This window comes from Halodesulfovibrio spirochaetisodalis (assembly GCF_001672295.1).
Taxonomy (GTDB): Bacteria; Desulfobacterota; Desulfovibrionia; order Desulfovibrionales; family Desulfovibrionaceae; genus Halodesulfovibrio; species Halodesulfovibrio spirochaetisodalis.
The window spans coordinates 1-48,006 of the sequence record NZ_JXMS01000029.1; the positions used below are offsets into that span (position 1 = coordinate 1).

Genomic DNA, 48,006 nt, shown 5'->3' on the forward strand with positions numbered 1-48,006 from the left:
AAACCGCTAGGATAGCAAGTGTGTTTTGAATTTCAAATTAAATATAACAAATTTGTGAAATAAGCAAACAGTGCCGTTTTTGCGCTGTTTTTGAGCAAACCATAAAAGGCGGAAAAGAAGGAAGTGAGTACTTATATTTTTTATGTCCAAAAGTATTATAATTCACTATAACATTCTATAATCATTATAATAGATATAAAATGGTTGGGTGGGCAGTTAAATCAGATTTCATGTTTTTTTATGAGAATCGCAGTTGAGTTGACAAAAAATCAAATACTCATGTAATAAGATTGGGAGGTTAGTGAGGTTGTTTTAGGGGGTGTATGGGGTTTTACTTTTTGAAAAAATTTTAAAAAGTACTCACTTCTATCCATTCTGTTGCCATATTGCCTTCCTTTGCACGATAATTTTCTTCTTTTTCTAAATAACAAAAATGGAAATGAGGCGCTGTTTTAGCGTCCAATATAGGATGTATTCATCATGGCGATGATTGAAATCAAAGATATCAACAAGTGGTATGGCGATTTTCACGTGCTTAAGAACGTGAGTGAAAAGGTTGAGCAGGGCGAGGTGCTGGTTATTTGCGGCCCTTCAGGCTCCGGTAAATCTACCTTTATTCGCTGTATCAACCGCCTTGAAGAAATCCAGAAAGGCGAAATTCTGCTCGAAGGGCACTCCATCCACGCAGATGACGTAAATGTTAACGACCTGCGCACTGAAGTTGGTATGGTTTTCCAGCAGTTTAATCTGTACCCGCACTTGAGTGTTCTCGATAACGTAACACTCGCACCAATTAAAGTGCGCAACATGCCTAAGGGGCAGGCAGAAGAGCTTGCCATGAAATTGCTTGAGCGTGTCGGTATCCACGATCAGGCAAGCAAGTACCCTATCGAATTATCCGGTGGTCAGCAGCAGCGTGTAGCAATTGCACGCGCACTTGCAATGAAACCGAAAGTTATGCTGTTTGACGAACCTACCTCTGCGCTTGATCCTGAAATGATCAACGAAGTACTCAACGCAATGAAAGACCTCGCCCGTGAAGGTATGACCATGCTCTGCGTTACGCACGAAATGGGCTTTGCCCGTGAAGTGGCAGACCGCGTTATCTTTATGGACGGCGGTGAGATTGTAGAAGAGGGCACACCTGAGCACTTCTTTACCAATCCTCAACATGAGCGAACAAAGGCTTTCTTGAAAGAAATCCTCTAATAGATATGGGTTTGTTACTTGTTACAAACCCGGGACCAGCTAAATAGGAGTAAGTATATGAAACGTTTTGTGCTGATGGCATTGACTTTATGTCTCGTACTGACCTGCACTACTGCTTTTGCGGGTAAAATTGATGACATTAAAGCGCGTGGTGCGTTAGTTTGTGGCGTTAAAGACTCTGTAGTTCCTTTCGGTTACGTAGATCAGGCAACAAGCCAGCTTGTAGGCTTTGATGTTGATATCTGCCGCGCTATTGCAAAAGAACTGGGTGTAGAGCTCAAACTTAAGACTGTTACTTCCTCCACACGTATCCCAATGGTTGTTAACGGCCAGATTGATATCGCTGCTGCGACTATGACGCATAAGCATCAGCGTGACGAAGTAATCGATTTCTCCATCACATACTTCATGGATGGTCAGAAACTGCTCGTAGCAAAAGATTCCGGTATCAAGTCAGCTGCTGACCTTGCCGGTAAAAAAGTTGCAACCGTAAAAGGTTCCACTTCCGAAAAGAATATTAAAACTGCTCAGCCTAAAGCACGCGTACTTTCCTTTGACGAGTACCCGCAGGCATTCCTTGCACTCAAGCAGGGTAAAGCTGTTGCTGTAACTACTGACTCCACTATTCTTCTCGGTCTTAAAAACTCTGCTCCAGACCCATCCAAGTGGGAAATCGTAGGTGACTACATTGCTGCAGAGCCGTACGGTCTTGGTATTGCAGAAAATGATTCTGATTTCCGCGACCTCATCAACAAAACTCTGAACGACATGTGGCGCTCTGGTGAATACGAGAAGATCTACAACAAGTGGTTCGGCAAAGATTCCAACTACTATCTGCCTCTTACATGGCAGATGGAACTGTGGCCATAAGCTCTAACTAACCGATAAAGAGCGCAATGGCTGCATTGCGCTCTTTATTTTACTGTTTCGAGGCTGTTTTGAATTATACCTTCGATTGGAATAAAGTTCTTTCCGGAGAATATCTGGATTGGATTATTAGCGGTGTAGGCGTTACCCTGCAGATTTCTGCGGTTTCGCTTTTTATTGCGTTGCTGCTTGGTACTACTATCGCTGTGATGCGCATGACGAAGATTAAACCGCTTATCTGGTTCAGCGCTTCCTTTACTGAATTTTTCCGTAATACCCCGCTCCTTGTACAAATATTTTTCTGGTACTTCGGTGCAGACAGCTTGCTTCCGCGTTTTGCGCTGGACTGGCTCTATGAACAGGATTTTGAATTCTGTGCCGGTGTTATTGCTTTATCCGTGTACACGGCTGCATTTATTGCAGAAGAGATCCGTGCCGGTGTAAACTCCATTCCTAAAAACCAGCTTGAAGCTTCCCGCGCATGCGGCCTGACATTTATTCAGGCAATGCGTTACGTTATTTTGCCTCAGGCGTTTAGAATTATTGTGCCGCCGATGATTTCGCAGGCACTCAACCTTGTTAAAAACTCTTCTCTTTGCATGACTATCGGTGTTGCAGAGCTGACGTACATGGCACGCCAGATTGAGTCCTACACATTCCGTGGATTCGAGGCGTTCACTATCAGTACGCTCATTTACCTCTGTATCTCATTGATAGTTTCCTTCTCCATTAACTTCTACAACAAACGCTTCTTGCGTGCTGTCAGCTACTAGGAGAATAGAATATGCAATGGGATATTGTAATAGATAACTTTCCGTACCTTCTTTGGGGTGCGTATCCTCAAGGCCCTCTGGGTGGTCTTGCGCTGAGTATTCTGCTTTCCATCGGTGGTATTTTCGGTGCGTTCTGGATTGGTCTTGCAGCCGGCTTAATGCGTCTTTCTAAGCGTTGGTACATCAAGCTTCCGTCTGTGATTTATATTGAAATCATCCGTGGCGTACCGCTGCTCATGCTTATTTTCTGGTTCTACTTCCTTGCTCCGATTCTGCTTGGCAAAACATTACCGGAAGCAGAGTCTGCGCTGGTTGCATTCATCGTGTTTACCGGTGCATACATCGGTGAGATCGTTCGTGCCGGTGTTATCGCATTGCCGAAAGGGCAGATGGAAGCATCCCGAGCGGGTGGCCTCACACACCTTCAGGCCATGCGATATGTTATTTTACCGCAGGCGCTGCGCAATATGATTCCGTCTTTTGTTAACCAGTTTGTGTCCCTGACAAAAGATACATCACTTGCGTATGTTATCGGTGTTGTGGAACTTACCCGTGCAGCTGTTCAGGTCAACAACCGTACGCTTTCTGCTCCAATGGAGATCTACCTTACCATCCTTGTCATGTACTTCGTGATTTGTTACGTCCTTACTGCCTTGAGTCGCAAACTTGAAAAGAAAATGGCTCGATATCAGGCAAGAGGATAATAATTTATGGCAGATCTTGTCAGACTGGAAATACGTATTCCTGAGCACATGCAGGACATGGCGAGTATCGCCTTAGTGCAGCAGCTCAACTATGGCTGGGAGGAAGAGAATCTTCCTACCGGCGAAATTCTTTATCGTGTCCACATAGAGAATCCGGCATTTTGTGAAGAGTTTCTTACAGCGCTTTACAGTGCCGTTCCGGAAGCTGATGTAACGCGCACAGACGTGCCGAATCAGGACTGGATGAAAGCTTGGCGTGATTTCTTTACACCGGTGGAAATTGGTGAGCATTTTAAAGTTATCGCACCGTGGATGCGTGAAACAGAACAGCTCAATGGACGCATGCCTATTGTTATTGAGCCTAAAACAGCGTTTGGTACCGGACATCACCCGACCACTGCACTGTGCCTTGCTTCTGTTTCAAAACTTGCTTCCGAAGGCCGCATTCACGAGGGACAGAAATTTCTTGATCTCGGAACAGGCTCCGGCATTCTCGGTATCGGCTGCGTTAAGCTTGGCCTTACCGGCGTCGGGGTAGATATTGATATGCTTGCCATCGAGAATACAGAAGAAAACAAAGTGTTGAACGAAGTATCTTCTGATTCTTTCGAAGTATATCAGGGCTCTGCAGATGCTGTCTGTGGTGACTTTGATGTGGTGCTTGCGAATATTCTGGCTCGTCCTCTGATGGAAATGGCTGTAGAGATCTTTAAGCTTGTTAAGCCCGGTGGCTGCCTTGTTCTTTCCGGTCTGCTTGAAACACAGGCAGATCAGGTTGAAGCCGTATACAGGGAACTGGGTCTTCCAGAAGCCCGCCGTATTATTGAAGGGGAATGGGCTGCTCTGATTTGGGAGTAAAAAGCTTTTTCTTTTTGTCTCCGACGGGCAGGCGGGCGTTGCCCCCTGCACCCCCACAAGGGGACGTGTCCCCTTGACCCCAATTAGCCGTTTTTCCTCCCGCGTTTTGTGATGGTGGAAGCCGCGAATACGTTATTTTTCCGATCGTAAAATAAAAGGGTTGGCCTCGATTATGTAGGCCAACCCTTTGTTCTTTATGGAAAGGTAGTGATGCATAAGCCGCGAGGCTGGTTAAGAAACGGGCTGGTATCGTATATAAAGGTTTCTGGAGATTCTTAAGAACCTCTTGCAAGAGGTTCTTAAGCCGCCGGAGGCAAAAAAACAAAAATAAGCGCAAAAAAAGCCTCACTGCATATCGCAGTGAGGCTTTTTTTCTAGGTTTTATTTACTGAAAGCTTCTTTCAGTGCGTTCTCCATTTGTCCGGTTGTGAACAAGTCGCGGAGAATAATCGGTGACGAGGCTTTTTCCCCTGTAGGGAATATCGCAACAATCGGGATAGAGCTGGCACCGAGTGATTCAAGGAATTTTTGCTTTTCCATATCCTCGGTGGTCAGATCTACTTTAACAAATTCAACATTGTATTTGTTTTCCCATTTAGCCCTGTTTTCTGCAGTGAGTACACTTCGCTCAAGGAACTTGCAGGTTGGGCACCAGTCAGCAGAGAAGTCTACGACCATCCGTTTTTGTTGCAGGCCTGCAAAGAATGTTTCGGGGGTAAATGCATGCCACTGCTTAGCTTTTGGCTCTTCTTTGAATGCCACAAAAATAGTGACAACGACCAGAAGAGCGCAGCATGACCGGACAAGAATGTTTCGTGTTCTGGTATATGCAAGGCCGGAGAAATGTCCCCATGCCCATGCCGCTACAGCCGTTACCCAGAGAACGATGAGCATGTCCGGCAGTACCTTTGCAGGAAGAATGTACAAAAGGTAGACCACGGTTCCCAGAAGGAAAAAGCCGACAACTTTGGATAAGGTTGCTGTCCATGCTCCAGGACGTGGGAAGCGGGTCACAAGGTCAGGTACAAGCGCCATAGCAAAGTATGGGAGCGCCATGCCTAATCCTACTGAGAGGAATATAAGGATGAGTACACCGACAGGTTGCAGGAATGCCCATCCTAGCACACCACCCAGCAGTGGTCCGCTGCAAGGTGTTGCAAGTAATGTGGCAAGAAGGCCTGTGGAAAATGCACTCCATTTGTCATTCCCGTTTTCTGTACCGCGTCCGGTGAGGCTGAACATAGGAAGCGGGAAAATATCGAAAATAGAAAGTGCCAGCAGGAAGATGAGAATTGCGAGCCCCATCAACAGGTTTTCGTTCTGGAACATTTGCCCCCATGCCAGCTCGAAACTGGTGAGTACAACTGTCAGCAGGAAGAACCATGTAAGGATACCGAAGGCAAAGAAGATGTTATGGTTTCGGAAAATTCGCTTACGCTGTTTCTCATCGGCAATTTGTGCAGCTGCAACAAGGGAAGAGAGTTTGAGGCTGATAACAGGCAGGACACACGGCATGAAGTTGAGGATAAAACCTGCAATGAGGCCGAAGATAATAGCTTTGCTCAGGGTACCGACTTCCAGCACTTGAATAAAGTATCGAGGAGTAAAGCTGTAAGTATGTTCTTGTGGAGTTGCCTGTTTGAGAAGGCTTGATGTTGCTTTGCCGGAACTGGATAATGAAAGGGTGCCTGAGGAACCGGAAGATGACGGAAGCTGTACACTAAGTTTTTTAGCAAGCTCTTTGCTGTTTCCAGAGCTGGAACTGCCCAGTTTGGAAGTATCAGGGTGTTCTGGGGTAATGTCTGAGTAGCGTTGCCACCAGTCCATGGATTCAGCTTTTTTTAGTGAACCTGTATCCCATGTTACTGAAATGGTTTTTCTGACGGGGGTGCAGCGGACATCTGAGCATAGTAGAATAGAGGCTTCAATGGTTGTCTTTCCTGATGTGGCATCGGGAATGGTGATGTAGATATCCTCGGCACCTTCGTAAAGATAGGTGATTTTGTCTTTAAGAAGAGGATCGTTTTTTTTCTTTCCGGCAGGATAGCGGACTGTGCTCCCTTCTGGAGCCGGAGAGACTGATATAGATGTTGGTTTGCCGGTTTCTCCCTTTTTTCGGGAGTAGAAGTGATATTCAGAGTCCGGTGCAATGTGCAGTTTAATGACAATGGCATTGTCCTGACTCGTTGAGACGAATGGTTCGGCAGAGAACTGTACAGGTGCTTCAGCAGCAAAGGTCTGCGTGCTTACAATCAGTACAAGAAGAATAAAGGTGAATAGAGTATAAATTTGCTTTCTATGTTTCATGCTCTTACTATTATTGATTTTTCAGGTTTTGCAAAAATGATTGCGTGGTTGAGAATGAAAAAAGTGAATGACGCACTGAGTGAATGTTTGCGAGTCGCGAGAATGAGCGAAATATGGGGTGCGCAACGTTGAAGAAGTTGATGTGCCGTTCTGGCGTACTTGCGCTGGCGTTGAATAGCGGTAGTGATACTGCGAAGTGGAGTGCGTTGCGCTCACCATAGTAGTATTTCCTAAAAATATAAATATGATTTTGACATAGAATTTTGCCCATGATAGTCGCCAGTCATTATGAAAAAAGCTTAACATATCCGAATATTATGTCTGTTAGTGTTTTTGATAGCATAGAGCTGTCACTTTTAGTCACAGTGTAATTAGTATTGTGAGTAAATGATATGAATTTATTTGATGCACTGATAACGACTACGCATCGTCCAGAAGTCTGGTCAAAATATACCGCCGATCAGCTGTGGACAGACCCGTATGTTGCAACGCAGATGTTAGATTATCACCTCAACCAGGATGTTGAATTAGCCTCACGTAATGAGCGCTTTATTGGTAACTCTGTACGATGGTTGGATTCAAAATTCGGGTTAGGCAACCATATAAAGGTCATTGACTTCGGTTGTGGCCCGGGCCTCTATACATCGCGATTTGCGCGATATGGCGCTGAAGTGACCGGTGTAGATTTTTCTGTAAACTCCATCAAATATGCACGGAAGTATGCTGCTGAACATGCCCTTGCTATTACGTATGTTGAGCAGAATTATCTGGATTTTGAACCTGAAGAAAAGTTTGACCTTATTACGATGATCATGTGCGATTTTTATGCATTATCGCCACAACAACGAGGCAAACTGCTTAAGAAATGGGAGTGCATGCTGGCTCCTGACGGGGCAATCGTTCTAGACGTTTGTACTGACAAGGCTTTTGCAGCCTGTGAAGAGTCTGCAACGTTTGAACGGAACCTGATGAATGGCTTTTGGGCATCCCGCGATTACTTTGGGTTCTTGAATGGCTTTGTGTACAAAGAAGAGAATGTGAAGTTGGATAAATACACAATTGTGCTACCAGATGAAGTACGTATTATTTACAACTGGTTACAGTTCTTTACTCTTGAAGCCCTTACTGAAGAAGTAGAAGCACAGGGATTGCGTATTGATTCTGTACACAATGATGTGTGCGGTACAAAATATACCGGCTCTGATGAAATGGCTGTGGTTTTGCGAAGAGCATAGCTTGCTTTTACTGGAGGTTAGCAAATAAAAAAGGCGACTGCGTATGCAGTCGCCTTTTCATGTTTTTTTTAAGGATGATCGGGTTTGCTATTCTATGCAGATCATCTCATACGAGTCGCCGGTGAGGCAGACACTGGCGTCGTCGGTGACTTCAAATGTGTTTTCAACACCGACCATGCCTATGCCCGGAATGCCGATTTTAGGCTCAAGGGCAATGACGTTTCCTTTTTCAAGCGGTTCGTCAAATCCTTTGGCGATAACCGGATGTTCATCAATCCCCAGTCCAATGCCGTGGCCGACAAACTTAACCTTATTTGCACCAAGTGCCATAAAGCCATCTTCAAAGCCGGCTTTTTCTGCCATCTTGAGTGCTTTTGCATAGAGCTGTGATGGAATGCTTCCGATACGAAGTTCTGCTGCGAGAGTGTTCTGGATTTCAATGCAAGTGTCATGTGCATTGCGGACAACATCTGGAATAGAGCGTTGTGCTCCAGCCCAGTATACTTGCGTTTTGTCAGTATGGTAGCCTTCGAGAGCAAAGCCGATATCAACTGTCAGTGGTGATTTTTCACGCCAGACCTTACCGGCATACCCCATAAATGGAGTCGCTGGATGCTCGCCGATCAGTCCGAGAGGGCCGTTGAAGTGGCTCGGATAGTTACCGGATTCTCCTGCGGCGATGTGCCCGAGGAAAATATCTTCACCAAAGGTGTTCATGCGCATCATTCCGCAGTGTCCTTTCGCAAAGAATACTTCCCATGACTTATGGGCAACGTCACGCTCTGTCATGCCGACATGAAGATGTTGTGGCAGGTCATGGTAGAGCGCTTCGTGGTGACGGGCTCCGCCAAGGCGCAGTTTTTTGAGTTCCCATTCTGTTTTGACAGCTCTGGCTGTTGTTAATACGCGGTCGCATGGGATGAAAGATATATGCGGCAGCTTTTTGCGCAGGAGATCGCCTACCTGCCAGGTGAGTCCTGCAAAATCTACTGCCACATCAGCTGCTTCTGCAGGTAGAAGAGGAGTGCCCGCATCACTCAGGATAGTTTCAATATCGCTGAATGAACGGAAGGCATGGATTTCCTCAATGGAACTTTCCAGACGGCAACGCTCGACACCATGACGTGCTATAAGAACGGGTTTACCTTCTTTAGGGAGCCAGAAGACGCCGTTAGCAAGAGTGCCTGTGAGATAGTACAGCTGGATGCGTGAGAAAATGAGCATCCCTGAAACACCGGGCATTACTTGATCCAGCAGTTTGCGACAGCGGGCATGCCGAAGGGCAAGCTCTTCTGCAGGTACTTTTTCGATTACTGGTAGAATTTTAGTCATAATAGCTCCTTGGATATGCCCGTTGGTTATATGCCAATCTGACTCTGTGAGCAATGAAGAGATGAACTGCTGGTGTTCGCAAAGAATTCAGTATACAGAAACCGGAGCTGGCTTGGTCATGCTATGGTAGACTGCATACACGACACTGTAAGTATTTCTGTTAGTGGTCTGCTGCATTGACAGCCGAAGGCGGACAGTATTCTGTCTTGCAATACTTTCTGTGAGGAAAATATGATTTTTGATGAAACCATGCGCGATGCTCTTGCCGAGGCAAAAGTGATTGCGGTTATCGGTGCAAAAGATAAAGCCGGTCAGCCTGTAAATATGGTCGGTACATATCTTATAGATCAGGGATATACTGTAATCCCTGTGCATCCTATACGGCAGAATGTATGGGGATTAACCACATATAAAACAATTGCTGATATTCCGGTTCCAGTTGATATCGTTAATGTATTCCGTGCGTCCCAGTACTGTGCGGATCATGCGGACGAAGTTCTGGAGCTGAAGCATACGCCGAAAATGTTTTGGATGCAGTCCGGTATCAGAAGTCAGGAAGCCGGCGAAAAACTTGCTGCCAATGGCATTGCTGTTGTTGAAGACAAATGCATTATGGTCGAGCACAGCAGACTTGGTTTGGAGACGAAATAGATGAAAGAAGCATTTGATTGTCAGATGTGCGGACACTGTTGTGAGGGCGAAGGTGGTATTATTGTCAGCCCTACAGATCTGGTACGCATTACTGAACATTTACATATGTCTGCTGAAGAATTTACCGAGAAATACGGTGAAATCAAAGACGGGAAACTGCGCATTCGCGTAGGTGAAGATAAGTACTGTATCTTTTTTGTGCAGGGAAAAGGGTGCGGTGTACATGTGGCTAAACCGGATATTTGTCGCGCGTGGCCGTACTTTCGCGGCAATGTGATTGATTCTGAGTCGTGGGAAATGGCTAAAGACTTTTGTCCGGGCATCCGAAGAGATGTTAGCCATGATGAATTTGCCAGGCAGGGGCGCGCCTACTTACGTGGGCACAATCTGCTTGCCAGTGACAAAGATTGCGAGGCACGTGCGCTTATTCTTGATGATGAATAGGCGGGCATTGTTTCGCAACGTATTGTGACTTTTCTGAAAAGGCTGGGTATTCATAGGAATGATCTTATGAATCCGGCCTTTTTTTATATATACTGTTAGAGCTGAGTATAGATCGTGCAATTACAAAATGTTATTGTATGATGCATGCTCAGAAGACTGATCTGCCTAGGGGGGCAGTCTCAATCCGTTTCGCTTGCTGTGTATTTCCGTTTTCTGCTCGTACGGGCTTGGAACATTGAGCTGTCTGAAACAGGGTTGTGCATCATACTATTTTCTTAGAGCAGATCGGCTGCTTGCTTTATGGAGGAACCGTGACTTTACGCGAATGCTATAAATTACTGAATGTACCGAACGGAGCGCCGGAAGATGTTGTTAAACAGGCGTACCGTAAGCGGGCCTTTGAGCTGCACCCTGACTTGCACCCTGATGATCCTAATGCGTCACGTAACTTTCAGCGGTTGAATGAAGCATACGTTATCATTACCTCAACAGCAAAAAATGAAGCGTTCTCCGGTAGAGGAACTTCCTCCCGCAGAAACGAGTCTTCCGGTAAGCAGCGCTCAGCAGCATATGGATATCGCTCCCAACGGGATTCGCGCGACAGTACTGTGCGTGACCGTGCTCGTGCAGCATATCGTAAAGCAAAAACAAATTTTGATGCGAACAAGAATAAAGCAACCAGAGGTGGCGATACATATAATAAGCCGCAGCAGGAGTTTGATGACTCCTTCTGGAATGCAGAACAGCGCAGTTACTCGAAAGAATCTGTACTTAATGAGATTTTAAACGATCCGTTTGCAAAGCGGGTGTTTGAAGATATCTACAGCGAAATAAGGCGTGATGGCGGTAAAACGGTGCCTGCTGCTCCGAAAAAACGTAAGTTTTCCATGCAGTGGGGCGAAAGAGATATTTCCGTTGATATGACCGGCGGTGTGAAAGGCTGGCTGCAGCGGCAGCTGGATGACACACAGGTGATGCATTTACCGATGCAGAACCTGCGCCCGGGCGCCAAAGTGCGTTTGACCCTGTCTCAGGGATTGAGTGGTGGAACACGTCAGTTGGAAATTACCTTACCTGACAGTTTTCGCGTCGGACAACCAATTCGCTTGCGGAATCTGGGAAGAAAGATCGGCGGTTGGGTCGGAGATCTGTACCTGACTATTCATGGTCGTATGTAACTGGCTGAACATATTTCTTATTCTGGCAGCTAATGGTGTTGTCAACAGGCGGAGGCTCAGTGTCTCCGACGGGCAGGCGGGCGTTGCCCCCTGCACCCCCACAAGGGGACGTGTCCCCTTGCCCCCCCCATTATACGCGAGCCAGCTTCCTAGTTACGGTGTTGGAAGCCGCGGATACGCTAACTTTCCATAGCAAAAGAAAAAGGCTGGCCTTCATTTGAAGGTCAGCCTTATTTTTTGAAAGGTGATGAGGCATAAGGTGAGAGGCAATGCTAAAACAGTCTGGTGTCGCGAGAAAAGTTTTTTGCAAACAGCCCCGCTGACAAGCGTCTTTGAAAGCAGCAATCGCTACAGGGTCTTTGGGTAATTAAAATTCTCTGTCGAGCAGCAGGTGTGAGAAGTACCCCACAACTGCGGCAAGGTAGAACGGCAGGGTTACAGTCCACTCTTCTCTAAAGAATATCCAAGGCAGCGCAATGAGCGGTGCAGGGACAAGCAGCATGGCCCACCATGTATGTGTCCAGCCTCTGTGTTTGCCCAAAGCCGGAAGCATGGCAAATAATCCTAAAATAGCAGCCCATTGATAATAATGATTTACAATGAGCAGGATATCCGTGATGGCCATAATGGAGTAAAAGAAGTTCTGCCCCTTGGATTCGGTGTCTGTGTCTGGAAATAACGATGCCATTACTGCAATGGCGAAGAGAGCAGAAAGAAGCCAGATGTCATTAGGGAGGTATGAAAAGTAAACTGCTGCTGCGAGAGCACCGCCACCTACTGCTGCGCCCCCCGCAAGGTGTCCTTTATATCCGGGCATACTATTTCCTTGTGTTGAAATATTGTTTATGCGGTAAGGTACTGAAAATATGTGTAGTAGTAAAGATAGTACAACAGGGGAAAGTGTTGTCGGGCTGCAGTTTTTAGTATCTACCCATTTGTTATAAAAGTGTTTTTGTTATTTGAAATCATGGTACACAGTTGTTTTATGGGCATAATACAGAGTGTGTAGAGCAGGACGGGCACGCTGCCTGTTTGCACATAAAGCGCCGGGGGGACGCCCTCGGCCAATGGAAACACTCCGAGCCTTCGGGTTGATGAGCGGGAAAAAGAGCGAATTTGGGTTCGCTTTTTTTCCCGTTTTAACGTTCTGCGGCGTAGAATAGTTTTTCAATAGTATTTGAGCGATCAATCAAAAATAAAATCAAAAGGTGATTGAACGCTCAAATCAGGATAAAGTTTCAATTATTTCGAGTTTTCAAGTAAAATGTTATAGTTATTGTAATGATAAAATCACAAAACAGTGTTTTTTTTGATGTTTTTCTCAAGGGGTAAATTCAAAAAAAACGACTATATGGGTTGCCAATGTTTGTTAGCAGAGTTAGTCTATGTATATAAATTATTGTGATGCACTTCGGGTAATGTTTTTTGTGATTGGTACCCACAATAGTGACAACTTGAAGTTGAAATTGATGATGTGAAAAAGAGCGTATGTGCTGTTTTCAAATCCTGTTGCAGGATTTTGTTGCTTATGGGTTAAAGCAACAAAAAAATATCTGCGCAGTTTTTGTTCCTGCTGCACTGGCTGCATCTGTAGTCGTCGCTGTTTTTCCTTTGATGCATGTCGGTTGGGGTCTGTCTTGCTTCGGAGTTCTTCTTTTCTCGTATCACGCTTACTGAACTGGTGTTGTGGCATGTATTGTATGCCAAATTGCTGCCGTTTTCAGTCAACATTCGGAGGAGCCATGGAAACCATCCCTCTTAACTCACCGGATAAAGATTTCATCCGTGAAGTTCAGGAGAGAAGTGGACAGAATGTGCAATCTTGCTACCAGTGTGGCAACTGCACAGCTGGCTGTCCTTATAACTTTGCGTACGACGTGTCTGTAAGCCGCATTATGCGTCTCGTACAGCTCGGTCAGCGCGAAGCTGTTCTTAAAAGCCATTCCATATGGCTGTGTGCAACCTGTCAGTCCTGTACAACTCGTTGTCCTAACAGTATAGAAGTCGCCAAAATTATGGATGTTCTGCGTCACATGGCACGTGAAGCAGGATATGCAACAGAACGGAACGTTAAAGCATTTGGCGATGCTTTCCTTGAGTCGGTCGAAAAGCACGGTCGTGTGTATGAACTTGGTGTAACTGCTTCATATGTCAAAAAGACCGGTAGATTCTGGACAGATGTAGATCTTGCTCCGGCAATGCTTCCTAAAAATAAGCTTTCGATTAAGCCGCACGAAATTCGCGGTAAAGAGCACGTTGCTGAGATCTTCAAAAGATACAGAGAACGTGATGCCGCCAAGGAGAATCGCTAATGTCTATTTCTGTAGGATACTACCCGGGCTGTTCCGGTAGTGGCACGTCTGTAGAATACGACAAGTCCACCCGCGCAGTCTGTAAGAAGCTCGGAATCGAGCTTACCGAAATCGACGATTGGAGCTGTTGTGGCTCCACTCCGGCTCATACAGTAGACCATACTCTTTCTGCGGCGCTTTCTGCACGTAACCTTGTTCTTGCAGCAAAGCAGGGTCAGGAAGAAGTGGTAACCCCTTGCCCTAGCTGTCTTGCCAACCTTCGCACAGCGTCTCATAAAATTGAAGATGAAGCCTACCGTCCTAAGGTTGAAGCGCTTCTCGACGATTCTTGCGAAAGTGCAGCAACCGTAGCTTCCACGCTGCAGTTGATTGTAGAAAAAGTTGGTCTCGATGCTATCAAAAAAGCAGTTGTAAAGCCGCTTAAAGACCTTAACGTAGCTTGTTACTACGGCTGCATCATGAACCGTCCGCCGGAACTTATGCAGTTTGATGATCCTGAAAATCCAATGGCGATGGACAAGATCATGGAAGCGTGTGGCGCAACAGTCCTGCCTTTCCCGCTTAAAGTTGAATGCTGCGGTGCAGCTGCAGGCATGCCGAAAAAAGAGATTGTAACCGAACTTTCAGGGCGTCTGCTCAATGTGGCAGATTCTTTGAACACAGAAATTATCGTAACCGCCTGTCCACTGTGTCAGATGAACCTTGATCTTCGTCAGGGACAGGTAAACCGTGCAAACGGTACCGGCTACGATATTCCGGTTGTGTACTTCACACAGCTGCTCGGTTTGGCTCTTGGTCTTTCTGCCGACGAGGTTGGCTTGTCCAAACTCGTAGTAGACCCGACACCTCGTCTGCGTTTTGCTGGCGTTTTATAGCAAGGAGAGAGTATGCGTATAGGCGTATTTGTCTGCCATTGCGGCAGTAACATCGCGGCTACTGTTGACTGTCCGGCTGTAGCGGAGCAAGCAAAGAATTTGCAGGACGTAGTGTTTACAACTGACACTATGTACACCTGTTCCGAGCCGGGACAGAACGAAATTATCGAAGCCATTAAAGAGCACAACCTTGACGGCGTAGTGGTGGCATCCTGTTCACCGCGTATGCACGAAGCAACCTTCCGCCGTGCTCTTGAGCGTGCAGGTTTGAACCGCTACATGCTCGAAATGGCAAACATCCGTGAGCACGTTTCCTGGATCGGTAAAGACAAGGAACGTAACACAGTAAAAGCGTTTGAACTTGTTTCAATCGCTGCTGCCAAACTCCGCAACAACAACCCGCTGTTTGCAAACAAGTTTGACGTGACAAAGCGTGTGCTTGTTATCGGTGGTGGTGTTGCCGGTATTCAGGCTGCCCTTGATTGTGCGGACGCAGGCTATCAGGTTGTGATGGTTGAGCGCGAGCAGTCCATTGGCGGCAAGATGGCAAAAATTGATAAAACCTTCCCGACCGTTGACTGCTCTTCCTGTATTCTGGGGCCGAAAATGGTAGACGTTGCTCAGCATGAAAATATCACGCTGTATGCAATGTCTGAGGTTGAAAAAATTGAAGGGTACGTTGGTAACTTTGATGTGCAGGTGCGCAAAAAAGCTACCTATGTAAATTGGGATGATTGCACAGGTTGTGGCGCGTGTATGGAAAAGTGCCCAAGCAAGAAAAACCTTGATGCATTCAACGAAGGCATTTCTAAATGTACTGCCATCAATATCCCGTTCCCGCAGGCAATTCCTAAGAAAGCAGCAATTAATCCTGAAGGCTGTATGATGCTGAAAAAAGGCAAATGTGGCGTATGTGCCAAAGTTTGTCCTACCAAGTGCATCGATTTTGAGCAGAAGGATGAGATTCTGACCGAAAAGGTCGGTGCGGTTATCGCTGCCACCGGTTACGACATGTTCGACCATTCTGTGTACAAACAGTACGGCGCAGGTCAGTACCCGGATGTAATTACCTCCCTCCAGTACGAGCGTCTCATGAACGCTTCCGGTCCTACCGGTGGTCACATTAAGCGTCCTTCCGACGGAAAAGAACCGAAAAAAGTTGTGTTCGTCCAGTGTGTAGGTTCCCGTGATCCAGCCGTAGGCCGCCCGTACTGCTCCGGTTTCTGCTGCATGTACACTGCAAAGCAGGCCATTCTTACTAAAGACCACATACCTGATTCTGATTCCTACGTATTCTACATGGATATTCGTTCCCCTGGTAAAGGGTACGACGAATTTACCCGTAGAGCACAGGAACAGTACGGTGTGCAGTATCTCCGTGGTCGTGTTTCCATGATTTACCCTAAAGGTGATCATTATGTGGTACGCGGCGCAGATACACTTGCAGGTACACAGGTAGAAGTGGAAGCCGACCTTGTGGTTCTGGCTGTTGGCGCAGAGAGTGCGAAAAATGCACCTGCACTTGCTGAGAAAATGCGTATTTCCTACGACTCCTACGGATTCTTCATGGAAGCTCACCCTAAACTGAAACCTGTAGAAACAAACACCGCCGGTGTATACCTTGCAGGTTCCTGTGTAGGGCCACGAGATATTCCGACTTCCGTTGGTCAGGGCAGCGCAGCAGCAGCTAAGGTTATGACCCTGTTCTCAAAAGATAAGCTTGAAAGTGACCCTCAGGTATCCAGCGTTAACGCATCACGTTGCGTAGGCTGCCTGAAGTGTGCAAAGACCTGCCCGTTCGGTGCTATTAAAGAAGTGACTGACCGTGGCGGTAATGTAAAAGCTGAAGTTATTGAAACAGTATGTCAGGGTTGCGGTATTTGTACTGTTACCTGCCCTCAGGGTGCTATCCAGCTGCAGCACTTTACAGACAACCAGATTCTCGCGGAGGTTAACGCCTTATGTCAGGCTCAACTGGACTTTTAACAGAAGGCCAAGATCTTCGTATCGTTGGTTTCCTGTGTAACTGGTGTTCCTACGGTGGTGCAGATACCGCAGGGGTTGCACGTTTTGAACAGCCTACGGACTTACGCGTAATCCGTGTTCCTTGCTCCGGTCGTATCGACCCTCTGTTCATTGCACGTGCGCTTCTCAGCGGTGCTGACGGCGTTCTTGTATCCGGTTGTCACCCGCGTGACTGCCACTATGCAGAAGGTAACTTCTACGCCCGTCGCCGTTTAGAAATGCTTAAGCAATTCCTGTCCGTTACCGGTATTGATCCGGAACGCTTCCATTACACATGGGTTTCTGCATCCGAAGGCCAGCGCTGGCAGGATGTTGTTACCTCCTTTACAGAACGCATTCGTAAACTCGGTCCGGCACCAAAAATGTCCGGCGGCACCGGTTATGACGAAGAGTGTCTGAAAGAAATCGCGGCTGCTGTTTCCCTTGGTGAGCAGTGCCCGTGCCATAAGGAGAAAGCGTAATGCAGGCTCTTGCAGAACTTAAAGATCAAATCCGTAAGGCATTGCCTGAACTGGATGTCGTAATAGGTTGGCAGCAGGGCTATGATGCATTGCACACACGCCCTCTCTTTATCCGCTCTGAAGAAGATATTGATAAGCTTGTTGTTAACGAATTCTGCGTGGTGAACCCTTCTTCTTACCTGCGTGAAATGCGCGGTGGCAAGAAGGTTGGTCTCGTACTCAAAGGGTGTGATTCCCGCTCCGTTATCCAGCTTATTCAGGAAGAACTTCTGAACAAAGATGATCTCACCATCTTCGGCTTCGGCTGTAATGGTGTGCTGAATCACGCAAAGCTTCAGGCCCGTTTCGGTGATATCGGCTACATTGAGTCTGCTGAGAGCGACGGAAATACTGTAAATCTCGTGGTTGCAGGCAATAAAGAAACAGCTCCGTTTGCAGAACTTTGCGCGGAAAAGTGTCTTACCTGTTCCTACCCGAATACATTACAGTGCTCCCACTTTGCAGGTGAAGAGTCCGATAAAAAAGCAGAAGCTGCACAGGATAAAGCTCTCGAAGAATTCGAACAGCTTTCCATGGAAGAGCGTTTTGCATTCTGGCAGGACCAGATGCGTCGTTGCATCCGCTGTTACGCATGCCGTAACGCATGCCCGATGTGTGTATGTAAAGACCATTGCCTCGCCAATTCCCGCCAGCCTAAATGGTTAAGCGAAGATGTGGATGTGCAGAACAACTTCATGTTCCAGATGATTCACGTGATGCACCTTACCGGTCGTTGCGTTGAGTGCGGTGAATGTGAGCGCGCTTGTCCAATGGATATTCCGATTATGCTGTTAAGACGCAAAATGGCCGGTATTGTACGCGATGTTTTTGCATACAATGCAGGAACCAACGCGGAAGATACTTCTCCGCTTATGCGCTTTGAAGTGGAAGAACCAACTATCGAGGAGCGGCACTAGTCATGGCTTGCAAATTTATCTCAAACGAAGACACTAACAAGTGGCTCGAGGCGCTTGCAAAAGACCACGTAGTGTTTGTTCCGGTGGAGGATGGCGGTTCCGTAACCTTCCGTCCGTTTGCAGAAGGCCGTAAGCCGGTTCTTGACCGCATGCCTGTGCGTTCACCGAAGGAAGCTGTATTCCCGCAGACAGAAACTCTGCTGACATACAAATACGAAAAAGACCCTGAAAATCCTGAGCGTACCGCAGTAAGCATCAAGGAAACTCTGCCAAGAGAACGTGCAGTAGTTTTTGGTGCCCGTCCATGTGGTACCCGCGGTATGAGTGTTTTTGACAAAGTGTTTGATAACGATCGCATTCGTGATCCGTACTATGCAACACGCCGTGAAAACACACTCTACATTACGCTTGCCTGTGACAAAGTAGAATCCACTTGTTTCTGTCATGAAGTAGGCAGCGGCCCTGCTGATACCACGTGTTCAGACGTGCTTCTTACGCCTGTACAGGGCGGGTTTGCAGCAGAAGCTGTGACCGAGCGCGGTGGCAAAATGCTTGAAGCAAGCTTCTTTGCAGACGGCGGTGACAAATGTGCAGAAGCGGAAGCAGTGAAAAAAGCAACCCGCGAAATGCTTGGCGAAGCCCACGACTACTCAGATGCACCAGAAAAACTTATGGCTGCCTTTGATGATGACGAATTCTGGGAAGAGCAGGCTGCCGGTTGTATCAACTGCGGTGCGTGTACCTACCTTTGTCCTACCTGTTACTGCTTCAACATTACTGATGAGCCTACAGGTACAACAGGCAAACGTGTACGTACATGGGATACCTGCATGAGCTTCCAGTACACATTGGAAGGCAGTGGGCATAACCCGCGTACAGTTAAAGCTTCTCGCCTTAAAAATCGCGTGAACCATAAGTTTGCCTACATTCCGGACACATACGACAAGCACATTGGTTGCTGTGGTTGTGGTCGTTGCATTAAAAGCTGTCCTGCTTCTGTGGATATTCGTGCTATTGTTAAAGCAGCACAGGCTCGCAGCGTCAAGAAGGAGTCTAAATAATGAAAGCTAATCCAGTACTGCCGGATATGGCTACTGTCATGGAAGTTGTGGAAGAAACATCCAACATTAAAACCTTCCGTGTTCGCTTTGACGATGAAGACGTTATGAACAAGTTCACTTTCGAGCCGGGACAGGTAGGTCAGCTTTCTGTTTTTGGTAGCGGTGAGTCTACCTTCGTAATCAACTCTTCACCGACTCGTATGGATTACCTTCAGTTTTCTGTAATGCTCGTAGGTGAAGTTACAGAGCGTATTCACCAGCTTAAAGCCGGTGACTCCGTTGGTGTTCGTGCTCCATTAGGTAACGCGTTCCCGACAGAAGAAATGAAAGGGCAGGACGTAACCTTCATCGGCGGCGGTATCGGTATGGCTCCACTCCGTACACTTCTTGTGTACATGCTGGATAACCGTGACGATTACGGCAAAATTACTCTCCTGTACGGTGCTCGTTCTCCTCAGGATTTGAGTTATCAGGAAGACATCGCCGAGTGGATCGGTCGTGACGATATTGATGTAGTACTTACCGTAGATAATCCGGACGAAGAGTGGGGCAAAAATCCACACGAAAAAGTCGGTCTTATCCCGAATGTACTTAAAGAAATCAACCCGGATAACAGCGGTTACGCTGTTACCTGTGGCCCTCCTATCATGATTAAGTTCACACTCATGGCACTTAATGAGCTGGGCTTTAAAGATGACAAAATCATCACTACCCTCGAAAAACGTATGAAGTGCGGTGTAGGCCTCTGTGGCCGTTGTAACATCGGCGACAAGTACGTTTGTGTAGACGGTCCTGTGTTCAAGTACTCTGAACTTCAGGAACTGCCTAACGAGCTGTAGGCTGATTGCCATAGAATAGTAACTCCCCCGATGCGACTGCATCGGGGGAGTTTTTTATTTTTACGGGTGGATGCTTACTCTCTTTTTTTTTAGAAAGAAGCTGAGCTGGTTAACTAACGTTACCCGAGAAGTTTTTGAGCTAATTTTGGCAGGTTGTTTGCTTGCGCAAGCATGGAAACTGCCGCATTAGCAAGAATTTGCTGCTTGTTAAATGTGGTCATTTCTGTTGCAACATTTACATCAGAAATCCGTGATTCAGAAGCTTGTAGGTTTTCCTTTTGAATCGATCCTACTTCAACTGTTGCAGCAAGACGGTTTTGAGTTGAGCCTATCTCTGCACGGATTTTGTCTTTTTTGTTTATTGCTAACATTATGTTTTCTAATGCTTTTTTTGCATTTTGCTGCGTTAGAATATTGTCACCTGCCTCTTGTCCAACACCAAGTGATTTGGCCGTAGCCATGGTAATCTCTGTGTCATAGTGGTCTTCTTTTTGGCTGCTTGTACCAAAATGAATGTTCACGGCAATCAGATCTTCAGATTCAACGTGCAGTTGGGTTGAGGACTTTTGTGCATCAGTTCCAGTTTTCATATCGAGACTGGCACCGAATTGTGTTTTGGTGACAGTAAAGCGCCCACCTGTATTATTTGAAATAGTATCTCGAATCTTTTTGTCTTCACCGTAGGTTGTAGTGATTCGAAATTTTTCTGTGGTATCCAGAATGTCTACAGAGTTTCCATCTGTGCTTCCAAGGGCAAGTTTTTCCCACGTGTTACTTTGTGTGTTAAAGATTTCAACTTCAATATCAGTAACAGGTTTTTTTTCTGTGCCATACGAGCTTTTAACACTGGATTCCACGCTCGCAATGTTGCCTGTCAATGCCCCTGTTCTGCCGTTGTGCCTAAACTCTGCAGTAGCACCTTTAAGGGTATTTGAATTAACTTCAAAAAAAGTTGTAGCATCATTGGTTACAGTGATGCCGGATGTTGATCTGTGTTCAAATGTTTTTGAGGCAGCTACTTCAGACTGAACCTGTATAGCCTCAGTCGATGCAGCAACTGATTGAATAGTAAAGTTTGTATCTGTGACTTTTGTGATACGATATTCGTCTGTATTATTGTATAAACTATCGCGGATAACTGAGCCGTCATTAGCCACAAGAGTGATTCTGACTTCACCCGTGACTGTTGTTCCACCAGCCGCAATCGTATCGGTTATATCTGTCCAGTTATCAAAGCCTAGAGGGCTTCTTTCAATAGTGACCTTTGCGCCGGAGTAAGTAGAGGCATTCAGTGTGGATCCTGCTGCACCGAGGGCAAGTCCAAAGAGTCTTCCACCCATGGTGCATATTTCACCATTCGCGTTAGCATTAGCTAAGCTTGTCTCTACTTCGGCCAGACCAGAGCGGGAGGTGAAGGTTATTGTCCCTGTACCACCAGCTGTTGTAGTGATTTTTTGACGGCCAAGAGCCGTGACCGTCCCATCTCGTCTTGCTGGAGCCGTCAATACAAGGTTCTCATTTTTGAGATCCTGATTTCTCCAGGTCTCTTCATATCCTACGGTTTCTACTTTAACCGCTTCTTCCGAACGAGCCGGGTCGTCCTGGGCAGAACTGCGTTCCACCACAACATCCATGCCTGTACCGGAAAGCAGTTTTTTGCTGTTAAAGTCAGTGTCAGAAGCGATGCGGGTTATTTCGTTAGCCATTAACTGATATTCCTGATCAATCATTTTTCGCTGAGAATCAGTGTAGGTACCAGTAGCTGCTTGTTCGGCAAGTTCTTTCATTCGAATGAGTTTTGCATCAATAACACCAAGTGCTCCATCGGCTGTTTGAATCATGGAGATTCCGTCATTGGCATTGCGGATTCCTTGATTAACAGCAGCGATATCGGCGCGCATTAATTCACGGATGGCGAGTCCGGCTGCGTCGTCCGAAGCTGAGTTGACACGGAGACCAGATGAAAGTCGTTGTGTAGACTTTCCTAGCCTCCCATAATGTGATGACAGATTTCGATTAACATTTTCTGCCATCAGGTTGTTGTAGATTGTCAAAGACATTCTATCCTCCTGTGGTATTAAAAGGAAATAGTGTTGTGTTGTTTTAATCTATTCGGCTAAATGTAAAAAAATATAAAATAAAACTTTAAACACATCAAAAAAATGACGTAAAGCTCTTAAGAAATGTTAATGCAATTTTTGTACAAGATGTAAAGTGAAAGTTGCTAGTGAACAATGTTGAGAAGAAGTATGCATAAAAAAATGTTTTATGCTTTATTATAGCGCTAATTAAATGTGTTCGTATGGAGAAGGATTTTGCTTTATATGAACAGTGTTAAAGAGTAGTAGGGCGTGTTGATTGTACTATGAATTTATAAAGTGAGTTGTACCGCTATTAATTTGCTAATGGATGCAAGAGCAGGGCAATAGTGGTTTGTTGGCGCTTTAAGGTGGAGCATGATTTTAGTAGTACATATAAAAGTAATTTATCTAAGTGTTATTTACTTTGCACAAAAAAAGCCCGCTGCATGTGCAGCGGGCTTTTCGTTCATATGGCGAATTCTACAAGGAAGCGCCGACCATTCTCAGGAGACGCGCAAGCTGGTTAGTGAAGCCTGCTTCGTTGTCGTACCATACGAGGACTTTAACCATGTTGTCGTCCATTACGCTGGTACAGAGGCTGTCTACAACGCCGCCGTGGGTGTCACCGATGTAGTCAACGGAAACGAGCGGTTCGTCGGAGTAGCCGAGGTTTTCTTTCATGTCGCCTTCAGCAGCTGCTTTGAGTGCTGCATTAACTTCTTCTGCTGTAGTGTTTTTTTCTACGGTGCAGGTGAGGTCAATGAGGGAACCGTCAGGAATTGGCACACGGATAGCCATACCGTCGAGTTTACCTTGAAGCTCAGGAAGAACAAGGCCAACAGCTTTTGCTGCGCCTGTGGTGGTCGGGATCATGGACATGCCAGCCGCGCGAGCGCGACGCAGGTCTTTATGCGAACCATCAAGGATTCGCTGGCCCATGGTGTAACCATGAATGGTTGTCATAAGGCCATGTTTGATGCCGAAAGCATCATTGATAACTTTAGCTGCCGGCGCAAGACAGTTTGTGGAGCAGGAAGCGTTAGAGAGTACGTGGTGCTTTGCAGCATCATATGTATCGTCGTTAACGCCCATAACAATGGTTGCGTCCACGTCTTTGCCCGGTGCGGAAATGATGGATTTCTTAGCACCGCATGCAATGTGCTCGGCAAGACCGTCGCGGTCTTTGATGGTACCGGTGGTTTCTACGGCGATCTCAACTCCGAGTTCGCCCCATATCCATTCGCCGCGTGCGCAACGGGTAACGATAATCTGCTTACCGTTTACCTTAAAGCCTTCTTCGTTTGCTTCTACCTCTCCGTCAAACTTGCCGTGAACGGAATCGTATTTGAAGAGGTGTGCAAGTGCTTCATTGTCAGCGCGCGCGTTAATAGCAGCAATTTCGAGTTCAGGATCGTCAATAAGAAGACGAACGAGATAGCGACCAATGCGACCAAAACCATTGATACCAAGCTTTACAGCCATGAGAAAGCTCCCTAGCGGTAGTTAGTTAAATCTTGTTGGAGCAGCCCAGCACGTGTTTAATTTTGTGCTGAACCATATCTTTTACAGCCTGACGGGCTGGCTTGAGGTACTGGCGTGGATCAAAGTGAGATGGGTTTTCTGCAAAGTGTTTGCGGATAGTTGCAGTCATTGCAAGACGGATATCGGTATCGATGTTGATCTTGCAGACACCGTAAGTGGCAGCCTTACGAAGCAGGTCTTCCGGTACACCTTTAGCAGAGCCGATGTCTCCGCCGTACTTGTTTGCCATTTCAACAAACTCCTGTGGCACGGAAGAAGAACCGTGGAGTACGATAGGGAACTCAGGGAGCATGTTGGAGATTTTTTCAAGGCGTTCAAAATCGAGGCGTGCTTCGCCAGTGAATTTGTATGCGCCGTGACTGGTTCCGATAGCAATAGCAAGAGAGTCACAACCAGTGCGCTCTACAAATTCTACTGCTTGATCAGGATCAGTGTAAATGGACTCTTCAGAGTGAACATCATCTTCAATGCCAGCAAGACGACCGAGTTCAGCTTCTACAACAACACCACGCTCATGAGCGTATTCAACTACCTGTTTGGTGATAGCGATGTTTTCTTCGAAGTCGAGGTGGGAGCCGTCGAACATTACGGAGGAGAAGCCACCGTCAATGCACTGCTTGCAAATTTCAAAGTCCTGACCATGGTCAAGGTGCAAAGCGAGCGGGTGGTCAGTTTCGTCAAGAGCAGCTTCAATAAGCTTTCTGATGTAAGTCTGACCTGCGTAACGGCGTGCGCCAGCGGAAACCTGCAGGATAAGAGGAGCTTTTTCTTCCTGAGCTGCCTCCATGATACCCTGAATGATTTCCATGTTGTTTACGTTAAACGCACCAACTGCGTAGCCTTCCTTGTATGCGCGAGCAAACATCTCTTTAGTACCGATAAGTGGCATAAATAACCTCCTCAAAAAAATTACGGTAGCCATGATATTACGTAGAACATACTGTAATTCCATGATTACTGATACAAAAAAGCATAAGCTTAACCGTGCCACTTTGCTACTTAACGATGTGTTCGACCATGGGCGTGTAGAGGTCGGACAAAAGTTAACCGTTTACACTGACAGCGCATTGAAGCGCCACGATGTTGAAACAAAGGGGCTTGGGTGGACTAAGCGTTATTCTCATATATAACAGTTTAACGCCGGATAAAAATCCGCACTGGCGTCAAACAGGTGTACTTTACACGTGGTGCTCTTAAAAGCAAAGTAAACAAACTGCAATAGCTAGGTGCAATTTTCTTGAAAATAATTTTGTGAACAGACGTTAAGTTGTTGCTACACATAACGTAGGGTGTTGAATATTTATACGCTGTGCCGGACTGTTGCAGTAACATTGCAGACCGACACAGCGTGTTTTCTATTGTAGGGAGAAAGGGCTACCCTTGATCCATATTAAGTACGGAAAGGGCAGACATGGTTTGTTCGTCTGTAAACTCAAACTTAAGGGGAGTGAGGGTAACGTATCCTTCCGTAAGCAAATCGCGGTCTGTGCCCATTGCGACATCTTCCGGCGGAATTTTACCGTCCAGCCACCAGTAGCTTCCGCCACGGGGATCAGTATTGTGTACATACCAGTCCTTCCATGTTGCGCTGGTCTGCGGGCAGACTCGAAGTCCTTTGGTTTGCTCCATCGGCATATTCGGGAAGTTCACGTTTACAACACAGCGCTTTGGCAGTGAGTCCCACGGAAGGTTTTCAGCAAGCTGTACTGCGAACTCGGCTTGGCTGGAAAGGTTTTCCGGACGGAAGTTGTCATAGGAAACAGCCATGGACGGGTAGCCCATGCTGGCTCCTTCTGTTGCGGCAGAGACGGTGCCGGAATACAGAATATCCGGCCCAACGTTAGCACCGGCGTTGATTCCTGAGATAACAAGATCAATTGTATCTTCAATAAGGCTGCTGAGGCCGAGCTTGACGCAATCAACCGGCGTTCCGTATACCCCTTTGCCGCGAAATCCGTTTTCTTTGAACTCCTTAATGCGAAGCGGCATGGAGAGTGTAACGGCGTGACCTACAGCGGACTGCTCCGTAACCGGTGCTACGCAGTGTACAGTATGCCCTGCTTCAACGAGAGCTTTATATATGGCGCGTAAACCTGGCGCTTGAATACCGTCATCATTGGTCAGTGCGATTATCATAGGTACCTCTGGTTCTTGCTTGTATTTGCAAATATCAAATGGTTTGACAAGTTCTTGAAAAAACAGGAATCATACAGTCGTGATGGCACAGTATGATCTGCGTCAGTTTCTAGTTGAAATCTGTACAAGATTATATCTGAATACAGCTTGCAACTGCACCAAACGGGTGTTTTGAATAAGCGTTGATTTCAGACGCAGAACGGTACTTCCTGTTACGACTATTTTTGAAACGTACTTTATTCTTTCTTCAGGGTATAAAATGGACCTAAAAAAAATACAATTTGTTCGAGATATTTCCAATAATGATGAAGTTCTTTCCATTTTTGCCATCACGCAGGCAACGCTTGCTCAGGCGCGTAACGGCCCTTACTGGAGACTTGAATTAGCTGATATGACAGGGGCTATCGGCGCAAAAGTCTGGAGCCCGCTTGCACAGCAATTTCCTGAAGTGGCTGCAGGACAGATGTTGGCGGTAAAAGGCCGCGCCAGCACATACCGCGATATTCTGGATGTAAATATTGAGCACATGAAAATTCTTACTCCAGAAGAAACCGCTGAGTTGGATATGGGGGATTTTGTTTCAGCCTCTGAACGTCATCCTGATGACATGTACGCTGACCTGTTAACGTTATGCCGTTCAGTGCTGACCTATACCCCTTGGCTCACGTTTGTTGAATCTGCGTTGAATGATGAAGAAATTTCTATACGATTCAAGAATGCCATCGGTGCAAAGAATGTTCATCATGCGTATCTTGGAGGCTTGCTTGAACATTCCCTTTCTGTCGCAGAACTTTGTATGAAGTTATGTGACCAGTATCCTGAGCTTGATCGTCAGGTGCTGCTCGTCGGAGCTATTTTCCATGATATCGGGAAAGCATGGGAGCTTAGCGCAGGGCTCGTTAAAGATTATACTGACGAGGGGCGTCTTATAGGGCATATCAACATCGGGCTTGAGAAAGTGGAGCCATATCTTGCTGCATCCGGTCTCTCTACTGAACTGCAGATGCATTTTAAGCACTTAATTCTTGGACATCATGGCCAGCGGGAGTGGGGATCTCCGGTGCTTCCTGCCACTGCTGAGGCGTTGGTTCTGCATTATGCTGATAATATTGACGCAAAGCTTGCTCAGCTGCGTGGACTGTTCAGTGATTTTGAAGAGGATGCAACAGGCTGGACTCCATACCAGAATACGCTTGGTCGATTTATCTTCAAGCCGCATGCGACTCCAAAGAGTGAGTTTCCTGCTGCTCCGATAGATGAGCATGCATCAGTTACTGTCTTTGATGAAGAAGACTCTTTTTAATACGCTCCTAGTATACAAATTTCCATAAGTACAAGTCATCGGGTTAATTGGATGAGGCAAATTCTTTGCCTGCCGGAGACTTGCTGAAGGTATCATAAGGACATAATATGTTTATTTCTCTCGAAGGTATGGAAGGCTCCGGTAAAAGCACGGTTTTAAAAAAGCTGCATGCTTGGCTGGAATCAGAAGGGCATGAAGTTTTGCTTACCCGCGAACCGGGTGGCAGTGAGCTTGGCAAAACGTTGCGTGCGTTACTGCTCGATGCTGAAAATACAGATATCACCAGTGAAGCGGAACTGTTTATGTACCTTGCTGACAGAGCGCAGCATGTATCGCAAGTGATCAAACCTGCACTTGAGGCGGGCAAGGTTGTACTGTGTGATCGCTATGCTGATTCCACTGTCGTGTATCAGGGCTACGGTCGTGGGCTTGATCCTAACTTGCTACATTCTTTTAACGAAGTGGCAACAAAAGGGTTGTGGCCGAATATTACGCTGCTTCTGGATGTTGAGCCGGAGATTGGGTTGCGTCGTGCTCTTTCCCGAAATATTGAAAAAGGTCTTTCCCGTGCAGAGGGACGCTTTGAAGCAGAAGCAATGGAATTTCACTCCCGTGTACGTGAAGGGTATCTGACATGGGCTGCATTGAATAATAAGCGATTTGCTGTAATCGATGCTTCTGTAACGCCTGATGAGGTGTTTGATCAGGTGGTAAACAGCATGCGTACATGTATTGATGTTATGAAAGCTGAGGCTATTGGCTAGTCAAGAATTGACGTGTCAATATTGAATAGTAAGCGCATCAGGCAGAAGAGAGAATATGCTGCGAGCAAAAAATTCCTTAGGGGTAATCTTTTTCCCCGCATATGACTGGGCTATCAGTGCGACGCATCCTGAACGGGAAGAGCGCCTTTTGTACACGCAGGATCAACTGCGTGAGGAAGGGCTGTTCGATATAGAAGGGATTACGGAGTACAAGCCGCTTGTGGCAGCATTGGAAGATGTGGAGCGCACGCATTTTTGTTTTCCCAATGTGGAGAGCGTGTGCACCAAATCGCATCTTATTTCTGCCGGAGGGGCTATTCGTGCTGCCCAGCTGGTGATGGAGGGGGAAAAGGACAAGGCCTTTGCGCTGGTTCGCCCTCCCGGACACCACGCCATGAAGTCAGTGCATGGTTCCCGTGGATTCTGCAACATCAATATTGAAGCAGTCATGATTGAGTATATCCGTGAAAAATACGGTGCTCTCAAGATTGCTGTCGTAGATACAGATTGTCATCACGGTGATGGTACTCAGGATGTGTATTGGAATGACAAGGACGTACTGTTTATTTCCATGCATCAGGATGGCAGAACCTTGTATCCGGGAAGCGGTTTTCCTGCTGAACGTGGTGGCGTGAATGCCTACGGGAAGACGCTGAATATTCCGCTTCCTCCAAATACTTCTGATACAGGATTTCTGCATGCCATTGAAAATGTGGTGTTGCCGGTTTTGGACGATTTTAAGCCGGATATCATTATCAATTCAGCAGGGCAGGATAACCATTATTCCGACCCGATTACAAACATGAATTTTTCTGCACGCGGGTATGCAAAGCTGAACGAGCTGCTTAATCCGCATATTGCAGTACTAGAAGGTGGCTACTCTATTCAGGGTGCGCTGCCCTATGTCAATTTAGGTATTTGCCTTGCAATGGCAGGAATTGACTATGAGCACGTGGCAGAGCCGGATTTTTCTCCGCAACGTTACGCGCAGACAGAACAGGTTACGGAGTATATTGAAAAGCTCTCGAAAGAGCTGCTTGCAAGCTATTTTGCATCCGCTGCTCCGGATATTGAAACACTGGTGAAAGAAACCGGATATGAACGCGACGGCGATTTCATAGTCCGTGCTAAAGACGTGTACTACGACACGGACGGGATAAGCGAAAGTCAGATTGAGTCTGTGGTGTTGTGCCCTGATTGTTCAGGTACATTACGACTGGAGACATGGTCGTCTGTGAATCCCTTAAGTCTGGGAGTTGAAGTGCCGGTTGGTGCATGTGACCGTTGCCTTGCCATAGGGCGTAAGGTGCTGGAACAGGCGTGTGCCAATGAAAAATATCGCTATGTGCAAAGTATTAACCGCAGGGACAAGGAGTACATGCGGTATGGTTTTTAAGATGAATAAAAACGGCGTAGGAGTACTGCTCCTCGCCGTTTGCTTTTTAGCCGGTGCAGTTTTACCGGCAGCAGCTTCACCGTTTATTACTGCTGAAATGCAGGTGAAGTTGAAAAAGAATGATGAGATGTACCATCTGTTGCAGAACGCGTACGCTCAAAAGAGATGGTCTGAAGTTGTTGCGCTGTTTGAACAGTATAAAAAGGTTGCGGTGCAGCCTGAAACAAAAACAGCAAAATACCTTAAGATTACCGTAGATACAGAAGAACATGCGTCCAGAAAACGTCAGTTAGCGAAGTATAATGCGTTATGCAAAAAACTGAAAGCTGAGTACATTACCGCGACAGGACTCACCGTTATTGCGCTTGTGCATGATAAGCAGATAACAGAAGCTGAAACGTTGTTAAGCGGAGTGCAAAAGCACGCTGATGAACATGCCATTATCTCTGTGGCGCAGGGTATCGTAGCATATACGAAAAAAGAGTATCCAAAAGCAAAGACGCTGCTTAAAGCAGCCTTTACCCGTGACAAAACATTGTTTGAATCAGTGTACTACTTGTACAAGGTAGCAATGAAGCAATCTGAACCGGGGACAGCCTACTTCTGGTTGGAAAAGGCTGTGGTGCTTGCACCGGAGCGGCTTGACCTGCTCATGGGACAGGCCAAACTGCTGCAAAAGCTTGGGCAGTCTGCCGCAGCGGAGGCTATGTACTCAAAGTTGCTTGAAGTTGATCCGACCAATGCTGTTGCCTTTAACAACCGTGGATACTGCAGGGTGGCTATAGGAGATGTTGACGGAGCGTTCAGTGATTTTTCAAAAGCGATCTCCATTAACAGTATGTACACGGAAGCGTTGTTGAACAGGGCTGCATTGTGGCGCACCACAACAAATCTTTCCGCTGCACTGGAAGACTTAAACGCAGGACTGCGAGTGTCTCCGGGGGATACAAGGTTACTTGTTTCCCGTATGCAGACCTTGAGTGATATGGGGAACTACATGCTTGCCAAGCAGGATATGGAAGAACTCCTTACGCGCTCAGATTCTATTACTGTTATTAATGAGGCAGCATGGTTTTTAGCCACCTGTCCTTCAGAGCTTGTTCGGGACGGAAAGCGGGCGTTACGCTTGCTAACATCTGTTGTGGAACGGAGTAAAAGGCATCCGCGAGTATTAGATTCATTGGCTGCAGCATATGCAGCAACGGATGAATTTGATAAGGCTGTAACTATTCAAAAAGAAGCATTAACACGCGGGGCTGCATATCGCTTATCGCAGCGTCAGCTTGGTAAGTATGAAAAGCGTCTTGCGCTTTATAGTGAAAAACGACCTTTTATAACGAACGTGGACTAATACGATGAGTAAACCGATTGATACTTATTGGACATTACGACTGGCCGAGTTGAAGCAGACGCTTGAGAAAAACAATTTTGATGTTTTCATGGCGGATTCCCTTAAAGACGCAAAGCGTGTTTTTGAACACGAAATTCTTCCGTCACTGGAAGGTGTAAAAACTGTAGGCAGCGGTGGTTCTGTGACCCTTGCTGATGCTGGCATACTCGATTTTGTTCGCGAGCATGATGGCTTGGAGTTCTTTGATCCGTACAATCCTGCATTATCCAATGAGGATAAGTATGAGTTGCGTCGTCAGAGCCTGCTTACGGACTTGTTCCTTACCGGTACTAATGCCGTGACAGAATGCGGTAAGCTTGTGAACCTTGATATGATCGGTAACCGCGTGGCTGCGTTAAACTTTGGTCCTAAGCATGTGGTTCTTTTTATCAGTCGTAACAAGCTGGTTGAAACCGTGGATGATGCAATGTTCCGCATCAAGGACTACGTAGCACCAGTGAACACTATGCGTCTTGATATGAAAACTCCTTGCAAAAAAACAGGACACTGTATGGACTGTTCCAGTCCTCAGCGTATTTGTAATATTTGGACAATTACTGAAAAGTCGTTTCCTGCAAAACGCATAAAAATAGTTTTGATTAATGAAGATGCCGGATACTAGGCCGCATGGCCTGATCTTCCGGTAAGTTGATCCGAGCGTTGCGGCGGTGCGTTCTATGTTGCTGGAACGTACCGTCGATATCTCTGAGACATCTATGTAGTGTGGTTTGCATGGGGAGTTTCAGAATAATGCCTGACGCGTGGAAAAGGCCGCGCTGTTATGCAATCGCACTGGATATTGCTGTGGCACAGTGCGTATTTATTGAAGGATGCTGGATTGTAAGCTTGTTATGCTATTATGAGATTTGGGTCGGAACATACTTGCTTGTACTGCAGGGGAGGAGATGCAGGGAACGCGGGTATGCGGGACACATTGGCTGACAGATGCATCAACCTGTTGGTTTTGTATGCAGACGACAGCGCACGAAGATAACGTAAATTTACCGACCTGTACGGAGAGCCGTACGTAAACATTCTTGTCCAGCTACTGGTTCCAACACTTGATGACTGCTAATTCGCATCGTACGGACGGAGCACCATGTTTCTGAATGAGCACTTGAGCAAGAAATTGTTTGGCGAGGCTGGTATCACTGTTCCTGTAGGAACGCTTTTGACTCCTGAATCTGTAACTGTACCTGAGCATCTTTCTCCCCCGTGGTATTTGAAAGCACAGGTATTGACGGGCGGTCGCGGTAAAGCCGGAGGTATTCTGCGGGCAGATACACCGGAAGAATTTCATAAACAGGCAGAGAACATTTTTGCAATGAAGATTAAAGGGAATGCGGTTCCATTTATTCGTGTGGAACAGGCAACCGAAATTGCAAAAGAATGCTACCTTTCCTTTGTGCTTTCCAGAGAGCGCAAAGACCTTCTTTTCACAGTAAGCGCAGCCGGCGGGATTGAAGTTGAAAATTCTGCTCAGGCTGTCAAACCGCTTATCCAGCGTGTTCATCTTTCCTCAGGTCTTAAAGACCATCACTTACGGGCTGCCTTTTTTGAGCTCGGCGTTAGCAAAGAGCATTTTGCCGGTTTCTGCGATCTGGTAAAAAAACTTTATGGCATTGTCGCTGAATATGGCCTGCTGATGGCTGAAATCAACCCGCTTGTCATTACAAAGCAGGGCGAATGGATGGCTCTGGACGGTAAGGTGGAGCTGGATGACAACATGGTTGAAATGCATCCCGATGTGTTGGAGGGATATTATACTCCAGAGCATCATTCACCGGAGGAGAATATCGCCCGTGAAGCCGGATTAAGTTACGTTGAGCTTAAAGGCTGGGTCGGTATTCTTGTGAACGGTGCGGGGCTTGCCATGGCAACAATGGATTTGCTGAATTTCAACGGTCTGACTGCTGCAAACTTTATGGATCTGGGCGGAGCTGCTGACAGGGAGCGCATTAAGCGTGCCTTGGATTTATTGTTCGGCAATGATGATGTGAAGGCAGTGTTTATCAACCTGTTTGGCGGGATTGTTTCCTGCAAAGAAGTTGGCAAGGCTTTGCTCGCAGTGCTTGAGGGAGAGCCTGCCCCTAAGCCTATAGTCATCCGCATGGCTGGATTTGAATCTGTGGAAGGGCGCGAGTTGCTAAAAGAGGCAGCCCCTCAGAATGTATATATTACTGTGGAGATGAATGAAGCGCTTGAGCGGCTGTATACCTTAAAGCCGGCAGATGCACCAACCGTAGAGTTTACGTTGCAGGAAGAAGCTCCACCTGCAGGTATGCCTGCATTTACCCGTAGCGGTATAAAGGATGTTCTGGGACTGAGTAAAGATACACAGGTTCTGGTTCAAGGGATTACTGGTAAGGTTGCCCAGCGTCATGTTGCTATGATGCAGGAGTACGGAACCAACATCGTCGCAGGAGTTACCCCGTTTAAAGGGGGGATGGAGGTGCTGGGCGTGCCGGTCTACAACTCTGTTCACGAAGCAAAAAAACAGCACCGCATCGACGCTTCCATTGTATTTGTTCCGGCTGCATTTGCAGCTGACGCAGTGGCGGAGTCTGCAGCGGAAGATATTCCGTGGGTCGTGTGCATTACAGAAGGTGTTGCACAGGCAAGTATGCTTTCAGCGTTAAAGGATACAGCCGGAAGCAGTACACGAATTATCGGGCCGAATACCCCGGGAATTATTGTGCCTGAACAATGTAAAATAGGCATTATGCCTGCGAGTGTTTTTAAAGCAGGGCATGTGGCAATATTCTCCCGTTCAGGAACATTAACCTATGAAGCTGCTGACAGATTGTCACGGGCGGGCATTGGTCAATCCGTTTGTGTGGGGATTGGCGGTGATTCATTTATCGGAACAAACTTTTCCGACTTGCTGGAGCTTGTACGTGATGACGATAATACGCATGCAGTGCTCATCTTAGGTGAAGTAGGAGGCTCGGCAGAAGAAGATCTTGCTCGCTATGTGGAAATAACAGGGTTTGAAAAGCCGGTTGTTTCTTTTGTGGCAGCACGTACGGCTCCTCCGGGAAAACGTCTCGGGCATGCCGGAGCTATTCTTGAAGAAAATTCCGGCGGAATTGAGCGTAAATTACAGGCAATGCGCGATGCAGGCTTTGTAATCAGTCCTGACCTTGCCCAATTGCCTGAGCTGGTAAAAAGTGTTTTGGATAACACAGCAGCGAAAATGTCTGCGTAAAGCAGACCTACAATAGAATAACTAAAGGCAGCCATTGGTATTCGATGGCTGCCTTTACATTATTTGGGGGGTATGCCTGACTTCTATCCTGCTGTGGATAAAGATGCAGTGAGCTGGGAGCCGGAAAGCAATGTATAACCGTGGTAGGTTACATCAAAAAGATCCTGTTCCGTCCATCCCAGTTGATAGAGATCCTGTAATTGTTCTTGAGTGCATCCCTGCTCTGGGTGAAGAACTCGTGTGACAGCAAATTGGAGCAGGGCTTCCTCGTGTTCTTCGAGTGGAGTGTCCTGTTGAGTTGAGGCGACTGCTTTGAGATCTTCATCAGTCATGCCTGAGCGCTTAAGAATGGTTTCGTTAATGGCGATGCAGGAGTCATAGCAGACTTTGCTTGCAATGGCATACCGGATGGAGGAAAGGAGCGCGAAGTTGAGTGTCTTGTGACTGCTGAAATAGCGGATAAGATCCAGATGGAATTTCGCAATACTCGGGCTTATCGCATAGCGTTGCAAAGACGGAGGAGTGTTGATGGGTTTATCTTCAAACCAGTCAAAGATTTCTTTTTGGTCGCCGTGTGCTGTCTCTTTTGAAATTGTTTTGAGTAGGTACATGAAAACTCCGTTAAAGTAGACCGGTCGTCTAGTTAGAAGGTGTACAAAAAAACAATGCATTACCAAGCAGGCAATTATGCTGGCAGCAGGTACTGTAAAAGAAATTTTTCAGAAATAAGCAACGGTTCCTCGGAGCCGGTTGCCTTCATACTGGTAAGTGCCCCGTTTCTGCAGGTGAGAATGAATACAGCTGCTTCTTCGGCAGTGAAGGCAGTACTGATTTCTCCTTTCTCCTGTCCTCTTCGCACAATATCCGCAAATGTTTTTACGATCTTGCGGTGTGACTCCTGTAGCCGTTCCCTGATTGGGGGGGAAAGGGCGGACATTTCTTGCGAAAGATTAGCGATAAGGCAGCCACGGGAGTAGTTTGTTTCCGCATTAAATTTTCGGGACAGTTCAAATAATTTTTCAAAACACTGGATAGCAGTCAGTGATGGATCTTGACCAAGCGGAAACCGAGCACGTGCTATAACTTGTTCATAGTATTCTATGACAGCAATGCCAAAGTCCTCTTTACTTTTAAAGTAATGATAAAACGATCCCTTAGGCACATTTGCAGCATCAAGAATTGCTTTAAGTCCAGTTCCCTGAAAACCATGCAGGTGGATAAGCTCTGTGCCAGCTTCTAAAATACGTTCCCGTGTGTCTTCATTCATACGTGCCTATTAGACCAGTCGTCTAGTATCGGTCAAGGTGCTTTTTTATCAACCGATAGGAAAATGGGAAGTGCTTGTGCTGCCCGTCGTTAGGGAGAAAATAGATAGTGATATGTATGCCACAAGTGAAATACGGAGTAATCTTACAGGGATAATCTCTTATGCAGCCTGATATTACATGTGAAAAAATGATAAAAGCTAACGAATTTTCTATAGGATGTAAGAATATTAGGCAGGTGTATTGACAGTGGTAATCACTTTTAATAGTCAGCAATAATAGTCTGTAACTTGAGCAAAGTATCACTTTGAAGTTAGGGATGTTACGCTGTTCCTATGTCTACAGACACACCACTTCCGCATGTTCGATATTTGGGGATATCGAAATCTTTTCAATATCATTGTTATGTGAAATTAGATGCTTGCATGTTGCACAGCATAGCTTTGTTGCGTCTTTCGGGAAAAGCGCATGAACTATGTATGTAGGCATCACCCACTACTGGAATAAATTGTTATCAATAGAAAATTAGGGTGATAGTAATGTTACGGAAATTTAAAATAGCAACGCGAATTCAATTACTATTTGCGTTGCTTCTGATTTCTCTTGGTGGAATGCTTGTGGAGTACTGGCATGCTTCAAACGAACTTATTGAAACGAGTTCTGTTGAGGTGAATAAGCAAATAACCGTGCAGGAAAAGCAAAAAATAGAAGCTGCGACATCAATTCTGGTGAGCGCATTATCGAGCGCATTGGAAGGTGTGAGCGATCCGGTTGAGCAGCAGCAAATTATCCAGAAAGCGTTCACCAAAATTCGTTTTGAGAAAGATAAGTCCGGATACTTCTATGGATATCGAGGCACTATATGTGTAGCGCATGGTGCTAACCGCTCTCTTATTGGAAAAGATTTGACGGGCTTAAAAGGGCCGGACGGTGCCTACATTATTCAGGATTTATATAAGATTGCAAAATCTGGTGGCGGAATCACTTCGTTTGCATGGAATAAACCAGGTGAAGGGGTGCAGCCTAAAATCGGATCTGCACAGTTTATCCCGGGAACAGATATCTGGATAGGCACTGGCATTTATATGACGAATATTACAAAGAATCAGGAAGTTTTTAAAGAAAGCCTGATGACTCTTATTCGTCCTCGAATTATTTTGGTAGCAGTGTTGTTCAGTGTGTTTTTCGCTGCAATTACCTTCGGTTGTTTTTTAATTATCCGTAGCATTCTGCGTCCGTTATCTTCAGTGAAAGAAGGCGCAAAAAGTATTGCTGCCGGGCAGCTTGATTTGCATATTCCGACAGACGGGGCAGACGAATTGTCGGAACTGGCTCAGGCTATGAATGCGATGTCCAAAGCTCTTGTTGACGGTAACAGTCAGTTGTTGACGGCAAGCGCTGAAGCAAAAGAAAAGGCACAGACTGCAGCGCAAGCGCAAGCGGAGGCGGAGACAAATCGTCAGCATCTGCAGACATCATATAATGAAATATTGCGTACTGCACACATGCTTGAGCAGGCAGCTGTACAGAGCCGTTCTAAAATGGTGACACTGACTGATCATATGCGTGCAGTAAGCGGACGTTCCGATGATCAGACAAATCAGATGCATGAAGTGGATGCGGTGATGGAGCACTTGCATCAGGCAGCACTTCTTATCAAAGAACTTGCTAATCAGGCTATGGAGCAAGGAAAGGCTGAACTGGAAACAGTGCGTGAAGGTTTCCAGATGATAGACAGATCTCTCAGTTCTATCAAATCTGTGCACAAGAAAGCTAATGTGCTTCAGGAGCAGATGAGTGAGCTTGATAAGCAGGCTGACTCAATTAACAAAGTTATGGTTGTTATTTCAGACATTGCCGATCAGACAAACCTGCTTGCACTTAATGCGGCTATTGAAGCAGCACGCGCAGGCGATGCCGGTCGAGGCTTTGCTGTTGTTGCTGATGAGGTTCGCAAGCTGGCTGAGAAGACGATGGAAGCGACCAAAGAGGTTGGGAGCACTATTTCCGGTATCCAGCAGTCCACACAATTGAACGCGCAGTCTATGGATGGCATTGCAGAGGATATCACTGCAACCGCGACGTTAGCAGAGGAGTCCGGTGAACGTTTCAAGCAGATCGCATCCGGTGTAGAAACAACCTATGATCGTTCACAGCAGATATCTGAGGCTGCTGACAGACAAGCAAATCAGTACACTCAGGTCTCCAGCGCACTGGAACAAATGGAAGGCTTTGTTGCTGCCTCGGGCGAAGAAGTTCGAGGAGCTACAACGGTTATTCAAGATTTGCGTGATACAACAGAGCAGATTACCAGTGTAACTGAAGAACTGCGTCTTCATGCAGGAAGCTCGTCAAAGTAAGGCATGCGCAGAAAAGGCAACTGCACGCCAGCAGCTATACCAACAGGGCAGAACGGTATAGTTATTCAGCATAGAATAAAAAAGAGGGAACCGTTTGGTTCCCTCTTTTTTATTACTTGTTTTTCATTGCTGCTATATTTCAAACAGCATTTCAAGATCGTCTCTGGTGAGTGACTTCCATGCTTCCTTGCCCGGAATAATGGAGTCTGCAACACCTTTTTTCATATCCTGAAGCTTGAGAATCTTTTCTTCAACAGTATTCTGACAAATCATTTTGTATGAGAATACCTGTGACTTCTGTCCGATACGGTGAGCACGGTCAGTAGCCTGATCTTCAACAGCAGGGTTCCACCACGGGTCGTAGTGGATAACGTAATCGGCACTGGTAAGGTTAAGACCAGTACCACCCGCTTTCAGGGAGATAAGGAAGATAGGAATATCCGGTGAGTCGTTAAACCTGTCTACCTGTTCAAAACGATCCTTGGAAGTACCGTCAAGGTATGCATATGGAATATCAGCAATTTGCAGCCATGAGCGGATAATATGCAGCATGGATACAAACTGGGAGAATACCAGAACCTTGTGGCCCTCAGAAACAATGTCTGTAATCATGTCCTTGAATGCATCAAACTTACCGGAAGGCAGGTTTGTTGTGAAACCAGGCATGTTAAGGTTGAGAAGGCGTGGATGACAGCAAATCTGGCGAAGTTTGAGAAGTGCATCCAAAATAGACATCTGGCTTTTTGCCATGCCTTTTTCGTCCACATCCGACATAACCTGTTCTTTGAGCTTGGCAGCAAGTGCGCCGTAAAGCTCTGCCTGCTCTTCAGCAAGAGCGCAGTATTGGACGTTTTCAATTTTAGGCGGCAGATCTTTTGCCACCTCTGCTTTGGTGCGGCGTAAAATGAAAGGTCGCACACGGGTACGCAGTTGCTCAATAGTTTCTACGTCACCGTCTTTAATCGGCTTCACGATGCCACGCTGGAATGCGTGCTGTGAACCGAGGAAGCCCGGCATCAGGAATTCAAACAATGACCACAGTTCAAACAGGTTGTTTTCAATAGGTGTACCTGAAAGACAAAGTCTCTGGCGAGCATTGATCTTACGAACAGAGCGCGCAGTGATGGTGTTCGGGTTCTTGATGTTTTGTGCTTCGTCAAGAATGATGGAGTTGAACTCGTAGTTTTGCAGCTCTTCGAGATCACGGCGAAGCAGGGCGTATGTTGTCACAACCAGATCAGATTCATTGATCTGTTTGAACATGTTCTCTCGTCGAGTACCGTAAATAATGAGGCGTGTAAGCTCTGGTACGAACTTGGAAGCCTCTCGGTCCCAGTTAGGGAGAACAGATGTTGGTACAACAATGAGGTTAGGGCCTCTGTCACCACGCTCGACCATATGTTGAATAAAGGAAAGGGTCTGGATTGTTTTACCAAGTCCCATTTCGTCAGCAAGAATGCCACCGAATCCGTATTCGCGAAGGAAGTTGAGGTAACTGAGTCCCTGCTGCTGGTATCCGCGGAGTGTTGCCTGCAAGCCATCCGGTTGTTTAACAGCAGCGATTTCTTTAAATGTATGAATTTTTTCTCTCAGCGTATCCCAGAAGCCGTCAGTTTCAACTTCAGGAAGGTCGTCGAGCAGGTTGTCCAGTACAGGCGCTTCGTACTGTTCAAAACGCTGCTGAGGCGGCTTTTCAGGATCAAGACCCATTGCACGCAGTTTGTGCGCAACTTTTTCCAGCCACGATTCTGGAAGGCTTGTGTAAGAGCCGTCTTTTAACTGAACGTAGCGTTTGCCTTGAGACCACGCTTTCCAAATAAGATCGATTGGAACTTTCTGACCGTCGTAATCAACTTCAATATCAAGAGAGAACCACTTTTCGTCTTCGTTGGATTCCACCGTGGCGTTAATAACTGGTGTGGCAAGGCGAACCTTGTACTTGGAGAGCGCTTTCTCACCGAATACACGGTATTGCTCAATAAGTTTAGGGTACGCATCCAGAAGGAAGGTGATTGCTTCTTCAGGTTCAAGGAACCAGATACGGTTGTTACGTGGCTGGAAGTTCATTTCAAGCAGGTTTTCTGCAAGCTTGGCCTCCTCATCCTGCATACGGCGGATGAGATAGGTAGTGCCTTCAAAAGAATAACTGCCAGTCATGAATTCAGGGTTTGGCCCTGGAAGCAGGAATTCACCGTGAATTGTTTCGTAGAAGTTCTGAATTTCCAGTGTGAGCAGGGAGCCTTCTTCATCGAGGAACAGTTTCGGGTTATAGGTACCCGGAACAAAGATAGGTTCCATGTGCTCAAGAAACTTCTCAGGTTCGTGCAGGTCAGATGTCGGGAACTGTGTCCAGACTCTGTCGAGAAATTCTGGGATGTCATCGCGGCTGACATGCGGCGGCTGTTGCACAAGATCCTGAACAAGAGAAGAGTCCAGAGTTGTGTGAACAGGGTGAAACCCTTTTTTCCAGCAAACCCATAACGGCATCTGGCCATGGAAGGAAACTTCTTCTTCAGTAATGGATAAAGGCTGCTTGCCGCTGCCTTCAATCATAACTGCAAAGGTAAGTCCCTCTTCCTGAAGGTCAGGCTTGAGTTTGAGCTGCATGGTGGTGGTTTCAATACGGCATGGCTTATCAGTGTCCTGCCAGAACAAGTAGTACTCGTTTTTAACAGTCCACAGGAACCATGTGAGCAGTCCGTCGGGAATCTCAACGCGATGGCCGAAGTAATCGTTATACTTGCCGACCTGCTCCAGTAATTCCGCAAGACCAGGAGTCTGTTCATGCCAGTCCGGATGGTCGAGGAGTTGCTGGATAGTAATTTCGTTGTGTACGGTGGACAGTCCGGATTTGTTCTGCCTTGCTCGGAAGAACGAAACCTGTAGTCTGCCCGGTTCGGGGTGAAAACGGTAAAGAAGGTAGTGTCTACCGGCCTCTGGTTCGAGTTCGGTTGCAAAATACGACCTGAAGTTTTGTCTCCAGTCTGAACGCGGCTTAGCAGGTGCAGTCTCAGTTGTGCTTCCTTCTTCAAGTGAAGGAATAAACTTGAGCGCAGCGGCACCTACGTGACGGCACGCGCCATAAAATGCTTCTGGACAGTTGCAGATGAAATTTGTGGAATTCTCATGGAAATCCAACGAAATTTTCGGAGAATAAATCTGAAAATCTTCACCTTGAACTGTGTCGGAAATATCCCAGTATCCGTCCCCTTTTTTTACGCTTATCTTTTGAACCCCGCCGGAGTCCAAAAGATATTGGGAACCTTCGATAATATATTCTGGAATGGTACTCGATACCAGTTCGTGAAGCAGTTTTTTTGCGGAAGCCTCATCCATCTAAAAAAGCTCCTTGTGGAGTATGTAACGTCCTGAAGGGACGTCCTGCTATTTTACCCTAATAGCAAGAGGGGCATAAGGTTATTCAAAATTCAATCAGTTTTCAATAGGGTAGAAGTTTGTTAGCGTTACTTTTCCCGTACTGAATGTCTTTTGCCGTATCTGTTCAGGATACGCTATCTGATTATTTTGGCAATAGTGAGGATGCTATGCATTGCAGTTTGCAAAAAAGAGTGCTTCTAGGGGCACTGTTATGTTTTTTATTCCTGACAGGTTGCAGCTCTCCTGCTGAAAAAAAGCAATCTGCATCTACCACGGAAGCGTCTTCTAGCAAGGCATCCGAAAGAGCCGTTGGCGACAATACAATAAATATTCAAAAACCGGAATACGGTGGGCGCATTATTTTAGGCTCAATAGCTGATATTGCAAATATGATCCCCATGCTCAGCACTGATTCCGCTTCGCATACGGTTGCGTCGCATATTTATGTATCCCCTTTAAAATATGATAAAGATCTGAATATTGTTCCGTATGCCGCTGAGTCCTTTGAAGTTCTGGATGAAGGCAAACGGATACGTATTACTATGCGCAAAGACGTGCAGTGGGAAGACGGTACACCGCTTACAGCAGAGGATGTGGAGTTTACATATAAATTATACATAGATCCGAATACTCCTACTGCATATGCGCAAGACTATCTGCTAGTAAAAAAGTTTACTCTTATAGACAAGTACACATTTGAAGCAACCTATGAAAAGCCTCTTGCACGCATCCTCATCAGTTGGATGCTTGACATTTTGCCAAAGCACCTGCTTGAAGGAAAAGATCTACTGTCCTCACCGCTCTCATCAAAGCCTGTAGGTGCAGGTCCATTCAAATTTAAAGAGTGGGACAGGGGCGAAAAAGTTGTTCTTGAAGCAAATGATAACTACTTCCTTGGCAGACCGTATCTGGATGAAGTTGTTTATCGTGTTATCCCAGACAGTTCTACAATGTTTCTTGAGTTAAAAGCAGGGCATCTTGATATGATGACGCTGACACCGCAACAGTATTTGTATCAGACAGATTCAGCGTTTTTCACAAATAATTTTGCAAAATATCGTTACCTTTCTTCTGGATACTCTTTTTTGGGCTTTAACTTTAGAAGCAGGTTCTTTCAGGATGCCAGAGTCCGCAGGGCAATATCCTATGCTATTGATAAAGAAGGACTGGTGAAAGGAGTGCTGTTTGGACAGGGAAAGGCGACAGAAGGGCCTTACAAGCCGGGAACATGGGTGTACAATACATCCATTGAGGACTATGGGTATGACCCTGCAAAAGCATCTGAGATAATGAAGGATGCAGGATGGACGAAGAATAAAAAAGGTGTTCTTGAAAAAGACGGTATCCCGTTTAAATTCACGATTCTGACTAATCAGGGTAATGAAGAACGGATAAAAACTGCCACGATCATTCAAAGTCAGTTGAAAGATATCGGTATTCAGGTCACTATTAGAACTGTTGAATGGGCTGCATTCATCAAGGAATTTATCAATAAGGGGCGTTTTGACGCACTTATTTTGGGGTGGAATATTCTTCAGGATCCCGATATTTCTACGGTTTGGCATTCATCACGGGCTGAAGACGGGGGATTGAATTTCATTAAATATATCAATCCTGAGCTGGATAAATGGCTTGAACTCGGGCGGAATACGCTTGATATGGATGTGCGGAAAAAGGCGTATGACCGTGTTCAGGAGATTTTACACACAGACCAGCCATATTGTTTTCTGTATGTTCCGTATTCCCTGCCTATTGTCCATAAGCGATTCAAAGGAATTGAGCCTGCGCTGTCAGGCATTACACATAATTTAGACCGATGGTGGGTTCCGAAAAGCCAGAGGCATTATGAGGTTGCAAACTAATCCATGATCAGGATTCAGGAAATATTAGATAAAGTAACAGAGCTTCGTCCGGATGCGGACGTTGCTCTGATTCAGAAAGCATATGTCTTTTCTGCTGCTGCGCATGCTGGCCAGACCCGTCTTTCGGGTGAGCCGTATCTGTCGCACCCGCTTTCTGTAGCCTATGAACTTGCCTGCATGCGAATGGATGATGTTTCCATTGCAGCAGGTTTGCTGCACGATACAGTTGAAGATACTTCCGCAACCATTGAGGGGATTGATGCCCAGTTTGGTGAAGAAGTGGCGGATGTTGTTGATGGTGTTACTAAAATCAGTCTGATGACCTTTGAAAGCAAGGAAGCTGCTCAGGCGGAGAACATCCGTAAAATGATCCTTGCCATGGCAGAAGATATCCGCGTGCTTATTGTGAAGCTTGCGGACAGGGTGCACAACATGCGCACTCTGGATTTCCAGAAACCTCATAAACAAAAGCTCATTTCGCAAGAGACCATGGATATTTATGTCCCTCTTGCCAACCGTCTTGGTCTGCACCGTATCAAGCTGGAACTTGAAGATTTAAGTTTTCGTTACTTGCGACCTGAAGTCTTTAATTCCATCACTGAATGGCTGGATGATAACAGAATCTCAGGTCAGGAGTATATTCAGAGCGTTATTCAGCTGCTTTCATCAATGATGAAAGACAACAAGATTAAAGCTGAAATTAAAGGCCGCATCAAATACCGGTACTCCATTTACCGGAAAATGGAGCAGCAGAACCTCACGCTGGATCAGGTACATGACATTATTGCCTTTAGGGTGATTGTAAAGGATGTGCGTGATTGTTACGCGGTGCTGGGGCTTGTTCACGCCATGTGGAAGCCTGTTCACGGCAGGTTTAAAGATTACATCTCCATGCCTAAAGCTAACATGTACCAGAGTTTGCATACGACGGTCATGGGACCTGAAGGCGAGCGAATCGAGATCCAGATCCGTACGGATGAGATGGATCAGATGGCTGAATTTGGTGTTGCTTCTCACTGGTTGTACAAAGAAGGTGGCGGCGGACGCTTGAAAGCCCGTGATGTGCAACAGTTTACTTGGCTTCGTGAACTGCTTGACTGGCAGAAGATGGAGACGGATTCAAAAGAATTTATGCGTTCTTTGAAATTCGATCTCTTTAAAGACGAAGTCTATGTCTTTACTCCGGGCGGTGATGTTAAAGAACTGCCGGAAGAGGCCAGCCCTGTTGATTTTGCATACATGATTCATACGCAGGTCGGCGATAAATGCTCCGGTGCTAAAGTTAACGGTAAGCTTGTACCGCTCTCTACTCCGCTGAAAAACGGTGACACTGTTGAGATTATTACAGACCAACACCGGCACCCGAGCAGGGACTGGTTGCGTTTTGTTAAAACAGCAAAGGCGCGTACCCGTATTAATCACTTTATCCGTACAGAAGAACGCACCCGCTCCATCAGTCTTGGTAAGGAGATGCTGGAGAAGCTTGGGCGTCGTATGGATATTAATGTTCAGAAGGCTCTTAAAGAGGGTGCGTTCGAAGCTGTCGCAGAAGAGTTCAATCTCAAAGAAGTTGATGAACTCCTCTCACAGGTCGGGTATGCCCGTCTGACTCCACGTAAGGTTCTTCAAAGGCTCCTGCCAAAAGACGAACCGGAGCCGGAAGAAACAACTTCTGAACCGCAGGCTGAAGAGCGTGTAGAGCAGACCCACGCTAATAGCGTCGGAATCAAAGGCGTGGATGACGTGCTCGTGCGTTTTGCACGTTGCTGTACACCGGTTCCGGGTGAAGCCATTGTAGGCTTCATCAGTCGTGGTCGTGGTGTAACAGTGCATACGTCTGACTGTCCTAATGTGCAGAACCTCGAAGCTGAGCGTCTGATTTCAGTGTATTGGGATGGTACTGAGGATAAGCCGTACCCTGCGCGTATCAAGATGATTTCCAAAAACGTGATGGGAATGATGGCAAAGGTAAGTGAACTTTTGATGAATGAAAAAGTGAACCTTGATGCCGGTATGTTCCATTCTATGGTTGACGGAATGTCTGAAATGGAATTCACCGTCGAAGTGCGTGATATTGCGCATCTCTACAGAACCATTGATAAACTTCGTGCATTGGAAGGAATGGTAGAAGTATCTAGACTTTCTTCTTCAGATTAATTGTTTTTTGCCGATAAGCTCTGTAGCCGCGGTTTCTTGTGACTACAGTAGCTATGCAGCAATGCAGGCAGGTTTTCATGTAGATAAAAAAGCCGCGATTCCCGAAAGGGTTCGCGGCTTTTCTTGTATGCAGTGAGCTTGGCGCGTAAATTGTTGTGGTGCGTTTAGCGTGTTGCTGGCTTGCTGTTCATAGGCTTTTAAGAACCCGTGTGTTCGGGGGAATGCATATGAGAATACATTTGCAAAAAATAGCAAATTGTTGCCTATTGTAAAATAATAAGAATTCTCTATGGTGTTCTAAACAGACTGGAAGCGACATGCAGTGTGACTGCATTGAATCAAGGCAGCATGCTGTGCTGGTCCGTTGTAAAATGAGAACAGGAGATTCTGTTGATTAGGGTTGTAGTAGTTGATGATTCCGCTTTTATGCGGAAAGCGCTGACAACAATGCTGGAGAAAGATCCGGAGATTAAAGTTGTGGCAACTGCACGTAATGGTGCAGATGGACTTAATGTCATACGACAGTATGATCCGGATGTTGTTACGCTTGATATCGAGATGCCGAAAATGGACGGTCTTACAGCACTTCGTCATATTATGATGGAAATGCCGCGTCCTGTTTTGATGATCAGTTCTCTTACTATGGAAGGTGCAGAGGCAACACTCAAGGCGATGGAACTTGGTGCAGTGGACTTTATTCCCAAGCAGCTTGCCAATGTCTCGCTTGAGATTGTTAAAATCGAAAAAGACCTTCAGCAAAAAGTAAAACATGTTTCCCGTCGTAAAATACGCGCTCCAAGAACCAGCAGGCCGCCGGTAGCTGCAAGACGTGCCGCTCCTGCAGCAGCTCCAGTCATGCGTGGCAGACCGAAGCGCGATGTTGTTGCAATAGGTGTGTCAACAGGCGGCCCTCCTGCTGTGCAGAAGGTGCTGTCAAAATTGCCTGCAAATTTCCCTGCATCGATTCTTATTGCACAGCATATGCCGGGGGCTTTTACAGGTCCTTTTGCAAAGCGTCTGGACAGTGTCTGTAAAATAAAAGTGAAGGAAGCAAGCGGAACAGAGGCTCTTGCTCCAGGGACAGTCTATATTGCACCGGGTGGTAAGCATATAGTGCTTCAACAGCGAGGTTCCAGAATGGAAGTTGCTGTGAAGGAAGAGCCAGCAGATGCACTGTATAAGCCTTCTGCAAATATTTTAATTGAATCAGTAGCAAGAACGCAGGGACGCAGAGCAGTGGGGGCAATTTTCACTGGTATGGGAAATGACGGCTTGCTTGGGATACGCGAATTGAAGAGCAGAGGGGGCTATATTTTAGCACAGAATGATGCCTCCTGTGTCGTGTACGGCATGCCTAAAGCTATTGTAGACGCGAAGCTGACCGATGAGATTCATGATATCGATGATATGGCGGCAGCGTTAATGGAAAGCATTTACAAATAATGTCCGCGGGATTTCCGCCAACTAAGAAGGTTCATTTATGTCTGAATGTGACAAGATTTTAGATCAGTTACGCTCTGATAATTCTGAGTTTGTTCGTGATGCTGCCTTTGTTGCAGGTACAGAAAAAATTGAATGTGCAATTCCTGAGCTGATTCGGCATATACAGGAAGGCAATCTGGGAGTGCAGGAAGCTGCTGACCGCGCACTGCGGGCAATCCGCGGTGAAAAATCTGTTCAGGCTGTAATTCCGTTACTTGCTTCAGAAGAAGCTCCGATACGTAACGCTGCCATGGATATTCTGCGTGAGATCGCAGAGGATGATCTTGAAAGCGTTATGAGTCAGCTGAAAAGCTCCGATCCGGATTTGCGAATATTTATTTCTGACATTTTAGGTTCTACTAATAGCTTATTTTCAGTAGCACCGTTATGTGAAGCTTTATTGAAAGATCAGGAAGTTAACGTTCGGTATCAGGCTGCTGTCAGCCTTGGTGAACTTGGGTTTTCTGACGCTGCGGATAGCCTTATTCAAGCTTTGGATGATGAAGAGTGGGTTCAATTTTCAGTTATTGAAGCATTGACCAAAATCGGAGCAGCACAGACAGCCGGTGCACTGGTAAAAGCACTGGGTAAAGCGACTCCGCTTGTTGCCTCTATGATTGTCGAGGCGCTTGGTGAGATGGGGGATTTGAAAATTGTTCCTCTACTTATTGAGCAAATGAAGTCTGCCCCTGCTCCACTGCAGAATAAAATTTGTAAAGCGGTTGTGCAGCTTTTGGGAGATAAAGCTCTTGAGTTGTTGCCTTCCGACAAGCGTTCACAATTCTGTAGTGCCTTGCTGGCAGCACTTGATGATGAAGATGAACAGATTCAGCTTGCTGCGTTGCGTGGGCTTTCTACTGCCAAAGGTGCAGAAGCTACACAGAAGGTGATGAGTACCGTGGCAACATTTAATGTTGATCGGGATACCGACAAACTGATTGCAGCAGTTGAGTGTCTTGCCAATATTGGGTGTAACTCTGCATTACTTGAAGTTTTTCAGGATGATAACGAGCTTGCGTTGCGTGTTGCGGCGGAGGCGGTTTCACGCATGTCAGAAGGCGAGATGCGTAAAGCTCTTCCGACAATACGGGCTGTATTCAGCGATAAGGGAGTTTTTGTCCAGCGCGATCTTATCACAGTGCTGGTTAAGTCAGCCAATGTTTCAGATGAACTGTTTTTCCAGAATGTATTGAGGGAACATTCTGATGAGATGATTCTGAAAAAAGCATTGTACTTTCTTGGGGAAAATTCTTTGCATCCAGAGAGCGCAGAGATTGTATTTGAAATGCTTTCGCATGACTCTCTTGAGGTAAAGGATGCAGCGCTTGAAGCAGCCATTGCGATGGATAATGAAATGCTCTGGATTCGTTTTGTTTCCAGAGTGGAAAGTGATGACCCGACAGAACGCATGATGGCTGTGTATGCCTTGGGTAAATCTAGAAATGATGTGCATGTTGAGCTACTTAAAGAAGCACTTTCCGATCCGGTAGTCGATGTCCGCCTTGTTGCCTTGGAAGGGCTGATTGCTTTAAGCCCTGAGTCTGCAACGCTTATCGAGCAGGTAAAAATGTTGCTCCATGATGCAAACCGTGATG

The 48,006-nt window shown here is 46.3% G+C and carries 38 protein-coding genes and 1 pseudogene; 28 read left to right on the forward strand and 11 right to left on the reverse strand.

Annotated features, from left to right (window positions below; translation table 11 throughout):
• Positions 1 to 480: 480 nt before the first annotated feature.
• From SP90_RS13730 to SP90_RS13750, 5 genes are all read left to right on the forward strand, one after another.
• Positions 481 to 1,209: an amino acid ABC transporter ATP-binding protein gene (locus SP90_RS13730; protein ID WP_066857447.1), complete on the forward strand. Its 729-nt coding sequence runs from the start codon at positions 481 to 483 to the stop codon at positions 1,207 to 1,209.
• Positions 1,210 to 1,266: 57 nt separating this feature from the next.
• Entirely contained in the window at positions 1,267 to 2,079 is an 813-nt protein-coding gene (locus tag SP90_RS13735) for an ABC transporter substrate-binding protein (protein WP_066857450.1), read from the forward strand.
• 68 nt (positions 2,080 to 2,147) lie between these two features.
• Positions 2,148 to 2,849, forward strand: coding sequence for an amino acid ABC transporter permease (locus SP90_RS13740; protein ID WP_066857555.1), 702 nt, complete (start codon positions 2,148 to 2,150; stop codon positions 2,847 to 2,849).
• 11 nt (positions 2,850 to 2,860) lie between these two features.
• Positions 2,861 to 3,553 carry an amino acid ABC transporter permease gene (locus SP90_RS13745; protein WP_066857453.1) on the forward strand — a complete coding sequence of 231 codons (693 nt, stop codon included), beginning with the start codon at positions 2,861 to 2,863 and terminating at the stop codon, positions 3,551 to 3,553.
• Positions 3,554 to 3,559: 6 nt separating this feature from the next.
• A complete protein-coding gene (locus SP90_RS13750) occupies positions 3,560 to 4,411 on the forward strand; it encodes a 50S ribosomal protein L11 methyltransferase (protein ID WP_066857456.1) in 852 nt (283 codons plus the stop codon).
• Between the two features lie 381 nt (positions 4,412 to 4,792).
• Here the strand turns inward: SP90_RS13750 and SP90_RS13755 are convergent, their stop codons facing one another.
• Complete coding sequence (locus tag SP90_RS13755) at positions 4,793 to 6,718, reverse strand: protein-disulfide reductase DsbD family protein (protein ID WP_066857459.1); 1,926 nt, start codon at positions 6,716 to 6,718, stop codon at positions 4,793 to 4,795.
• 392 nt (positions 6,719 to 7,110) lie between these two features.
• Here SP90_RS13755 and SP90_RS13760 point away from each other — a divergent pair, with 392 nt between their 5' ends.
• Positions 7,111 to 7,953, forward strand: a complete 843-nt coding sequence (locus tag SP90_RS13760; protein ID WP_066857462.1) for a class I SAM-dependent methyltransferase — start codon at positions 7,111 to 7,113, stop codon at positions 7,951 to 7,953.
• 87 nt (positions 7,954 to 8,040) lie between these two features.
• Here the strand turns inward: SP90_RS13760 and SP90_RS13765 are convergent, their stop codons facing one another.
• Positions 8,041 to 9,285: a M24 family metallopeptidase gene (locus SP90_RS13765; RefSeq protein WP_066857465.1), complete on the reverse strand. Its 1,245-nt coding sequence runs from the start codon at positions 9,283 to 9,285 to the stop codon at positions 8,041 to 8,043.
• A 231-nt stretch (positions 9,286 to 9,516) separates the two neighbouring features.
• On the opposite strand from SP90_RS13765, the gene SP90_RS13770 reads away from it, so the two are divergent.
• From SP90_RS13770 to SP90_RS13780, 3 genes are all read left to right on the forward strand, one after another.
• Positions 9,517 to 9,936: a CoA-binding protein gene (locus tag SP90_RS13770; RefSeq protein ID WP_066857468.1), complete on the forward strand. Its 420-nt coding sequence runs from the start codon at positions 9,517 to 9,519 to the stop codon at positions 9,934 to 9,936.
• On the forward strand, positions 9,937 to 10,380 hold the full coding sequence (locus SP90_RS13775) for a YkgJ family cysteine cluster protein (RefSeq protein WP_066857471.1): 444 nt from the start codon (positions 9,937 to 9,939) through the stop codon (positions 10,378 to 10,380). It begins immediately after the preceding gene.
• 311 nt (positions 10,381 to 10,691) lie between these two features.
• Positions 10,692 to 11,558, forward strand: a complete 867-nt coding sequence (locus SP90_RS13780; RefSeq protein ID WP_066857474.1) for a J domain-containing protein — start codon at positions 10,692 to 10,694, stop codon at positions 11,556 to 11,558.
• Between the two features lie 367 nt (positions 11,559 to 11,925).
• On the opposite strand, the gene SP90_RS13785 is transcribed toward SP90_RS13780, so the two are convergent.
• Entirely contained in the window at positions 11,926 to 12,375 is a 450-nt protein-coding gene (locus tag SP90_RS13785; protein WP_066857477.1) for a metal-dependent hydrolase, read from the reverse strand.
• Positions 12,376 to 13,300: 925 nt separating this feature from the next.
• Here SP90_RS13785 and SP90_RS13795 point away from each other — a divergent pair.
• The 7 genes from SP90_RS13795 to SP90_RS13825 are packed head-to-tail and all read left to right on the forward strand — an operon-like array spanning position 13,301 to position 20,087.
• Entirely contained in the window at positions 13,301 to 13,870 is a 570-nt protein-coding gene (locus tag SP90_RS13795; RefSeq protein WP_066857482.1) for a 4Fe-4S dicluster domain-containing protein, read from the forward strand.
• Positions 13,870 to 14,745 (forward strand): CoB--CoM heterodisulfide reductase iron-sulfur subunit B family protein, encoded by an 876-nt coding sequence (locus SP90_RS13800; protein WP_066857485.1) that lies wholly within the window; start codon positions 13,870 to 13,872, stop codon positions 14,743 to 14,745. Before SP90_RS13795 ends, SP90_RS13800 begins: the two co-directional genes overlap by 1 nt.
• 12 nt (positions 14,746 to 14,757) lie before the next feature.
• Positions 14,758 to 16,731 carry a CoB--CoM heterodisulfide reductase iron-sulfur subunit A family protein gene (locus SP90_RS13805; protein WP_066857488.1) on the forward strand — a complete coding sequence of 658 codons (1,974 nt, stop codon included), beginning with the start codon at positions 14,758 to 14,760 and terminating at the stop codon, positions 16,729 to 16,731.
• A complete protein-coding gene (locus SP90_RS13810; RefSeq protein WP_066857491.1) occupies positions 16,707 to 17,231 on the forward strand; it encodes a hydrogenase iron-sulfur subunit in 525 nt (174 codons plus the stop codon). Before SP90_RS13805 ends, SP90_RS13810 begins: the two co-directional genes overlap by 25 nt.
• Entirely contained in the window at positions 17,231 to 18,187 is a 957-nt protein-coding gene (locus SP90_RS13815) for a 4Fe-4S dicluster domain-containing protein (protein WP_066857494.1), read from the forward strand. The genes SP90_RS13810 and SP90_RS13815 overlap by 1 nt, the downstream gene beginning before the upstream one ends.
• 2 nt (positions 18,188 to 18,189) lie before the next feature.
• Positions 18,190 to 19,248, forward strand: coding sequence for a 4Fe-4S dicluster domain-containing protein (locus SP90_RS13820; RefSeq protein ID WP_066857497.1), 1,059 nt, complete (start codon positions 18,190 to 18,192; stop codon positions 19,246 to 19,248).
• Positions 19,248 to 20,087, forward strand: a complete 840-nt coding sequence (locus SP90_RS13825; protein ID WP_066857500.1) for an FAD/NAD(P)-binding protein — start codon at positions 19,248 to 19,250, stop codon at positions 20,085 to 20,087. The genes SP90_RS13820 and SP90_RS13825 overlap by 1 nt, the downstream gene beginning before the upstream one ends.
• Before the next feature lie 119 nt (positions 20,088 to 20,206).
• Here the strand turns inward: SP90_RS13825 and SP90_RS16910 are convergent, their stop codons facing one another.
• From SP90_RS16910 to surE, 5 genes and pseudogenes are all read right to left on the reverse strand, one after another.
• Positions 20,207 to 21,721 carry a flagellin gene (locus SP90_RS16910; protein WP_082936462.1) on the reverse strand — a complete coding sequence of 505 codons (1,515 nt, stop codon included), beginning with the start codon at positions 21,719 to 21,721 and terminating at the stop codon, positions 20,207 to 20,209.
• Positions 21,722 to 21,727: 6 nt separating this feature from the next.
• A pseudogene (locus SP90_RS16840) lies at positions 21,728 to 22,147 on the reverse strand (flagellin N-terminal helical domain-containing protein); the annotation flags it as partial.
• A gap of 501 nt (positions 22,148 to 22,648) precedes the next feature.
• The gene (gap, locus tag SP90_RS13835) at positions 22,649 to 23,650 is read right to left on the reverse strand and encodes a type I glyceraldehyde-3-phosphate dehydrogenase (protein WP_066857503.1); all 1,002 of its coding nucleotides are present in this window, start codon (positions 23,648 to 23,650) and stop codon (positions 22,649 to 22,651) included.
• Between the two features lie 25 nt (positions 23,651 to 23,675).
• Positions 23,676 to 24,599 (reverse strand): class II fructose-1,6-bisphosphate aldolase, encoded by a 924-nt coding sequence (gene fba / locus SP90_RS13840; RefSeq protein ID WP_066857506.1) that lies wholly within the window; start codon positions 24,597 to 24,599, stop codon positions 23,676 to 23,678.
• Positions 24,600 to 25,084: 485 nt separating this feature from the next.
• Complete coding sequence (gene surE / locus SP90_RS13845; protein ID WP_066857509.1) at positions 25,085 to 25,846, reverse strand: 5'/3'-nucleotidase SurE; 762 nt, start codon at positions 25,844 to 25,846, stop codon at positions 25,085 to 25,087.
• A gap of 259 nt (positions 25,847 to 26,105) precedes the next feature.
• On the opposite strand from surE, the gene SP90_RS13850 reads away from it, so the two are divergent.
• From SP90_RS13850 to sucD, 7 genes are all read left to right on the forward strand, one after another.
• Positions 26,106 to 27,149 carry a 3'-5' exoribonuclease YhaM family protein gene (locus tag SP90_RS13850; RefSeq protein ID WP_082936461.1) on the forward strand — a complete coding sequence of 348 codons (1,044 nt, stop codon included), beginning with the start codon at positions 26,106 to 26,108 and terminating at the stop codon, positions 27,147 to 27,149.
• Between the two features lie 107 nt (positions 27,150 to 27,256).
• On the forward strand, positions 27,257 to 27,913 hold the full coding sequence (tmk, locus tag SP90_RS13855; protein ID WP_066857514.1) for a dTMP kinase: 657 nt from the start codon (positions 27,257 to 27,259) through the stop codon (positions 27,911 to 27,913).
• Positions 27,914 to 27,968: 55 nt separating this feature from the next.
• Positions 27,969 to 29,309: a histone deacetylase family protein gene (locus SP90_RS13860; protein WP_066857517.1), complete on the forward strand. Its 1,341-nt coding sequence runs from the start codon at positions 27,969 to 27,971 to the stop codon at positions 29,307 to 29,309.
• Entirely contained in the window at positions 29,299 to 30,660 is a 1,362-nt protein-coding gene (locus tag SP90_RS13865) for a tetratricopeptide repeat protein (protein WP_066857520.1), read from the forward strand. Before SP90_RS13860 ends, SP90_RS13865 begins: the two co-directional genes overlap by 11 nt.
• A gap of 4 nt (positions 30,661 to 30,664) precedes the next feature.
• Positions 30,665 to 31,321, forward strand: coding sequence for a lactate utilization protein (locus SP90_RS13870; protein ID WP_066857523.1), 657 nt, complete (start codon positions 30,665 to 30,667; stop codon positions 31,319 to 31,321).
• Positions 31,322 to 31,565: 244 nt separating this feature from the next.
• Positions 31,566 to 31,730: a hypothetical protein gene (locus SP90_RS16980; RefSeq protein ID WP_407920038.1), complete on the forward strand. Its 165-nt coding sequence runs from the start codon at positions 31,566 to 31,568 to the stop codon at positions 31,728 to 31,730.
• 68 nt (positions 31,731 to 31,798) lie between these two features.
• Positions 31,799 to 33,907: a succinate--CoA ligase subunit alpha gene (gene sucD / locus SP90_RS13875; protein ID WP_066857526.1), complete on the forward strand. Its 2,109-nt coding sequence runs from the start codon at positions 31,799 to 31,801 to the stop codon at positions 33,905 to 33,907.
• A gap of 83 nt (positions 33,908 to 33,990) precedes the next feature.
• Here the strand turns inward: sucD and SP90_RS13880 are convergent, their stop codons facing one another.
• A complete protein-coding gene (locus SP90_RS13880) occupies positions 33,991 to 34,518 on the reverse strand; it encodes a carboxymuconolactone decarboxylase family protein (RefSeq protein ID WP_066857529.1) in 528 nt (175 codons plus the stop codon).
• Positions 34,519 to 34,592: 74 nt separating this feature from the next.
• Positions 34,593 to 35,174: a TetR/AcrR family transcriptional regulator gene (locus SP90_RS13885; RefSeq protein ID WP_066857534.1), complete on the reverse strand. Its 582-nt coding sequence runs from the start codon at positions 35,172 to 35,174 to the stop codon at positions 34,593 to 34,595.
• 537 nt (positions 35,175 to 35,711) lie between these two features.
• Between SP90_RS13885 and SP90_RS13890 the strand changes: the two genes are divergently transcribed.
• Complete coding sequence (locus SP90_RS13890) at positions 35,712 to 37,532, forward strand: methyl-accepting chemotaxis protein (RefSeq protein WP_066857537.1); 1,821 nt, start codon at positions 35,712 to 35,714, stop codon at positions 37,530 to 37,532.
• A 132-nt stretch (positions 37,533 to 37,664) separates the two neighbouring features.
• Here the strand turns inward: SP90_RS13890 and SP90_RS13895 are convergent, their stop codons facing one another.
• The gene (locus SP90_RS13895; RefSeq protein ID WP_066857540.1) at positions 37,665 to 40,868 is read right to left on the reverse strand and encodes a DEAD/DEAH box helicase; all 3,204 of its coding nucleotides are present in this window, start codon (positions 40,866 to 40,868) and stop codon (positions 37,665 to 37,667) included.
• 209 nt (positions 40,869 to 41,077) lie between these two features.
• On the opposite strand from SP90_RS13895, the gene SP90_RS13900 reads away from it, so the two are divergent.
• The 4 genes from SP90_RS13900 to SP90_RS13915 all read left to right on the forward strand — a co-directional run.
• A complete protein-coding gene (locus SP90_RS13900; protein ID WP_066857543.1) occupies positions 41,078 to 42,772 on the forward strand; it encodes a peptide-binding protein in 1,695 nt (564 codons plus the stop codon).
• A gap of 3 nt (positions 42,773 to 42,775) precedes the next feature.
• Positions 42,776 to 44,929, forward strand: a complete 2,154-nt coding sequence (locus SP90_RS13905; RefSeq protein WP_066857546.1) for a RelA/SpoT family protein — start codon at positions 42,776 to 42,778, stop codon at positions 44,927 to 44,929.
• A gap of 390 nt (positions 44,930 to 45,319) precedes the next feature.
• Positions 45,320 to 46,372, forward strand: a complete 1,053-nt coding sequence (locus SP90_RS13910) for a protein-glutamate methylesterase/protein-glutamine glutaminase (protein WP_066857549.1) — start codon at positions 45,320 to 45,322, stop codon at positions 46,370 to 46,372.
• Between the two features lie 37 nt (positions 46,373 to 46,409).
• Positions 46,410 to 48,006, forward strand: a 1,597-nt coding sequence (locus SP90_RS13915; protein WP_066857552.1) for a HEAT repeat domain-containing protein, incomplete at its 3' end; no start/stop codon positions are given.

Excerpts from the sequence above, each read along its gene's own strand:
- SP90_RS13730 (WP_066857447.1), top strand. The coding sequence starts at position 481 with ATGGCGATGATTGAAATCAAAGATATCAACAAGTGGTATGGCGATTTT.
- SP90_RS13735 (WP_066857450.1), top strand. The coding sequence starts at position 1,267 with ATGAAACGTTTTGTGCTGATGGCATTGACTTTATGTCTCGTACTGACC.
- SP90_RS13745 (WP_066857453.1), top strand. The coding sequence starts at position 2,861 with ATGCAATGGGATATTGTAATAGATAACTTTCCGTACCTTCTTTGGGGT.
- SP90_RS13750 (WP_066857456.1), top strand. The coding sequence starts at position 3,560 with ATGGCAGATCTTGTCAGACTGGAAATACGTATTCCTGAGCACATGCAG.
- SP90_RS13755 (WP_066857459.1), bottom strand. The coding sequence starts at position 6,718 with ATGAAACATAGAAAGCAAATTTATACTCTATTCACCTTTATTCTTCTT.
- SP90_RS13760 (WP_066857462.1), top strand. The coding sequence starts at position 7,111 with ATGAATTTATTTGATGCACTGATAACGACTACGCATCGTCCAGAAGTC.
- SP90_RS13765 (WP_066857465.1), bottom strand. The coding sequence starts at position 9,285 with ATGACTAAAATTCTACCAGTAATCGAAAAAGTACCTGCAGAAGAGCTT.
- SP90_RS13770 (WP_066857468.1), top strand. The coding sequence starts at position 9,517 with ATGATTTTTGATGAAACCATGCGCGATGCTCTTGCCGAGGCAAAAGTG.
- SP90_RS13775 (WP_066857471.1), top strand. The coding sequence starts at position 9,937 with ATGAAAGAAGCATTTGATTGTCAGATGTGCGGACACTGTTGTGAGGGC.
- SP90_RS13785 (WP_066857477.1), bottom strand. The coding sequence starts at position 12,375 with ATGCCCGGATATAAAGGACACCTTGCGGGGGGCGCAGCAGTAGGTGGC.
- SP90_RS13795 (WP_066857482.1), top strand. The coding sequence starts at position 13,301 with ATGGAAACCATCCCTCTTAACTCACCGGATAAAGATTTCATCCGTGAA.
- SP90_RS13800 (WP_066857485.1), top strand. The coding sequence starts at position 13,870 with ATGTCTATTTCTGTAGGATACTACCCGGGCTGTTCCGGTAGTGGCACG.
- SP90_RS13805 (WP_066857488.1), top strand. The coding sequence starts at position 14,758 with ATGCGTATAGGCGTATTTGTCTGCCATTGCGGCAGTAACATCGCGGCT.
- SP90_RS13810 (WP_066857491.1), top strand. The coding sequence starts at position 16,707 with ATGTCAGGCTCAACTGGACTTTTAACAGAAGGCCAAGATCTTCGTATC.
- SP90_RS13815 (WP_066857494.1), top strand. The coding sequence starts at position 17,231 with ATGCAGGCTCTTGCAGAACTTAAAGATCAAATCCGTAAGGCATTGCCT.
- SP90_RS13820 (WP_066857497.1), top strand. The coding sequence starts at position 18,190 with ATGGCTTGCAAATTTATCTCAAACGAAGACACTAACAAGTGGCTCGAG.
- SP90_RS13825 (WP_066857500.1), top strand. The coding sequence starts at position 19,248 with ATGAAAGCTAATCCAGTACTGCCGGATATGGCTACTGTCATGGAAGTT.
- SP90_RS16910 (WP_082936462.1), bottom strand. The coding sequence starts at position 21,721 with ATGGATGTTGTGGTGGAACGCAGTTCTGCCCAGGACGACCCGGCTCGT.
- gap (WP_066857503.1), bottom strand. The coding sequence starts at position 23,650 with ATGGCTGTAAAGCTTGGTATCAATGGTTTTGGTCGCATTGGTCGCTAT.
- fba (WP_066857506.1), bottom strand. The coding sequence starts at position 24,599 with ATGCCACTTATCGGTACTAAAGAGATGTTTGCTCGCGCATACAAGGAA.
- surE (WP_066857509.1), bottom strand. The coding sequence starts at position 25,846 with ATGATAATCGCACTGACCAATGATGACGGTATTCAAGCGCCAGGTTTA.
- SP90_RS13850 (WP_082936461.1), top strand. The coding sequence starts at position 26,106 with ATGGACCTAAAAAAAATACAATTTGTTCGAGATATTTCCAATAATGAT.
- tmk (WP_066857514.1), top strand. The coding sequence starts at position 27,257 with ATGTTTATTTCTCTCGAAGGTATGGAAGGCTCCGGTAAAAGCACGGTT.
- SP90_RS13860 (WP_066857517.1), top strand. The coding sequence starts at position 27,969 with ATGCTGCGAGCAAAAAATTCCTTAGGGGTAATCTTTTTCCCCGCATAT.
- SP90_RS13865 (WP_066857520.1), top strand. The coding sequence starts at position 29,299 with ATGGTTTTTAAGATGAATAAAAACGGCGTAGGAGTACTGCTCCTCGCC.
- SP90_RS13870 (WP_066857523.1), top strand. The coding sequence starts at position 30,665 with ATGAGTAAACCGATTGATACTTATTGGACATTACGACTGGCCGAGTTG.
- sucD (WP_066857526.1), top strand. The coding sequence starts at position 31,799 with ATGTTTCTGAATGAGCACTTGAGCAAGAAATTGTTTGGCGAGGCTGGT.
- SP90_RS13880 (WP_066857529.1), bottom strand. The coding sequence starts at position 34,518 with ATGTACCTACTCAAAACAATTTCAAAAGAGACAGCACACGGCGACCAA.
- SP90_RS13885 (WP_066857534.1), bottom strand. The coding sequence starts at position 35,174 with ATGAATGAAGACACACGGGAACGTATTTTAGAAGCTGGCACAGAGCTT.
- SP90_RS13890 (WP_066857537.1), top strand. The coding sequence starts at position 35,712 with ATGTTACGGAAATTTAAAATAGCAACGCGAATTCAATTACTATTTGCG.
- SP90_RS13895 (WP_066857540.1), bottom strand. The coding sequence starts at position 40,868 with ATGGATGAGGCTTCCGCAAAAAAACTGCTTCACGAACTGGTATCGAGT.
- SP90_RS13900 (WP_066857543.1), top strand. The coding sequence starts at position 41,078 with ATGCATTGCAGTTTGCAAAAAAGAGTGCTTCTAGGGGCACTGTTATGT.
- SP90_RS13905 (WP_066857546.1), top strand. The coding sequence starts at position 42,776 with ATGATCAGGATTCAGGAAATATTAGATAAAGTAACAGAGCTTCGTCCG.